The 57,671-nt window shown below is 63.6% G+C and carries 48 protein-coding genes and 1 riboswitch (1 of these 49 running past the window's edge); of the genes, 18 read left to right on the top strand and 30 right to left on the bottom strand.

Going from position 1 to position 57,671, the window contains the following annotated elements; genetic code table 11:
- The 3 genes from BN1124_RS03185 to BN1124_RS21125 all read left to right on the top strand — a co-directional run.
- On the top strand, positions 1–251 hold the 3' portion of the coding sequence (locus BN1124_RS03185; protein ID WP_042639122.1) for a proline--tRNA ligase. Its footprint begins 1,474 nt before the window's first position; the window shows 251 of its 1,725 coding nt (coding positions 1,475–1,725); its start codon lies beyond the left edge, outside the window; its stop codon occupies positions 249–251.
- 195 nt (positions 252–446) lie between these two features.
- On the top strand, positions 447–1,076 hold the full coding sequence (locus tag BN1124_RS03180) for a 3'-5' exonuclease (protein ID WP_042639120.1): 630 nt from the start codon (positions 447–449) through the stop codon (positions 1,074–1,076).
- A gap of 272 nt (positions 1,077–1,348) precedes the next feature.
- Entirely contained in the window at positions 1,349–1,603 is a 255-nt protein-coding gene (locus BN1124_RS21125; protein ID WP_156128030.1) for a hypothetical protein, read from the top strand.
- On the opposite strand, the gene BN1124_RS03175 is transcribed toward BN1124_RS21125, so the two are convergent.
- From BN1124_RS03175 to BN1124_RS03165, 3 genes are all read right to left on the bottom strand, one after another.
- Complete coding sequence (locus BN1124_RS03175) at positions 1,584–2,264, bottom strand: SDR family oxidoreductase (protein WP_042639118.1); 681 nt, start codon at positions 2,262–2,264, stop codon at positions 1,584–1,586. The two genes, BN1124_RS21125 and BN1124_RS03175, sit on opposite strands and share 20 nt — an antisense overlap.
- 65 nt (positions 2,265–2,329) lie before the next feature.
- Entirely contained in the window at positions 2,330–2,959 is a 630-nt protein-coding gene (locus tag BN1124_RS03170; protein WP_042639116.1) for a TIGR04219 family outer membrane beta-barrel protein, read from the bottom strand.
- Positions 2,960–3,051: 92 nt separating this feature from the next.
- Positions 3,052–3,492 (bottom strand): copper chaperone PCu(A)C, encoded by a 441-nt coding sequence (locus BN1124_RS03165; protein WP_042639115.1) that lies wholly within the window; start codon positions 3,490–3,492, stop codon positions 3,052–3,054.
- A gap of 89 nt (positions 3,493–3,581) precedes the next feature.
- On the opposite strand from BN1124_RS03165, the gene BN1124_RS03160 reads away from it, so the two are divergent.
- Positions 3,582–4,325 (top strand): enoyl-CoA hydratase-related protein, encoded by a 744-nt coding sequence (locus BN1124_RS03160; RefSeq protein WP_042639113.1) that lies wholly within the window; start codon positions 3,582–3,584, stop codon positions 4,323–4,325.
- A 9-nt stretch (positions 4,326–4,334) separates the two neighbouring features.
- Here BN1124_RS03160 and BN1124_RS03155 read toward each other — a convergent pair whose 3' ends face one another.
- Positions 4,335–4,763, bottom strand: a complete 429-nt coding sequence (locus tag BN1124_RS03155; protein ID WP_042639112.1) for a DUF2753 family protein — start codon at positions 4,761–4,763, stop codon at positions 4,335–4,337.
- 294 nt (positions 4,764–5,057) lie between these two features.
- On the opposite strand from BN1124_RS03155, the gene BN1124_RS03150 reads away from it, so the two are divergent.
- Positions 5,058–5,723, top strand: coding sequence for a CatB-related O-acetyltransferase (locus BN1124_RS03150; RefSeq protein ID WP_042639109.1), 666 nt, complete (start codon positions 5,058–5,060; stop codon positions 5,721–5,723).
- Between the two features lie 48 nt (positions 5,724–5,771).
- On the opposite strand, the gene BN1124_RS03145 is transcribed toward BN1124_RS03150, so the two are convergent.
- Positions 5,772–6,479, bottom strand: coding sequence for a ParB-like protein (locus BN1124_RS03145; protein WP_042639107.1), 708 nt, complete (start codon positions 6,477–6,479; stop codon positions 5,772–5,774).
- 174 nt (positions 6,480–6,653) lie between these two features.
- Here BN1124_RS03145 and BN1124_RS03140 point away from each other — a divergent pair, with 174 nt between their 5' ends.
- The 5 genes from BN1124_RS03140 to BN1124_RS03120 all read left to right on the top strand — a co-directional run bounded on the left by BN1124_RS03140 (position 6,654) and on the right by BN1124_RS03120 (position 12,693).
- Positions 6,654–8,258 carry a peptide ABC transporter substrate-binding protein gene (locus BN1124_RS03140; protein ID WP_042639105.1) on the top strand — a complete coding sequence of 535 codons (1,605 nt, stop codon included), beginning with the start codon at positions 6,654–6,656 and terminating at the stop codon, positions 8,256–8,258.
- 127 nt (positions 8,259–8,385) lie between these two features.
- The gene (locus tag BN1124_RS03135; protein ID WP_042639104.1) at positions 8,386–8,685 is read left to right on the top strand and encodes a hypothetical protein; all 300 of its coding nucleotides are present in this window, start codon (positions 8,386–8,388) and stop codon (positions 8,683–8,685) included.
- A 166-nt stretch (positions 8,686–8,851) separates the two neighbouring features.
- A complete protein-coding gene (locus BN1124_RS03130) occupies positions 8,852–10,411 on the top strand; it encodes a methyl-accepting chemotaxis protein (RefSeq protein WP_042639102.1) in 1,560 nt (519 codons plus the stop codon).
- 180 nt (positions 10,412–10,591) lie between these two features.
- A complete protein-coding gene (locus tag BN1124_RS03125) occupies positions 10,592–11,908 on the top strand; it encodes a sphingomyelin phosphodiesterase (RefSeq protein WP_042639100.1) in 1,317 nt (438 codons plus the stop codon).
- Positions 11,905–12,693, top strand: a complete 789-nt coding sequence (locus tag BN1124_RS03120; RefSeq protein WP_042639097.1) for a hypothetical protein — start codon at positions 11,905–11,907, stop codon at positions 12,691–12,693. Before BN1124_RS03125 ends, BN1124_RS03120 begins: the two co-directional genes overlap by 4 nt.
- 88 nt (positions 12,694–12,781) lie before the next feature.
- Here the strand turns inward: BN1124_RS03120 and BN1124_RS03115 are convergent, their stop codons facing one another.
- The 3 genes from BN1124_RS03115 to tpx form a co-directional block, all read right to left on the bottom strand.
- Positions 12,782–14,278, bottom strand: coding sequence for an alkaline phosphatase D family protein (locus tag BN1124_RS03115; RefSeq protein ID WP_042639096.1), 1,497 nt, complete (start codon positions 14,276–14,278; stop codon positions 12,782–12,784).
- Positions 14,279–14,387: 109 nt separating this feature from the next.
- Positions 14,388–15,608 carry a DEAD/DEAH box helicase gene (locus tag BN1124_RS03110; protein ID WP_042639094.1) on the bottom strand — a complete coding sequence of 407 codons (1,221 nt, stop codon included), beginning with the start codon at positions 15,606–15,608 and terminating at the stop codon, positions 14,388–14,390.
- A gap of 144 nt (positions 15,609–15,752) precedes the next feature.
- A complete protein-coding gene (gene tpx, locus BN1124_RS03105) occupies positions 15,753–16,256 on the bottom strand; it encodes a thiol peroxidase (protein ID WP_042639092.1) in 504 nt (167 codons plus the stop codon).
- 230 nt (positions 16,257–16,486) lie between these two features.
- Here tpx and BN1124_RS03100 point away from each other — a divergent pair, with 230 nt between their 5' ends.
- A complete protein-coding gene (locus tag BN1124_RS03100; RefSeq protein WP_042639152.1) occupies positions 16,487–18,910 on the top strand; it encodes a zinc/cadmium/mercury/lead-transporting ATPase in 2,424 nt (807 codons plus the stop codon).
- 208 nt (positions 18,911–19,118) lie between these two features.
- Here the strand turns inward: BN1124_RS03100 and pulA are convergent, their stop codons facing one another.
- Positions 19,119–23,180, bottom strand: coding sequence for a pullulanase-type alpha-1,6-glucosidase (pulA, locus tag BN1124_RS03095; RefSeq protein ID WP_042639090.1), 4,062 nt, complete (start codon positions 23,178–23,180; stop codon positions 19,119–19,121).
- Positions 23,181–23,440: 260 nt separating this feature from the next.
- On the opposite strand from pulA, the gene BN1124_RS03090 reads away from it, so the two are divergent.
- Entirely contained in the window at positions 23,441–23,833 is a 393-nt protein-coding gene (locus tag BN1124_RS03090; RefSeq protein ID WP_042639088.1) for a hypothetical protein, read from the top strand.
- 102 nt (positions 23,834–23,935) lie between these two features.
- Here BN1124_RS03090 and dmeF read toward each other — a convergent pair whose 3' ends face one another.
- A complete protein-coding gene (dmeF, locus tag BN1124_RS03085) occupies positions 23,936–24,880 on the bottom strand; it encodes a CDF family Co(II)/Ni(II) efflux transporter DmeF (protein WP_042639086.1) in 945 nt (314 codons plus the stop codon).
- A 71-nt stretch (positions 24,881–24,951) separates the two neighbouring features.
- On the opposite strand from dmeF, the gene BN1124_RS03080 reads away from it, so the two are divergent.
- Entirely contained in the window at positions 24,952–25,227 is a 276-nt protein-coding gene (locus BN1124_RS03080) for a metal/formaldehyde-sensitive transcriptional repressor (RefSeq protein WP_033130683.1), read from the top strand.
- Between the two features lie 27 nt (positions 25,228–25,254).
- Here BN1124_RS03080 and bcsC read toward each other — a convergent pair whose 3' ends face one another.
- Genes bcsC through bcsG form a run of 7 tightly spaced genes read right to left on the bottom strand, consistent with a single transcriptional unit; the run spans position 25,255 to position 37,132 of the window.
- Complete coding sequence (gene bcsC, locus BN1124_RS03075; RefSeq protein ID WP_048822924.1) at positions 25,255–28,698, bottom strand: cellulose synthase complex outer membrane protein BcsC; 3,444 nt, start codon at positions 28,696–28,698, stop codon at positions 25,255–25,257.
- On the bottom strand, positions 28,683–29,783 hold the full coding sequence (gene bcsZ / locus BN1124_RS03070) for a cellulose synthase complex periplasmic endoglucanase BcsZ (protein WP_156128024.1): 1,101 nt from the start codon (positions 29,781–29,783) through the stop codon (positions 28,683–28,685). The genes bcsC and bcsZ overlap by 16 nt, the downstream gene beginning before the upstream one ends.
- Positions 29,784–29,795: 12 nt before the next feature.
- Positions 29,796–32,018: a cellulose biosynthesis cyclic di-GMP-binding regulatory protein BcsB gene (gene bcsB / locus BN1124_RS03065; protein WP_042639082.1), complete on the bottom strand. Its 2,223-nt coding sequence runs from the start codon at positions 32,016–32,018 to the stop codon at positions 29,796–29,798.
- Positions 32,018–34,585: a UDP-forming cellulose synthase catalytic subunit gene (bcsA, locus tag BN1124_RS03060; RefSeq protein ID WP_042639079.1), complete on the bottom strand. Its 2,568-nt coding sequence runs from the start codon at positions 34,583–34,585 to the stop codon at positions 32,018–32,020. The genes bcsB and bcsA overlap by 1 nt, the downstream gene beginning before the upstream one ends.
- Positions 34,585–35,262, bottom strand: coding sequence for a cellulose biosynthesis protein BcsQ (gene bcsQ / locus BN1124_RS03055; protein WP_042639077.1), 678 nt, complete (start codon positions 35,260–35,262; stop codon positions 34,585–34,587). The genes bcsA and bcsQ overlap by 1 nt, the downstream gene beginning before the upstream one ends.
- The gene (gene bcsR, locus BN1124_RS03050) at positions 35,259–35,462 is read right to left on the bottom strand and encodes a cellulose biosynthesis protein BcsR (protein WP_042639075.1); all 204 of its coding nucleotides are present in this window, start codon (positions 35,460–35,462) and stop codon (positions 35,259–35,261) included. Before bcsR ends, bcsQ begins: the two co-directional genes overlap by 4 nt.
- Before the next feature lie 14 nt (positions 35,463–35,476).
- Complete coding sequence (bcsG, locus tag BN1124_RS03045; protein ID WP_042639074.1) at positions 35,477–37,132, bottom strand: cellulose biosynthesis protein BcsG; 1,656 nt, start codon at positions 37,130–37,132, stop codon at positions 35,477–35,479.
- Positions 37,133–37,540: 408 nt separating this feature from the next.
- Here bcsG and BN1124_RS03040 point away from each other — a divergent pair, with 408 nt between their 5' ends.
- Together BN1124_RS03040 and BN1124_RS03035 are read left to right on the top strand one after the other, a co-directional pair.
- Complete coding sequence (locus tag BN1124_RS03040; RefSeq protein WP_042639072.1) at positions 37,541–38,737, top strand: amino acid aminotransferase; 1,197 nt, start codon at positions 37,541–37,543, stop codon at positions 38,735–38,737.
- A 64-nt stretch (positions 38,738–38,801) separates the two neighbouring features.
- On the top strand, positions 38,802–39,731 hold the full coding sequence (locus BN1124_RS03035) for a LysR family transcriptional regulator (protein ID WP_042639070.1): 930 nt from the start codon (positions 38,802–38,804) through the stop codon (positions 39,729–39,731).
- Between the two features lie 15 nt (positions 39,732–39,746).
- Here BN1124_RS03035 and BN1124_RS03030 read toward each other — a convergent pair whose 3' ends face one another.
- The 6 genes from BN1124_RS03030 to BN1124_RS03005 form a co-directional block, all read right to left on the bottom strand.
- Entirely contained in the window at positions 39,747–40,070 is a 324-nt protein-coding gene (locus BN1124_RS03030) for a DUF1820 family protein (protein ID WP_033130680.1), read from the bottom strand.
- Between the two features lie 113 nt (positions 40,071–40,183).
- A complete protein-coding gene (locus BN1124_RS03025; protein WP_231553590.1) occupies positions 40,184–41,077 on the bottom strand; it encodes a YjjW family glycine radical enzyme activase in 894 nt (297 codons plus the stop codon).
- Positions 41,067–42,593, bottom strand: coding sequence for a YjjI family glycine radical enzyme (locus BN1124_RS03020; protein WP_042639067.1), 1,527 nt, complete (start codon positions 42,591–42,593; stop codon positions 41,067–41,069). Before BN1124_RS03020 ends, BN1124_RS03025 begins: the two co-directional genes overlap by 11 nt.
- Positions 42,594–42,708: 115 nt before the next feature.
- Entirely contained in the window at positions 42,709–43,050 is a 342-nt protein-coding gene (locus BN1124_RS03015; RefSeq protein WP_042639066.1) for an AzlD domain-containing protein, read from the bottom strand.
- 109 nt (positions 43,051–43,159) lie between these two features.
- Positions 43,160–43,879, bottom strand: a complete 720-nt coding sequence (locus BN1124_RS03010; protein ID WP_042639064.1) for an AzlC family ABC transporter permease — start codon at positions 43,877–43,879, stop codon at positions 43,160–43,162.
- Positions 43,880–44,043: 164 nt separating this feature from the next.
- On the bottom strand, positions 44,044–44,520 hold the full coding sequence (locus tag BN1124_RS03005; protein ID WP_042639061.1) for a L,D-transpeptidase family protein: 477 nt from the start codon (positions 44,518–44,520) through the stop codon (positions 44,044–44,046).
- A gap of 279 nt (positions 44,521–44,799) precedes the next feature.
- On the opposite strand from BN1124_RS03005, the gene BN1124_RS03000 reads away from it, so the two are divergent.
- Complete coding sequence (locus tag BN1124_RS03000) at positions 44,800–46,977, top strand: glycoside hydrolase (RefSeq protein ID WP_042639059.1); 2,178 nt, start codon at positions 44,800–44,802, stop codon at positions 46,975–46,977.
- Positions 46,978–47,036: 59 nt separating this feature from the next.
- Here BN1124_RS03000 and BN1124_RS02995 read toward each other — a convergent pair whose 3' ends face one another.
- On the bottom strand, positions 47,037–48,884 hold the full coding sequence (locus tag BN1124_RS02995; protein ID WP_042639057.1) for a M3 family metallopeptidase: 1,848 nt from the start codon (positions 48,882–48,884) through the stop codon (positions 47,037–47,039).
- Between the two features lie 395 nt (positions 48,885–49,279).
- Positions 49,280–49,365, top strand: a riboswitch (cyclic di-GMP riboswitch).
- Between the two features lie 61 nt (positions 49,366–49,426).
- Between BN1124_RS02995 and gbpA the strand changes: the two genes are divergently transcribed.
- Both gbpA and BN1124_RS02985 read left to right on the top strand, forming a co-directional pair.
- The gene (gbpA, locus tag BN1124_RS02990) at positions 49,427–50,851 is read left to right on the top strand and encodes an N-acetylglucosamine-binding protein GbpA (protein ID WP_042639055.1); all 1,425 of its coding nucleotides are present in this window, start codon (positions 49,427–49,429) and stop codon (positions 50,849–50,851) included.
- 107 nt (positions 50,852–50,958) lie between these two features.
- Positions 50,959–51,489, top strand: coding sequence for a cytochrome b (locus BN1124_RS02985; RefSeq protein ID WP_042639053.1), 531 nt, complete (start codon positions 50,959–50,961; stop codon positions 51,487–51,489).
- 98 nt (positions 51,490–51,587) lie between these two features.
- Here the strand turns inward: BN1124_RS02985 and cbl are convergent, their stop codons facing one another.
- The 6 genes from cbl to BN1124_RS02955 all read right to left on the bottom strand — a co-directional run bounded on the left by cbl (position 51,588) and on the right by BN1124_RS02955 (position 57,354).
- On the bottom strand, positions 51,588–52,535 hold the full coding sequence (cbl, locus tag BN1124_RS02980) for an HTH-type transcriptional regulator Cbl (RefSeq protein WP_042639051.1): 948 nt from the start codon (positions 52,533–52,535) through the stop codon (positions 51,588–51,590).
- 98 nt (positions 52,536–52,633) lie between these two features.
- Complete coding sequence (locus BN1124_RS02975; protein WP_042639049.1) at positions 52,634–53,701, bottom strand: sulfate/molybdate ABC transporter ATP-binding protein; 1,068 nt, start codon at positions 53,699–53,701, stop codon at positions 52,634–52,636.
- Between the two features lie 24 nt (positions 53,702–53,725).
- Positions 53,726–54,613: a sulfate ABC transporter permease subunit CysW gene (gene cysW / locus BN1124_RS02970; RefSeq protein ID WP_042639047.1), complete on the bottom strand. Its 888-nt coding sequence runs from the start codon at positions 54,611–54,613 to the stop codon at positions 53,726–53,728.
- Complete coding sequence (gene cysT, locus BN1124_RS02965) at positions 54,610–55,449, bottom strand: sulfate ABC transporter permease subunit CysT (protein WP_197066162.1); 840 nt, start codon at positions 55,447–55,449, stop codon at positions 54,610–54,612. Before cysT ends, cysW begins: the two co-directional genes overlap by 4 nt.
- A gap of 282 nt (positions 55,450–55,731) precedes the next feature.
- Complete coding sequence (locus tag BN1124_RS02960; RefSeq protein WP_042639043.1) at positions 55,732–56,307, bottom strand: RBBP9/YdeN family alpha/beta hydrolase; 576 nt, start codon at positions 56,305–56,307, stop codon at positions 55,732–55,734.
- A 45-nt stretch (positions 56,308–56,352) separates the two neighbouring features.
- The gene (locus BN1124_RS02955; protein WP_042639041.1) at positions 56,353–57,354 is read right to left on the bottom strand and encodes a sulfate ABC transporter substrate-binding protein; all 1,002 of its coding nucleotides are present in this window, start codon (positions 57,352–57,354) and stop codon (positions 56,353–56,355) included.
- Between the last annotated feature and the right edge of the window lie 317 nt (positions 57,355–57,671).

Raw genomic sequence — 57,671 nt, 5'->3', positions numbered from 1 at the left:
CCGAGCAGGCACAGCAGTTCTACGCCGAGCTCAAAGCCGCCGGTGTGGACGTCCTGTTCGATGACCGCAAGGAGCGCCCGGGCGTGATGTTCGCCGACATGGAGCTGCTGGGGGTTCCCCACGCCATCGTCATCGGCGATCGCGGTCTGGACAACGGCGTGGTGGAGTACAAGTGCCGCCGCTCCGGCGAGAAGCAGGAAGTGGCGATCACCGAGATCGTTGCCCTGCTCAAGGGCAAGCTGGGTCGCTAATAGCGCCAGTTAACTCCGCTTTTCTTCTTTGATAAAAAAGCCCCGGGTGTGAATTTCACCCGGGGCTTTTTATATGCTACCTGTCGCTGCTGCTTATCACAAAAACAGGGTGCCAGTTGTATCGCGATATGACGCTGTACATGAAGTGGCAGATTTCCTAGACTGACGCTCTTTATCCAGCTTGCCCGAGAATCTATGTCCACTGCCTCAGCCAATACCGTTGTCGTGCTCGATTTCGAGACCACCGGGCTCTCACCGGGACAGGGTGATAGAGCCATCGAAATTGGTGCCGTCAGAATTAAAGACGGCCATATCAGTGAACGTTTTTCGGCATTGATGAACCCTGGTTTTAACGTCAGCAGCTTTATTGAGCAATATACCGGGATCAGCAATGCCATGCTGAAACAGGCGCCACCTTGCAACGAGGTGATGGCGGACTTCGTCGCGTTTATCGGGGATGATAACCTGGTCGCCCATAATGCCTCCTTCGACAAGCGCTTTCTGGATGCGGAAATTGAGCGGCTGTCGGCGCGCTACCGTGGGCAGTTCGCCTGCTCCCTGCTGCTGTCGAGACGGCTATTCCCCGAGGCGCCCAATCATAAGCTGGGTACCCTGGTGCAATACCATAGCCTGCCCAATGACGGCGTATTTCACCGCGCGCTGGCCGATGCCGAGGTGACGGCGCACCTCTGGCTTGCCTTGTTAAAGGAATTGGACGTGCGATATGGCATTATCGACCCTGATTTTGAATTGCTGCTCACTCTCGGCAAGAAATCAAAGCATGCAGTTCACTCCTTCCTGCAGGGATATGCGACTAAGAAATGAGTCATTCGAGTTCGATTAACCCATACCCCGGAAATTAAAAGATCATTTAGCCTGGCATGGGATATATCTGGCTTATTTTAAAATAACAAAGTAGCGCAGTAATGAATTGCAACATGCCTTATAAATGTCGGCGAGGTTATTACTTCTACTTCAAGAATGACTGTTATATCCCATAAAATATGACAGTAATTAATGCATTGCCTTGCCGACCGATAAATATATCCATCTGACCATATCTCATTACAAACGCTATTACCCGAACTCGGCTGGAAATGCCCCATCTCATCGGTATCCGAGGCCTTGATAAGTACCTGCTGGGGCACAGCGCCGCCGCACCGACGAGCAAGCAGCAAGTGACCATTGCCGCTGGCATTGCCGACATCATGACCTGGCTCAAAAACAAGCGCCGCCGACGATACTTAACACTGCATTTCAATGAAAAAAGCGCGCCAGTTGGCGCGCTTTTTGTTGTGCAGGCAGCGGTTTATACCGCTTGGAACAAGCAACCTAGTCGTTGCGTCCGATAAAGAGATCGGTCACATGACAGCTGCTGCGCGATTCCAGCGCATCCAGCATGTAGGCGGCGGCGTCTTCCGGGGTCATGAAGTTGCTCGAGTCCACATGGTTCGAGTTGTCCCAGAATTCGCTGCGGATCCCGCTCGGATAGAGGTTCACCAGACGCAGCTTTGAGCCCTTGAGCTCGACCCGCAGGGACTCCAGAAAGCCGCGCATGCCCCACTTGGAGGCACAATAGAGGCTCTCGTTGGCCTTGCCGGCCTGGGCCGCGGAGGAGAGCACGCTGGCGAGCACGCCCCCCTTGCTGCCGATAAGCTTCACCGTCTGCTGGGCCACCAGTATGGTGGAGATAAGATTGCTCTCCACCACCCGGCGTATCTGCTCGGCGGTGTAGACACCTACCGGGCCGAACTCCCCCACGCCGGCGCAGTGGATCACCATCTCGGGCAAGCCACCCCAGGCCACCGCGGCGGAGAACGCCATCTCCACCTCTTCGTGGTGCGCCAGATCGGCGGCGATCCCGACCACGGCGCGACCGAGCAGTTGTTCCTGCTCCTGCAGCTTCTGATAACGGCGCCCCATCATGGAGACCTGGTGACCACGCGCTACCAGTCCTATTGTCAGTGCGCGGCCGAGGCCGGAGCCCGCACCAGTCACTATGATGTGGCCCATATTGTTACCCCTTAACGGTGGAAGCCAAAGAGTGCGCTACCTCGTCGTAACGCATCCTTGCATGCTTAGAAGCGGAACGCGGCGCCGACAAACCAGCCTTCGATGCCCTGATCCATCTCGGCGATGTCGATGGCAGCGTCACGCCAGCCGGCGCGGATCTGCATCGGGATGGAGGAGAACTGATAAGCCGCCCCGATCCGGTAGTCATAGTGATCGCCATTCTCGATGCGAGCGTCGCCGAAGAAGGAGACACCGGTGCCCGGCAGCATCACTTCTGCGCCTGTGTAGGCCATCAGCTCACCCTCGTCATAGGATTCGTTCAGGGTGTGGAACTTGCCGTCATACTGACGACCGGTCAGACCCAGATCGATCTTGAACAGGTCGTTGTTCAGCAGGCGATAGTAAAGGGTCAGATCATAGGCTTCGAGATCGTTGCTGAAGGCGCCGCCGGAGGTGCTGAAATCGGTGATCTCGAACTTGGCGTTAGGCAGCAGGAAGATGTCGTGCTCCAGTTGCAGGTAGCCAGTCCAGTTGTACTGGTCATCGTAGCTGCCGTTGGCATCCACACCGTGGATGCTGCCACTGCCCTGGGAATTCCACATATCGGCACCGGCGGCAAAACGCCAGTCATCGGCGGCCATGGCGGCGTGGCTGAACAGGGCCAACAAACTGGCGGCAATCAAAGTCTTTTTCATCATATCGCTCCCTAATGGACTGGAAAGGCCACTATTTTACCCTCTATACGGGGAATACCTAGAGTAAAAAGCTGAACAAGCGTCCAGAAATGTCAGTGCTGCATGCCTTTCATCGGCTCAACCGGCTTCACCGGCAGGCTCAGGCTGATGGTCTGACCATCGTCCAGAGTCAGGGTCAACGGGAAGGGGGTGTCCTGAGACAGCGCACGCACCTCGAACAACATGATGTGGAAACTGCCGGGCTGGAGTGCGACCTCACCCTTGGCGGGAATGGCGATCCCCTCGACCTGGCGCATCTTCATCACCCCGTTCTCGTGCAGGTGGGTATGCAGCTCGGCCCGGCCCGCGTCGGGAGAGGCGACGGCGGTCAGGGTCACGGCTTTGTCGCCATCGTTCTTGAGCACCATGAAGGCGGCCGTGTTGGGGGAGCCGAGGGGCAGCAGGCGCACATAGCCATCGACGGCCTCGACCTTGGCCAGGGCGGGGGCCGCCAACAACAGGGTCAGGATGGCGTAAAACGCACGTTTAAACATGGTTGGAATCCTTTTATGATGTTGTTAAAAGAAGCGAAGCTTACCCCTGTGGCAAGCTTTTGACAGCCTCCGATAACAAGGATTCAGACATGGCCCTCACAATTCTGACCGAGCAGCAGGATGGCTTGCTCATCCTGACCCTCCATCGGCCGGACAAGCGCAACGCCCTCAACACCGAGATGTATCAGGCCCTCACTGCCGCGCTGCATCAGGCGACTCAGGACGACAGCGTCCATGTGGTGCTGCTGCAGGGGCAGGACCATTGTTTTACCGCCGGCAACGATCTGGCCGACTTCATGGGCAAAACCAGTCTGGAGGCGGACGACCCCATCTTGCAGTTCCTGCATACCCTCGCCGATTTTTCCAAGCCGGTCATCGCCGCGGTCGCCGGCCCCGCCGTGGGCATAGGCACCACAATGCTGCTGCACTGCGATCTGGTCTATCTGGGGGACAACGCCCGGCTGCAACTGCCGTTCGTCGAGCTGGGGCTGGTGCCGGAATTTGCCTCCAGTCTCTTGTTGCCCAGGGCCGTCGGCCATCTGAAGGCGGCGGAGTTGCTGTTGTTGGCGGAAGCGATCGATGCCAGTGAAGCGCTACGGCTCGGGCTCGCCAACCGGGTGTTGCCGAGCGACTGCTTGCTGGCCTTTGCCCGGGAGCAGGGGCTGAAGCTGGCTTCCAAGCCGCCGAAGGCACTGCAAAAGAGCAAGGCCCTGCTCAAGCAGGAGCTCAGGCAGGCGGTGCACTTCGTCATCGATCTGGAGGCCCGCGCCTTCTCCCAAGCCCTGCAGGGGGAAGAGGCCCAGGAGCGCATTGCCCGCAGGCTCAAACGCTGAGTCGAGCCGCTAGTTCAGGCGGAAACGGCCGATCAGCTCGCAGCCCTGCACCTTGTCCTGCAGCTGGATCAGCTTGGCGATCTCGGGGTTGGGGTGGCGCTTCAAGAAGGAGAGCAGGGCGGCGCGGCAGCAACCCAGCTCGCTGATGAGGGACTCGCATTCGCGGTTGGGGCACTGGGGCACCAGGGCGGTGACCAGCTCGGAGGCGAGCTTGAGGTAGCGCAGCTCGTAGGCGGGCTCCTCCATGGCACGCCAGAAGTCGGCGAGGCGATGACAGGTGGCGACCCTCATGCTGGCCAGCTCGTCCAGATCGTCCGACTCCAGCTCATACACCTCCCCCAGGGCCTGCTGATAGAGGCAGATGGCCGTGCCAAGCGCCCCCTTGCCCAGGGCATTCTCCGCCTCCAGCATGTAACGCTGCCAGTTTTGATTCGTCATCTCCCTCTCCCCTGCCGACATGAGTGGAGCCTGTATCATGGCTAATTGAGAATAAATATCAACCAGACGTTTTGTGCAGGATCCGACCCACCTCTTTTTCCCGGCTTGGCATCCCCCTCCCCATCCCTTACCATCTGCTCTCTTTCGTCGGGAACCTTCTCCTCATGCAACGACCCCGTTTACCCCAGGCGCTGGGCTGCTCCACCCTGTGCGTGCCCCGCCTGCTGGTCTGGATCTATTAGCTGGCCGACGCGCGCCCGCTATAACCTGATCCATTCAACGAGGAACACAACCATGAAACCCTGCCAACACTGGTCGCAGGTCGAATACCTGCATCTGACGGTGACCAATCCCAACATCTGCCTCAAGGGGCGCCACAGCTACTACTCCGGCGCCTGGGACGGCCCCTTCGAAGAGGAGGCGGTGCGCTACCTGCACGGCGACCGTTTTAGCCGCAACCCCGACACCGGCTGGGAGCCGCTCTGGCACATAGACAAGCTCCACATCGGCGACTATGTGCAGATCGCCGCCGGCGTGAAGATCATCATGGGTGGCAACCACACCCACAACACCGGCTTCATCAGTACCTATCCGTTTGCGGATCTGGATGCACTCAAGCGCTGCTACCGCCCCGCCGGCGATACCCGCATCGGCAACGATGTCTGGATCGGCATGGAGGCCATGATCATGCCGGGCGTCACCCTGGGGGATGGCGCCATCATCGCCGCCCGCAGCCTGGTCACGGCGGATGTGCCGCCCTACTGCGTGGTGGCCGGCTCCCCCGCCAGGGTGATCCGGCAACGCTTCACACAGGAGGAGATTGCCCGGCTGCTGGCGCTGGCCTGGTGGGATTGGCCGGATGCGCAGGTGAACGCCTTGCTGCCGCTAATCCAGCAGGGCGAAGTGACGCTGCTGGAACAAGCCGCCGCCCGCTGGCAAGCCGTCGACCTGGGTGAATGACAGCGGGGCGCCCTGGCGCCCCGCATTCGTCCCATCCAGGGTTGCCGTTTAGTTGCCCGTACGCAGGGGGTTGAGGCGGCACTGCTTGCCGGGATAACCCGGCAGCCCCTCGGCCTTGCTGCTGCAGGCCAACCGCTTGGCCTGGCCGAGGCGATCCCCTAGATTGGCGGCATTGACCGGCAGCCAGTCCATCTGCTGGCCGAGCCAGCTGGCCCAGGCGAACTCGACGAAATAGACCTGATCCTTCTTGCTGAAATAGCCCGCATCCTGCAGCTGGCCCGCCAGGGAGCGATAGGGGTAATCCGGCAGCTCGCCGATCTGCTTGGGCAGTTGCTCCGGGGTCAGGGGCTGGCCCCGCTCATCCTTCAACCAGGCCCAGTGGTTGTTCTGCATCTGGCTCCAGAAGTTGGTCTTGTCCTGCAGCCGGGCTATGACTTTGACCCTCGCCTGCTTCACCCCCTGCTGCCACAGCGCCTTGGTCAGGTGGTGCCTGTCCACCAGCCAGTAGCCGCCATCGGGGGCGATGACCACGGGGATCTCTTTTTTCTTCATCAGCTTGTCGAGCTGTTCCGGGCTCTTGTCCGCCAACTCGCGCGCCGTGGCATCGACCTGCAATTGGCCCACTCCGCCCTGGGTCGGATGCAACTGCGTTATGCCCAACTCGCACCAGCTTCCCACCGCAGTCGTTGGCACGCACGGATCCAGCGCCCAGGCGCCCGGGCTCAGGAGACAAGCCAAAACTATCCATGCTCTCATTCTTCACTCCTCTCTTCCCGCGACCCGCGCGGGAGCACATAAGGTTGTAGCCCGGCTATCACGGGACTCATGCTGGCGGTCTGACCAGCAAAGGAGATATCATGATTCCCCGTCTATCGGCGATGATTTCTCGCCGACTTTTCTCCCCGCTTCACACAATTTGAAGGATTAGCCATGAAAGGATGGAGTCCCTTGCTGGCCCTGCTGGGCGCCGCCTGTGTCCAGGCCGCCGATGTTCCGCCCGGTACCCAACTCGCCGCCGAACAGGTGGTCGTGCGTCATCTCAAAGACGAGCCCACCAGCCTGAGTCCGCTCAAACTGGTCGGTCTGCCCGAGTTGCAGGTGCTGCGGGATCTCTACGAGGGGCTGCTGACCCAGGGGCCGGATGGCAAGGTGATGCCCGGCGTGGCGATGCGTTGGGAGAACAAGGACAACCGGCAATTCACCTTCCACCTGCGGCCGGATGCCCGCTGGTCCAACGGCGACGAGGTCAAGGCCAGCGATTTCGTCTATGGCTGGCGCAAGCTGGTGGATCCCAAGGAAGCCGCCACCTTCGCCTGGTTTGCCCAGCTCACCCACTTCAATAACGTGGACGAGATAGTGGCGGGCAAGCTGGCCCCCGAGGCGCTCGGGGTGCAAGCCCTCGATGACCACACCCTGCAGGTGAACCTGTCCCAGCCGGTGCCCTACTTCCTGAGTCTCTTGACCCATCCCAGCCTGTCACCCTTGCATCGAGCCAGCATGGAGCAATATGGCAGCCAGTGGACCCAGCCGGGCAAACTGGTGGGCAATGGCGCCTTCGTGCTGAACAACCGAGTGGTGAACGAGCGACTGGAGCTGACCCCAAACCCCTATTACTGGGACAGGGCCCACACTGTGCTGACCAAGGTCACCTTCGTGCCCATCAACCAGGAGAGCGCCGCCACCAACCGCTACCTGGCGGGGGATCTGCAGATCACCGAGTCCTTCCCCAAGGAGCAGTACCAGAAGCTGATGCAGCAGATCCCGGGAGAGGTCTATACCCCGGAGCAGCTTGGCACCTACTACTACGCCTTCAACACCCAGCGGGCGCCACTGGATGACGTGCGGGTGCGCAAGGCGCTCTCCTACACCATCGATCGCGGCCTCATCGCCAACAAGGTGCTGGGCACCGGCGAGAAGCCGGCCTATCACTTCACCCCGGACGTGACCGCCGACTTCGAGCCCAAACCGAACCTGCTCTCCACCAGCAGCCAGCGCGAGCTGGATGACAAAGCCAGGGCATTGCTCAAAGAGGCCGGTTATGGCCCGGACAAGCCCCTCAAGCTGACCCTGCTCTACAACACCGCCGAGATCCACAAGAAGATGGCGCTGGCCATCGCCAACCTGTGGAAGCAGAAGCTCGGTGCTCGGGTCGAGCTCACCAATCAGGAGTGGAAGACCTATCTCGACAGCCGCCAGAGTGGCCAGTTCGAGGTGATCCGCTCCTCCTGGGTCGCCGATTACAACGATCCTTCCGCCTTCCTCGGCCTCTGGGGCAGCCACCACAGCGGCAACATGGCCCGCTTCGCCAACCCCCGCTACGACGCCTTGCTGACCCAGGCTGCCAGCAGCCAGGATCCCCGCGAGCGGGCCCGCCTGTTCGACGAGGCCGAGACCATATTGCAGGAGGAGGCGCCCATCGCCCCCATCTACCAGTACACCAACGCCCGGCTGATCAAGCCCTGGCTCAAGGGCTATCCCATCAACAACCCGGAGGACGTGGCCTACAGCCGCCAGCTCTACCTTATCAAGCACTGATCCCGCTCATCAGACGCCGACACCACGGGGCCAGCCTGGCTGGCCCCGTTCAGGCACTGTCCCGTCCTCGTTTTACGGCATAGAATGCTGCCTTTCTGTCGCTAGACTTAGTGAACACGCTACCCATATGCGCACCCTACTGCTGATCCTCCTGCTCTCTCCCCTGCCCGTCCGGGCCGCCACCGAAGCCGAATGCCAGCGGGCCTTCGTCGAATGGATGCTGGATCAGCAACAGCAGTTCAGCGATCGCAAGGCCAGCAAGATGGCGCGGCGCAACGCCGAGCGCACCATAGATCAGGCTCGCGATGAGTACGCCAAACAGGAGAGCTTCTGCCAGACCATGGCCTGGGTCGCAGGCGACCAGCGCCAGGATCCGCGCTTCAAGCCGAGAGAGGGAGAAATCCACGATTTCACTCCCCTGCATTGAGCCCGACTTGAATAAGCCTTTGCGTTGTCTCTTTTCAATCTTCCCAGTGGCGATTAATTGACCTAAGCCAAGGTGGGGCCATGGCCCGCATCTACAATGAAGCCGTAACAACCACACAAAATAAAAACAAATTTATCAGTTACTTGGCTCAAATCAGGATGCGCACATGACCACAACCCAGCGAGAAGGGGAGATCCGTTTCCCCGACCACATATCACTGATCTCGACCACGGATCCCGCCAGCCACATCACCTATGCCAACCAGCACTTCTGCGACGTGGCCGGTTACAGCGCCAGCGAGATGGACGGGGTCCCCCACAATCTGGTGCGCCACCCGGACATGCCCAAGGCCGCCTTTGCCGACATGTGGCGCCGGCTGCAGCAAGGCAAGAGCTGGATGGGGCTGGTGAAGAACCGCGCCAAGAGCGGCCAGTTCTACTGGGTCAACGCCTATGTCACCCCCATCCTCAACGAGCGGCAGCAGATCATCGAGTACCAGTCGGTGCGCACCCGCCCGAGCGAGCAGGACATCGCCTGGGCGGAACGGCTCTATGCCCGCATCCGGGCGGGCAAGGCCCTGCCCTGGCTCAGCCGCTTCGCCCTGGAGCCGGGTCAGCTCAGCCTGTTGCTGTCGGCCACAGCCCTGCTCGGGCTGGGCACCAGCCTGGTCACGGGGCAGCCCTGGTGGAGCCTGATCCCCCTGCTCTGCCTGCTGGGGCAGATGGCCCATGGCTGGCACCTGCAACAACGGCTGGCAAAGCTGCTGGCCGCGGCGGGGGAGGAGCTCGGCACCCCGCTCTGCCAGGTGCTCTACACCAGGCGGCGGGACAGCCTGGGGGCCATCGAACTGCTGCTGCGCATGAAGAAGGCCGAGCTCAGGGCCGTGGTGGGGCGCAGCGCCGACACCAACCAGCAGATCCTGCAGGCCGCCGAGGATGACAGGGGCCATATCCAGACCATAGACACCCACCTGCAGCAGCAGCGCGTGCAGAGCGAGCAGCTGGCCGCCGCCATCACCGAGATGAGTCACTCCATCCGCGACGTGGCCAACAGCGCCCATCAGGCCAATGCGCTGGTGAGCGAGGTGCAGCAGGTCTCCGCCAGCGGCCAGCAGGCGCTGGCCACCACCCGCTCATCGGTCAACCGGCTCCACCACGAGCTGGATGCCAGCCAGGGCGTGTTGGCCCGGCTGACCCAGGACAGCCAGAAGATCAGCGGGATCCTGGAGGTGATAGGCCAGATAGCGGATCAGACCAACCTGCTCTCCCTCAACGCGGCCATCGAGGCGGCGCGCGCCGGCGAGCAGGGACGCGGCTTTGCGGTGGTGGCCGACGAGATCCGGGCGCTGGCCCAGAAGACCCGCAGCTCCACCGGCGAGATCAGCGACATGATAGGGGCGCTGCAACAGAGCACCCAACAGCTGGCCGATGGCATGATCCAGGGGGCCCAGACCTCGGCTCTCTGCCAGCAACACATGGGGGCCACCGCCGAGGTGCTGGACCAGATCAACCAGATGCTGGCCCAGGTCACCCACACCAGCGACGAGATAGCCCAGGCCGTCAGCCAGCAGGCGGACGTCACCAGCACCCTGGATCAGGGGATCCACCAGATCCACCAGCTCGCCAACCACACCGCCGACAGCAGCCGACAGGCGCTGGATGGCATCACCCTCTTGGTGGAACGGCTGCAAAACCTCTCCCGCCTGATCAACCAGTTCCACGACTAAGCCCGCTCCCCGTGTAGCCAGGCGCGTCTCAAGACGCGCTTCTGTTTTCCCCGCCTTCCCCGTCAAATACTCCCCATATGGGGCCTTTCATTTATTTGTAACAAAAATGTAAATGAAATGACCTCTGTGCCCGCCATAACAGTCAGTTTCCACCGTGCCTCGACCAAAAGGACTTCAATGATGCACCACCCCCTCCGTTATGCCGCCCTGCTGCTCGCCGGCTCCCTGCCGTTGCAGGCGCTGGCCGATACCGATGTCTATCTCACCAACAACGGCCCCGAGCCCCTGCAGCTGGAGATCCGCCAAAGTGGCAGCGGCCAGTTGCAGCAAGGCAGCCAGTGGACTCAGCACAGGACGGAGCTGGGCCCCTGGGAGAGCGCCATGGTGCTCAGCTTCAACCGCTATGAAGGAGTGAAAGCGGGCAAGAACTATCTGTTCGAGACCCGGGTCACCACGGCCGGCGGCGACGTCTACCGCCTCAACCAGTTGATGGAGGGCACCTGGTGGAACACCACCTTGCAGCACGGCGGCGAGACACCCACCGGCGCCTCCGGCTGGCAGAGCGATCGCGTCCTGCACCGTACCGAGGGCCCCCAGGAGCTGGCCTTCGCCGCCAAGTTCACCGGCCGCTACGACGATCTGCACTATATGCTGACCCCGCCTCAGCCCCGGGAGCAGCCGGAGCCGGCGGAAGACAAACTGAAGGTCGCCAGCTACAACGTCTGGGCCCTGCCGGTGATCGCCTCCAGCATAGGAGAGCGGCTGACCCTGCTGCCCGCACACCTCAAGGGCTATGACGCCCTGCTGCTGCAGGAGGTGTTCGACGGCCGCCGCGCGGGCTTCCTGCAGGCCCTGGCGAAGGAGTATCCCTACCAGACCAAGGTGCTCGACAAGCCGGGCATCAACATCCACGACGGCGGCGTGGTGATCGTCAGCCGCTACCCCATAGTGCGGGAGGCCCAGCTGGTCTATCCCCAGTGCACCGGCACCGATTGTTTCGCCGACAAGGGGGTCATGTATGCGGAGGTGATCAAGGGCGGCAAGGCCTGGCACCTGTTCGCCACCCACACCGCCAGCTTCGACACGGACGAGGCGCGCAGGCTGCGCCAGATCCAGTTCGGCCAAATTCGCTCCCTGGCCGCCAGCCTCAAGATCCCGGCCACGGACACCGTCATCTATGGCGGCGACTTCAACGTCAACAAGCGCAAGTTTGCCGATGACTACGCCAACATGCTGGCCAATCTGAATGTCCATGCCCCCGCCTATGGCGGCTACACCGAGGCGACCTTCGACCCCAGGCTCAACCCCTATGCCGGCGGCCCCCTCTCCGGTGGCGCCAACGTCGAATACCTGGACTACCTGCTGGTGAGTCGGGAGTACGGCGCCGCCAGCCATAACCTCAACAGCGTCTGGATCCCCCGCACCAGCGATGGCAGCCTCTGGCCCGCCAGCAACCTCTCGGATCACTTCCCGGTCAAGGGGGAGATCAGCCGATGAGACGGCGCCACGGAGCCCTGGCGCTGGCCACAGTGTCGCTGCTGTTGCTCTACCTGATTGGGCAGGACGAACCGGCCGCCGCCAGCAATGCCAGCCAGGCCAGCGCCAGCCCGCAGCAGGCGGCCCTGGTCCCCTCCAAGCCGGCGCAAGCAGATCCGCCACCGTTGGTGGTTGCTGCCAGCCAGACAACCGTCGGGGACCAGCCCCGCAGTTGGCGACCACTGTCCGAGGAGGCCGAGGAGCGACTCGCCAGTGAGATCCAGGAGAGCGACCAGCCGCTGGATGAGCGGCTGGAGAACCTGAGAAATGTGGAGGGACAGTGGCCGAGCGAGGGGGAGAGCCTGGCCCTGCTGCAGGGGCGCTACGCCGAGGCGCTGGCGCAATTGGCCAGGGATGGCGAGCAGTTGACCCTGACCGAGCGGCTGGCCGCCCTGACCCGATTGCAGGACGAGTGGGCTACGCAGTACCCGGATCTGGCGGCAGACCTGTTCAACCCGGACGCCAGATTGCTGCAGGCGCGCCAGCTGTGGGGGGATGAGGAGCTGGAAACCCTGACTCGCCACTTCCTGCCCAGCGAACGGGCCGATGCCAGCCTGGCGTTTGCCGGCCAGCGTCAGCAGCAGCTGGATCAACGAGCCCGCTATCAGCAGCAACTGGCCGAGCTGGAGCAGCAGTTGGCGGCGAGCCAGGGCGCCATGGACGGCGATCGCTGGCAGCAACACAGGGAGGAGGTACTCGGCCAGTGGCGGCGTGACTTCTTCGCTCAGGAGCAGGCCCAGCACTAGATCAACCATCAAGCGGCGCTATGCGGTGCCAGCAAGGCGTCATAAAGAAGGGCCCGCATTTGGGCCCTTTTCTTGTCACGCCAAGCCATCAGGCCAGGGGATAGCTGGCATCCAGCGCGTTCTCACAACGCCAGTTGGCCCAGAGTTTGCCATCGCTACCCATCTGCAGGGTCGCGAAGTTGCGGGTGCGCAGATAGACGGGGGCGCCAAACGGCTTGATGAGTTCGGTGCGGATCAGCCGGCTCTCGTCGAGGTATTCGGGGTTGTCGTTGGTCATGGCGAGGATCCCCGTCCACTGGAACTGGGTCGGACAGGGATGCACTATGCCGGAGGAGACCAGCTGGTGCACGTTCAGCACTCCCTTCACCCGCCTGTCCTGGATGACACCGAGGCAACCCACGTGCACATCCCCGGACAGGATCAGGGTCTTCGACTCGACCTTGCCCGCCTTGTCGCTCTTGCGCCGTGCGCGGGCGTTGTCCAGCAGCCGCATGATGAGGCGGGCCCGCTCCCCCTCGTGGGCCTTGGCGCGCCAGTGATCCTTGAGATCGTCGGTCAGCTCCTCCTCCCAGGGGGTGGCATCCAGCGCAGCCTCGGTGAAGGAGAAGTCCCGATAGACCACGGGCACCCCTGTCATCACCAGCAAATGCCCCGAGTCGCAGGCGGCCAGCGCCTCATTGACCTGATCCCACTGGCCCCGGCTCATCACCTGGGTCAGGGTGCGGGTCGCCCTGTTGTCCAGGGCCAGGATCTGGTAGCCCCGAAAGCTCAGCCGCCAGGAGTGGTGCGTCAGGCCGGCATCGAGTAGCCCGGCATTGGCACCGGAGCGCAGCTGGAACAACCGGAAGTATTTGGCCGCGGCGGCGTAGATGGCCTGATAGACCTCGCAGCCCTGCAGGTCGGCGGGGTAACTGCCCCAACCATCGAAGATGTCGTGATCATCCCACATCATGGCGCTGGGGATGGAGGCCAGCATGCGCGCCACCTCGGGGCGGCTCCACTGCTTGCAGTAGAGCTCGCAATAGAAGCGGTCGAGCTGCTCCGCCATGGTGCGGGTCGCCTTGCGCTTGACCTTCTCCGACCTGTCCAGCTCATTCCAGGCCTTGAGGGTCGGCACCGTGGTCCAGAGGGAATCGGCATAGACCTGATCACCCCCCATCAGCAGCAGAGCGAAGGGATTGCTCCCGTGCTCGGCGGCCAGCCGGTCCCACATGGCGTAGGGCCTGGGGGTGGAGGTGAGCAGCTTGAAGTCGGAGAAACCGTTGCAGGAGGCATAGCCGATGTGCACCTTGTCCTGCTTCCCCGGCAGATGAAACTGCCACTGGCTGAGCCCGGCCAGATCCTGGGCCGGCTCGCCATCCAGCAGGATCTCGTAGCCGACCGTGCTGCCCTCGGCCTTCAGGGGCGCCTTCCAGACCGCTCGCCAGAAACCCCCCTTGGGGGTGTCCGCCTGCTTGCTCGCCGCCAGCGACTTGCCATTGACCCTGACGCTGGCGTCCTTGCAGCTTGCCTCCGCCAGAAAACAGAAACTGTATTGCGTCTCCGACTCGAGCCCCAACAGGGGGCCCATTACCAAAGTTGCCATCCGCTATCCCTCCATGATTGACCCCATGGAGCATAGTGAAACCGGCGTCTTTTGATACTGCCCAGCCGGGCAGCCGGGCCGGAAAACCGTCTGAAGGGCTAGGGAAGCGTCAGACCTTGCCCTTGAACTGCTTGACGCTGCGCTTGTTGGCGGTGCGACGGTTCGCCTGCTTGTCCCGAGGCGCCCGTTTGCCCTCGCCGCTGGCGGGCTGGTCGGTCACCGGGAAGCCGGGCAAGTCACCGAGGGGCAGTTCGCGCCCGGTCAGGGTGCGGATGGCCGCGAGCGTCTCGGCCTCGCCGTGGCAGACCAGCGACATGGCCAGCCCCTTGCGCCCGGCCCGGGCGGTACGGCCGATGCGATGCACATAGACGGGGGCGCTGGCGGGCAGATCCAGGTTGATCACCACCGGCAACGCCTCCACGTGGATACCGCGGGCCATCAGATCCGTGGCCACCAGCACTCGCACCTTGCCGGCCTTGAAATCCGCCAACGCCTGCTCCCGCGCGACCTGATCCTTGTCTCCGTGCAGGGCCGCCACCTTGATGCCCGCCTTGGCGAGCTTGCGGGCCACCCCATCGGCATCGTCCCTGGCGCTGATAAACACCAGCACCTGAGACCAATCCTGCTCCTTGAGCAAGCTGATGAGAGCCGGCACCTTGCTGCTCTTGTTGACCAGATAGAGCCGCTCCTCTATCTCGCTCACCAGGCTGTTCACCGGATCCACCTCGATGCGCTGCGGGTTCGTCAGCAGGCCGGTGGCCAGGCTCTCCAGCTCGGTTGGCAGGGTAGCGGAGAACAGCAGATTCTGGCGCTCGGCGGGCATGGCATTCATCAACCACTGGATATCGGGCCAGAAGCCCATCTCCAGCAGGCGATCCGCCTCGTCCAGCACCAGGCACTGCAGGTTGCTCAATCCCAGCACACGCTGCGCCAGCAGATCCCGCAGCCGCCCCGGGGTCGCCACCAGCAGTTGCGGCCCCAGCGCCAGCTCGGCCTGTTGCAGCTCCTGCGCCACGCCCCCGCACAGGGTCAGCACGCGCAGCCCCAACCCCTCGGCAATCCCCTGCAGCGCGTCCGTCACCTGCAGCGCCAGCTCACGGGTCGGCACCAGCACCAGCCCCTGCACCCGATCGGAGGCCGGATCCAGCCGCTGCAACAGCGGCAAGCCGAACGCCAGGGTCTTGCCGCTGCCGGTCTGGGCCAGCGCCAGCAGATCCTGCCCCGCCAATGCCGCTGGTATTGCCAGCTGCTGAATGCGGGTCGGGTGTTGCAGGGTGGCGGGCAAGGCGGCCAATAAAGCCGGGGCCAGGGTCAGTTCACTGAAGGTCATGGGAGTGTCGGATCAAGGAGTGGGAGGCGAAGTCTAGCCAGACCCATCCCATAAGTAAAAGGGTGCGACCGGATGCGCCGAAACCCGCAATAAAAAACGGCCCGCTCAGGGAGCGGGCCGTGTTGCATCAATCTGCGTCAGCTATCAGGCCAGGGCAGCCAGGGCTGCGGCGTAATTCGGCTCGTCGGCGACTTCGGCGACCAGCTCGCTGTGCAGCACCTTGTTGTCAGCGTCCAGCACGACGATGGCGCGGGCGGCCAGGCCAACCAGCGGGCCGGAGGAGAAGGCCACACCGTAGTCTTGCAGGAAGGAGACGCCACGCAGGGTGGACAGGCTCACGACCTTGTCCAGGCCTTCGGCGCCGCAGAAGCGGGACTGGGCGAACGGCAGATCGGCGGAGATGCACAGCACAACGGCGTTGTTCAGGGCGCTGGCCTGCTCGTTGAACTTGCGTACTGAGGTGGCGCAGGTCGGGGTATCGACGCTCGGGAAGATGTTCAGGATCTTGCGCTGACCGGCGTAGGCCGCCAGGGTCACGTCAGACAGATCCTTGGCAACCAGGGAGAAAGGCTTGGCCTGCTCACCGGCAACGGGGAAATGGCCGGAAACGGAAACAGGGTTGCCTTGCAGGGTAACGGTATTGCTCATTGTTGTGTCCTTGATTATCGAGGGAGGATCAGGGCTCCCAGTATAGGCGCTGCCGACGGGGACAAACACCCGCCAACAAGAGGGATTTATCCCTTGGCCCGCGTCAACGGATCCTGCCAGTGCCGACAGGGTGAATTAGTGTCTTGACCTTGGACTAAACACCAAGGTTTACACTCGGCTCAATCATCCAGGGTTTCGCACCGGCGGGATCCATCCAAGAGGGACACATGATGAGCAAAACCTGCTGCAACCATTCACAGGCCTCCCCCATCAAGGCGGTCAGCAAGGCAGCCACGCCTCAAACCGAGCACAGCCACGACAGCCACTGCTGCGACAACGCGGCCCCGGTCGGCTGCAGCGCCGCAGCGGCCTCCCCTGCCCATCAGGAGCAGGGGCCGGGAGATGACGAGCCCCCCAGAGGGGGCTGTCAGAGCCAGGGTTGCTGCGACTCGCAGCTTGCTCATGACCATACCAACCATGCTGACCATGCTGACCATGGTCATCATGACCATGACGAGGCTTCCGACGAGCGCGCCCCTTTGCACGAGCCAGAGCAGAACAGCCGCCGCCACAGCTGGCAGGTGCTGGGCATGGACTGCCCCAGCTGCGCCCGCAAGATAGAGACCGCCGTCAGCCGGGTGGCTGGCGTGCAGCAGGCCCGCGTGTTGTTTGCCACCGAGAAGCTGGTGGTGGATCTGGCCCCCGGCCTCTCCCCCGATCCCATCACGGCCGCCGTGTTGGCCGCGGGTTTCCAGCTCAAGGGGAATTCTCAGACCAACACCGATACCAAACGCCACAGCCCCTTGCTGACGCTGCTCGGCAAATACTGGCAGCCCCTGTCGCTGGCCGGTCTGATGCTGGCGGCGGCCCTGTTGCCCGACACCCTCGGCAAGCCGCTGTTTATCCTGGCGACTCTCTGGGGGCTCTGGCCCGTCGCCCGCAAGGCCTGGGCCCTGACCAAAAGCGGCTCCCCCTTCGCCATCGAGACCCTGATGACGGTGGCGGCGCTCGGCGCCCTCTTCCTCGGCGAGACCGCCGAGGCGGCCATGGTGTTGCTGCTGTTCATGTTGGGAGAACATCTGGAGGCCTATGCCGCCGGCCGCGCCCGCGCCGGGGTCAGCGCCCTGATGGCACTGGTGCCCGACAAGGCGCTGCGCATCCGCCCCACGCCAACTGGTGATGTGCGCGAAGAGGTGGCAGCCGACGCACTGCGTCCAGGCGACATCATAGAGATAGCCCCGGGTGCCCGCCTGCCCGCCGATGCCCGCCTGCTCGATGCTCTCGGGGCCTTTGATGAAAGCGCCCTGACCGGTGAGTCGATCCCGGTGGAACGCCGCCAGGGCGACAAGGTGGCCGCCGGCAGTCTGGCGGCGGATAGAGTGCTGCGTCTCGAGGTGGTCTCGGAGCCCGGCAATAACGCCATCGACCGCATCCTGCATCTCATCGAGGAGGCCGAGACCCAGCGCGCGCCCATAGAGCGCTTCATCGACCGCTTCAGCCGCTGGTACACCCCGGCCATGATGCTGGTCGCCCTGCTGGTGATGCTGGTGCCACCGCTGGCCTTCGGCCAGAGCTGGGACGAGTGGATCTATCGCGCCCTGGCCCTGCTGCTCATCGGCTGTCCCTGCGCTCTGGTCATCTCGACTCCGGCGGCGGTGACCTCGGCCCTGGCGGCCGCGACCCGACAAGGGGCCCTGATCAAGGGGGGGGCCGCGCTGGAGCGGCTGGCCCATGTCGACACCGTTGCCTTCGACAAGACCGGTACCCTGACCCTGGGCAAGCCACAGCTAACCGATTTCATCTCCCTGAACGGCCAACCCGAGAGCGAGTTGCTGGCACTGGCCGCCGCCATCGAACAGGGCTCCCATCATCCTCTGGCCCGCGCCGTGGTCGCCGCAGCCAAGGAGCAGGGATTGCGTCTGGCCGAGGCCAGGGATCTGCGCGCCCTGCCCGGCATGGGGGTGGAGGGACGCATCGACGGCGCCCTCTGGCAGCTGCTGGCACCGAGTCGGATCCCGTCCCTGGAGCCGGCGCTTCATGCCCAAATTGCCACCCTGGAGGCACAAGGCAAGACGGTGGTGGTGCTCACACAGGCAGATGCCGCACCCGCCGCCCTGCTGGCACTGCGCGACCAGATCCGGCCAGAGGCCGCGGCGGCGCTGCAAGAGCTTCGCGAGCTCGGGCTGCAGAGCATCATGCTCACCGGGGATAACCCCCGCGCCGCCGAAGCCATCGCCGGCGAGCTAGGCATGATGTGGCGCGCCGGGCTGCTGCCGGAGGGCAAGGTGGAGGAGATAGCCAGGCTTGCCCAGACACAGAAAGTGGCCATGATAGGGGACGGCATCAACGACGCCCCCGCCATGAAGCGAGCCAGCATCGGCATCGCCATGGGAGGCGGCACCGACGTGGCGCTGGAGACCGCAGACGCGGCTTTGACCCACAACCAGCTCGGCGGCCTTGCCGCCATGATCCGGCTGTCGCGCGCCGCGCTCGCCAACATCCACCAGAACATAGCGCTGGCACTGGGGCTCAAGGCCATCTTCCTGGTCACCAGCCTGCTCGGCATCACCGGCCTGTGGATTGCGGTGCTGGCCGATACCGGCGCCACCGCCCTGGTCACCGCCAACGCCCTGCGCCTGCTGCGCAAGCGCTGAGACACCTGGCCCGGACTGGCCCAAACAAAAAGCCGCAACCCCGGGTTGCGGCTTTTCTTTATGCAGGCAGTGAGACCGCCTAAAAAATCAAAGCGCGGCTGATGATGACAGTCCGCGCTTTGTTCTTACTCTCTCGGTTTATCCCACCCTTGGCGAGGTGGAATTCAACCCGGGTCTGCCGAGCCAGCCCCGGACTCGATGGGTTGGCTTACTTGGCGCTGCACTCCTGCACTATGACAGAGCCCACTTCGCCGGACGTCTTGCTCGGGTCGACCTTGACCAGGAAGCTCCACAGACCGTTTGCCAGCGTGATGCTGTTGTTGCCCATGCCGCCATCGCCATGCTGAAGCGGATAGGCCAGCTCGGTCTCCAGCGGGATCAGCTTGCCGCCCGCATCCTTGACGAAGAACTGCTTGCTCCAGCTGCCGTCATCATTGGCAAACTTGAAGTCAAAGCTGCCTGCGTAGTTGAACGCGGCCTGATAGACGGCAAGGTTGCCTTCCATCCCCTTGTAGTTCAACTGATAGGCCGGCTGTGCATTCCAGTCACTCAGGCTGCCGCGCACGAAGATCGGGTAGCCAAGCGGATTACCGGCAACGGTATCCAGCACCTTGCAGCTCTGCACCGGTTCGGTGTAGCTGACGCTCAGGGTCGGCTTGTCCTTGTTCATGGCGGTGAAGACGAACTTGTAGGTACCGGCCTTGGCCAGATCCAGCCCTATGTTGCCAGTCGAACCACCGGCACAGAGGGTCAACGGCGTCCCCACGACCAGCTTGTCACCGGCGTTGCAGCTGCCGTAGTTGAGCGGCCCCCAGTCGGCGTCGGCGATCTTCACTTCCGTCATGCCCAGCTTGTCGGCCGTCACCTCGGTGCTGAACTCGTACATGAAGTTGGTGGTGAAGTGCAGCTGATTGGCCACGCCCCATTCACCGAGGAAGCCTTTCAGATAGACACCGGTGTCACCGAAGGGTGGCAGCGTGCTCAAGTCCGTCTTCTTGCCGACCGGCAGACCCGCGCCCTGGGCACCGGCTTGCGGTTTGACGAAGACGGCGGCAGACCAGGCTCCCAGCGTCAGCTCACCGTTGCCCACGGCGGCACCGCTGGCGATGCTGTCGCTCGAGTGGTGAACGCCGCTCAACACCATGCCGGAAAGATCGATGGGCTGATCGTTGCCGTCACGGAAGTCGCCTGTGCTCTGGGGCGCATTGGTGGCGTTGATCATCACCACCAGGCCGTCGATGGTCGGATCCAGATCCGCACCGGCGCTCGCACCGTCATCCACGCTCATCACGATGAGACCTGGCACCTGGTCCGGCCCCGTGTTGCGGAAGTCGACCCGCTTGATCACCTCGGCACCGCTGCCAAGACGCAGCAAGCGGGAGGATTGACGCAGCTCGGCCAGCTCCTGGTAGAAGCCCACCATGCGCTCCATCTCGGCGGCACCCGGCTTGGTGTGCTTGCCCAGTACCTGCTCGATCAACGGATAGTTGTCACCATCCTTGTCCTTACGCGGCAGGCCCTTGTCGAAGTTGTTGTCGTTCAGGCCGTAGTCGACTCTGTTGTACCAGTCACCCGAGTCGTAGCTGTCCCGCTCCATGGATTTGGAGCGCAGCAGCTCGACGCCGGCGTGGGTGAAGGGAATGCCCTGCCCCAGCATGGCGGTCGCGAGCGATACCCCTTGCATCCGCACTAGATCGGCACCGGCAGGCGCCTTGTAGGCCAGGTTATCGAACAGGGTCTGGTTGTCGTGCTTGTCGACATAGTTCTGCACTTCGGTCGGATCCTGGGCATAGCCCGCGGGTTGACCGTTGTAGTCGATGTCGGAGCCCTTCTTCGGAATGCCGTCCTTGTCGGTCAGCACGAACTCCTTGAGGTTGCCCGCCATGCCGAGGCGCACCAGGTCGGACTGATGCAGGGCGGTGGCGAGATCGACCCCGTTCACCTCGTTGGGATCCACATAGGCGCCGTTGCCGAAGCCCTGGGTCTTGCGGATGGCGTCGCCGCCGTCAAACGGGCTGCCACCACGGACCGCATCCCGCAGCCGGTCGGAGAAGGAGCCGATGCCGGTGCCGCCAAGGTGTTTCTGGATAGCCTGCACGAAGCGCTTGTCATCCTGCACCTCGCCGAAGTTCCAGCCTTCCCCGTAGAAGTACATCTCGGGGTTGACCTTCTTCACCTCGGCCAGGGCCTGCACCATCTGATCTTTCGGATGGTGGCCCATCAGGTCGAAGCGGAAGGCGTCGACCTTGTAGTCCCGTGCCCAGGTCACCAGGGAGTCATCCATCAGCTTGGCGAACATGGCGTGTTCCGGCGCCGTGTTGGAACAGCAGGTGGAGTTCTCGACCGAGCCGGTCTCCGGGTTCAGGCGCTGGTAATACCAGGGCACTATCTTGTCGAGCACCGATTTCGGGCCCAGGCCAGCCTCGTTGGTGTGGTTGTAGACCACGTCCATCACCACGTTCATGCCGATGTCCTGCTTGATGGCCTGCACCATCTCGCGGAACTCCTTGATCCGGGTCGTCCCCTCCGCATTGGTGGCGTAGGAGCCTTCCGGGGTGGTGTAGTGGAAGGGATCATAACCCCAGTTGAAGGAGTCCACCCCGCGCAGATAGCCGTACAGCTCCTGCACTACCGGGTTCTCCTTGCTGTCACTTCCTTGCAGATCCGTCAGCACGGCCTCGATGGTCTCACCACCGCCACAGTGGCTGGCGAACTTGGAGGTCTTGACCTCGGGATTGACCTCGCACAGCTTGCTGAAGTCGTCGCCGATGTTGGCGACCTTGGCCGGGTCTTCGTTGATGGTGGCGATGTCGAACACCGGCAGCAGGTGCAGGTGGCTGACGCCGCTCTTGGCCAACGCCTTGAGGTGAGTCACCGGCACGCTGTCGCTGTCGGTCAGCCCCAGGAACTTGCCGCGATGCTCGACTGGGGTGGATTCGTCGTTGCCGGTCAGATCCCGGACATGGGCCTCATAGATGACGATGTCGGCCGGATTGGCCTGGCTGTGGGGAGCCTTCAGGCTGTCCCAACCCGCCGGTTTCAGGGCCGGATCGTCAAGATCCACCACCTGGCTGAACTCGGAGTTCATGGCCAGGCTCAGGGAGTAGGGGTCGGTGACCTGATAGGATTCCAGCTTGCGACTCAGGGGGTGATAGACCTGAATGTCATAGCGGTAATATTTGCCCACCAGATCGGTACCGCCCTGCAGACTCCAGCTGCCGCTGGCCTCGTCCAGGGTCATGGCGCGCTCACCCAGGGATTTGTGCTGCTCATCGAATAGCGCCAGCTTGACCGACTTGGCGGTCGGCGCCCAGAGCCGGAAGGTGACGTTGCCACCCTCGATGATGGCGCCATAGCTGAGCTTGGTGGCCGCCTCGGCGTAGACAGCGTCGAGGGCACCGGCGCTCTGCACCAGGGTCGCCCCCTGCAGGATACCGCTCTGATCGGTGCCGATGGCCACCAGTTCACCCTTGAGCAGGGGCTTGAGATCTTTGCCAGACGGCAGGGCGAAGGCGGCGGCATCCTTGAGATGCGGATACTTGGCCTGCTGCTCGGCAGTCAGGCTGGTGGGGGTCAGCTTGAGATAGGGGAAGTCGAACACCCCCTCGCTGTTGGCGGTGATGGTGCCGGAGTCCGTGTAGTAGAGGCGCACATGGGGTTTGTCCTTGCCCCCTTGCCAGATCAGGGTGTTGCCATCGATCAGGTGGGCACTGGCCCCTGCCACGCCAAAAGCGGCGGTGAAGGCCTCGGCACGGCTGCCGAAGATCTCGTTCTTGCCCGCGACTATGGCCACTGTGCGATCCGGGTGATCGCTGAAGACGACCTTCATGTCGGAGCCGGTCAGGTTCGCCATATCGCCGTTACGGGCGATAAAGTTGATGCAGCCCTCCATCTTGGAGAGCGGCACCACCCAGCTCGGACCGAAGCTGTCCGCCGCAGACGGCGTCTTGCTCTTGTCATCCCAGTTCGCGTTCAGGCCACTGTCGGCGGTCGAGTTACAGGCATCGTTGTTCCACAGGTGCATGCTGTGGCCGGCGAAGGGGCCGTCGACAGCCCGTGCCGCGCTGGTCTGGGTGTCGACCAGGGCGATCACGGCTTCATTGGGGCCGGCTACCAGCTGTTCGGCCGGGGGTTGCACATTGGGAAGGCGAGCGACGGGCTCATCCTGAGGGGTTGGGGTGGTAGCAGAGGAGCTGTTGTCATTACAGCCAGACAAAAGCGCAAGCAGTGAGGCTGTAACCAGCGCCACTTTGGTCTTTTTCATATCCATTTTTTTATAATTCCCGCTGTAGTTAGTCTCGATAGACGAGTACCCGGCCTTGGCCGAGCGATGTCATATTAATCAGCGGAGATTGTTGTAAATGTGAGCAGGTCGGCAAAAAAAACCAATCTGTTTCAACAAGATAACGTTTTCATAACGAAAGTTGGAGCAAGCTCACAGACTGGGGTCAATATTGTCCCCATACCGGAATCTGTCCCGGTGATGCAGTAAAAATCTATTTCCGATCAAATGGATATCAGGAGATGTCGATGACGCGTATCGATGAACAGGCAAAACGGCTGGACGAGGAGTACCTGGCCATCAGCCAGCTGTTCGATCAATTCTGCCAGCGAGCCGGGGCCCTCGCCGAGCAGTATCACTTCTTCAAATGGCCGGACTACGAGGATACACCGCCACTCTCCCGCGCCTTCACTCTGCTGGGAGAGCCGCGCGAGCTGAGGCTGCGCTGCCAGCCCGGGGAGCGGGGCGCCCTGCACGGCATCATCCAGATAGTGGATGAGGAGGAGCTGCCCCACGCCAGCCTGAGGTTTGGTGCCGATGGTCAGTTGCAACTGGAGTCGGGCCGTCTGTTGGATGATCCCCCCAGGTTGCTGCTCAGGCTGCTGCTGGGCACCGTCTGGCAGCACAAACCCGAGGCGTGAACCCCTCGTCGTTGCCTGAGAGACAGCGCCCTTCGGCTAATACCGCAGTCGGGCGCCGGCCAGCAGGGCGGCCCCCTTGTGGAGCCGCCGCGCCGGCTTGATTCAGGCCTTGGCGATCTCGATGGTCAGGTGCACCAGCTCCTCGTGGATGGCGAGTCGCTCGCGGATCTCGCTGGCAGGCACAGGCTCGGTCATCTGCAGCGACAGCACGCCGGCATATTGCCCCTGCCCGACCCGCCAGACGTGCAAGTCGCGGATCCCGGCGCCGGGCAGCTCGGCGATCACCTCCCGGATCTCCTCCACCACGGGGGCATCCATCTCCGCATCCAGCAGCACCAGCCCGGTGTCGCGCAGCAGACCCTTGGCCCAGACCGCCACCAGCACGGCCCCCACTATGCCCATCAGGGGATCCAGCCAGTCGGCCCCCCACAACATGCCTCCCACCAGCGCGATGATGGCCAGCACCGAGGTCGCCGCATCCGCCAGCACGTGGATATAGGCCGCGCGCAGGTTCAGATCCTGATGGCCGTGCTGCTCCCCATGTGAATGGTGGGCATGGTCATGCCCGTGACCATGGTCGTGACCGTGATGATGGCCCTGATCGTCCTTGAGCAGCCAGGCACAGGCGAGGTTCACCAAGAGGCCAAGCAGGGCGATGCCGATGGCTTGCTGATAGTGAATGGGGCTGGGATCCAGCAACCTGGCTACCGATTCGAACAGCATCAGCCCCGCCACCCCCACCAGCAGCAGGGCGCTGGTGAAGCCGCCAAGCACCTCTATCTTCCAGGTGCCGAAGCTGAACCTGTGGTCACGGGCATAGTGGCGGGCGGCGCGGTAGGCCAGCACCGAGAGGCCGAGGGCCAGGGCGTGGGAGCTCATGTGCCAACCGTCAGCCAGCAGCGCCATGGAGTTGAAAACCCAGCCACCGCCGATCTCCGCCACCATCATGACGAGGGTGAGCAGCACGGCCCAACGGGTCTTCTGTTCGGCCAGCGGATTGCCCTGGTGTACCACGGGCTGCTGGCAATGTGAGGCGACGGACGACATGAATTTCTCCTGAGAGCTGGGATGAAATATACTATACCCCAGTATAGTTTTATCGCGCGAGAGGATCCTGCATGTCACACACGGTACACAACAAGAAGAAGCTGCTGGCCCGCGTCCGCCGCATCAAGGGGCAGACGGGGGCGCTGGAGAGCGCGCTGGAGCAGGGGAGCGACTGCGCCGCCATCTTGCAGCAGATCGCGGCCATTCGCGGCGCCGTCAACGGCCTGATGCTGGAGGTGCTGGAGGGCCACATGCGTGAGCATCTGGGCGCCGCCGAGGCGACCCCGACCGAGCGGCTCGAGGATCTGGATCAGGTGGTGCGGGTGCTGCGCTCCTACCTGAAATAAATACGCCCGACGAGTCGGGCGTAGGGGTCAGTCGAAGTCCGCGTAGGGGGTGAGCGGCTGGGGTGGCATGTCGAGATCCCCCTGCCAGGGCTTGAAGGTATAGCGCAGGAATAGGGTGGCATGGCTGGGCGCATAGTCATCGGCCTGCTGGATATCCACCCGTCCGCCGATGCGCCAGTGCTCGGTCAGCCGATGTTCCACTATGGCATTCAGGGTATAACCGAAGCCACTGCTACTGCTGCCCTTCACCGGAGCATTTCTGTCTGGCAATCCGGCCGGTAGCAGGCCTTCCAGCGGATAGCGGCGGCTGTCGTCGGTGCGGGAGTGGGACCAGGAGCCAGAGCCCCCCAACTCCCAGGACCAATCCGCACTGCGTTGCCGGTAGTTGACCGGCACCGAGAGCGAGAAGTAGCCCTGCGGGCTGTAATAGCCCCCCTGCCCTAGCGTATAGCCACTCAGATCCTTCTGGTAATGCCACAGCATGCTGCTGAGCCCCAGGCTGACACGCCGGTTCGTCTCGTTGACCAGCTTGTAATAAGTGCCCCCCATGAGGCGGGTACGCCAGTTGTCCGGTACGTTCTCGCCCGTCAGCAGGTGTTGCTGGGCGCTGCCCCAGAAGCCGATGGCACCGCCGAGATCGTGGCTGAGATCGAGGCGAACCCCGTTCGCTCTCACCCCGCCCCAGCGGATCCCGGTGCCGGGATCGACGGTGCCCGAGTAGGAGAGCAATGAGCTGCTGACCGGGCGCCGGGAGAGGGTGACACCCCAGCCGAGATCCCCCAGGTCCCCTTCCACAGTCGCGCCGCCGACCCAGTCCACCACCTCGAAGCCGAGCGGCGTGGTGCCGAGATCGAAGGCCCAGGCGCCCCCATGCCAGCCCGCCGCCAGGGTGGTACCCCTGTTCTGCTGATGCTCCTGCCCCGAGCAATCCCGGGCGGCGCAGGTGCCGAACTCTTCTCTATAGGGAGAGGAGGGCAACTTGCCGGCGTCCATGTCCACCAGCTCCAACCGGCCGAAGAAGGTACCGCCGGCCAGGGGAGTGTCGAGTTGCAGCATCTGGGTCAGGGCGCGCAGATCCGATAGCCCCCCCGTGCCGCTGGAGCCCCAGTAGTCGCTGTCGAGGGAGACTGTGGTCTGGCTCTGCCGGTAGTGTCGGTCGAGATCCCCGCGCAGGCCCGAGGCCAGCCACTCCTCCCCCTCTCGGCTGCGAGCCAGCCGGGTCAGCTCACCCCCCTCCAGATCCTCGCGGGGAGCGATTCCCGCGGCCACCAGCCCCTTGCGATCCCGCGACAGGGCGCCTTCAGAATCACCGGTATCGAAACGCTGGCGGGCGGCGTCGCGCCAGAACAGCGCCGTCGACTGGGAAGCGGGTTGCCCCGTGACCAGAGGCTCATAGGCGGTGAAGATGGCCTCCGCCATGCCGCTCTCCCCCAGCGCCTGATAGAGGTTGGCGACCCGGCGGTAGTAATTGAATTCATCGGCCGGCAGCGGGCTGACCGGCCAGGTGGGCAGCCAGTGGCGGGCCTGCGGCTCATCGCCCCTCGCCTGCGCCAGCTCCGCCATGCCGAGCCGTGCCTCGGCCTGTTGCGGCTGGTGGGCCAGCACATCCCGGTAATGGCGCTCGGCCTTTGCCCAGTCGTTACGCGCGACTGCCCACTCGGCCAGGGTCAGGGCTATCTCATCATCCGGCAACAGGGGCTGCAACAACCCCTCGGCCGCCACCTCGTCGCCCCCCTCGTGCAGCGACCTGGCCTTGGCCAGCACCTCGCCGCGGGCGAGACGCCGATCCAGCTCGCCCATGTCCGCAGACCAGCTTCCGGTCGGTACCGCGGCCAGCAGTTCACGCGCCTCGCGGGCTTTATCCTGCCCCGACAGATAGAGCGCGGCGGCGTAGCGCAGGGTCATGTCCTGTGGCCGCGCCGCCAGCTTGCCTCGCAGCAGCCGCTCGCCGCCTTCGGCATCACCGAGGCGGGCCTGGGTAACCGCCACCCGGTAGGCCAGCCAGACGTCGTCCGGCATCAGGGCAAGCGCCTGCTGACGCGGCTCGAGGGCCTGCGGCAGCTTGCCAGCCTGCTCCAGCACATCGGCCTGGGATTGCAGCAGCTCGGCCTTGAGCCGCTTGCCTTCCGCCTGCATGGCCGGATCCCGATACTGCTCCAGCAGGGCCAACGCCCGGGCGGGATCCTGATCCTTGTAGAGTTCAAACAGCCGGGTCAGGGCGCGATCGCGGGCCCCCGGCAGGGTGAGGGCCTTGCGATAGGCTCGCTCGGCCTCGGCGCTGTCGTGGCGCGCCAGTTCGGCGTCCCCCAGGCCGAGCCAGGCCTCGGGCTCCTTGCCATCCTGCTTGATGGCCTGGCGGTAGAGGCCAACCGTCTTCTCCCACTGCTGCTGTTTTGCCGCCTGCTCTGCCTGGCTGATGAGCAGCCAGTAGCGGTTGGTGGCCAGCAGGCTGGTCCACTTATCCTTGTCAGTCACCTTGGGGTGGCGCAGTACCCGCTCGAACTGGGCGATGGCCAGCGCGCGCTGGTTGCTGCGGGAATAGGCCTGACCGAGCGCCCCGACCAGCTCAGGGTCATCGGGATTGGCGGCCAGCGCCCGCTGCAACTCGGCGACGGACGCCGTGCCCTTGTCCTGATGCTGCAGCGCCTGCTGGCGTGCGCGATAGGCGGGAGAGGCCCACTTCGCCTCCTGATCGGCGAGCAGCGCCATTCCCTGCTTCGCCTCTGTCCCAGTGCCGAAGGCGCCTATGTACAGCTGCAACTCGGCCATGCTCTTGGGACCGACCGGCATGTCCTTGATATTCGCCAGCCAGATCTCGGCGGCTTCCCCCCGGTTATATTCGCTCAGGGCCATCTGTTGCAGCAGCGCCCTGGCCTCCTGCCAGCGTCCATCGGCCAGATAGTTACGCGCCAGTCCGGCCCGCACCCTGGGTTGGCCGGGGTACTGGCGATTGAGCGCCTCCAGCGCCGCCATGCCCTTGGCTCTCTGCCCAGAGATGCGCACCTGCAGCAAGGCATACTCGATCGCCATCTCCAGATTCGGCGCCAGCTCATCCACGAACAGCGAGCGGTAGAGCCGCTCTCCCTCTTCCAGCCGCCCGGCGTTGACCAGCAACCTGGCCTGTTGCAACTGCTGGCGCTGGGCCGAGTCGTTGACCGCCAGGTTCGCCATCCCCAGGCGATAGAGCCGCGAGTCCGGCGCCATCTTGCCGAGCCTGTCGAGCAGGGCCTTGGCCTCCTTGACCTTGCCCTGACGCAGCGCCTGCCGCGCCTGGGCCGCCAGCAGTTCGGGATGATTGGGTTCCACCAGAGAGAGGGAGTAGAGGGAGTTGCTGACCAGATCCTCCCGCCCGGTGGCTTCGCCGATGCGCACCCGCTCCAGCAAGGAGGAGACGGGATCCACCGTCGCCTGTGCCAGGTTGCCGCCCACCAGCGCGGCGAGCAGGCAACCCAGGGTCAATCGGCTTCGCATGACTCGCTCCAACCTGGCTGCAGAGTGCCGTCCGCGGCGAAGCGATAGCGGCCCTGATCCCAGCCCGCACCGAACAGGGTCAGCACGCTACCGTAATAGGCATCGGCATCCTGACCATGCTGTTTCACCTGCTCCCGCAGGGTGGCCTGCGTCGGCTGGCCCTGGGTCAAGGGCAGCAGGGCGGCGGCAAAGCCGACCGGCCCACGGCCCTCGGTCTGGCCCGTCTGGCTGTCGGCCCGCTCGGGAACGGCGCCCTGCTCGGCAATTTTCGCCAGCATGGGGGCAAAGTGCGCCACCAGAGCGGCCTTGGCGGGATCCTCGTCGCTCAGCATGCCGAGCCAGAGATAGACACGGATGGCGTCATAGCTACCCATGGGGCCCTTGCTGGCCGTCACCTGCCAGCCCTTGTCTCCTTGCCAGTCCACCCAGTCCGGGGCGAAGCCGTGCGGCGCACTGCCCTTCAACAAGCCGGGCAGCAATGCCCGCATCTCGCGCCAGGGGCCCTGCTGCTGCGCGAAGCGCGCCAGCAGTTGCGGGGGCAGGTAGCTGGGATTCAGGGTCCAGCGTCCCTCCCCGGTAAAGCCGTGCACGCCGGGCAACATCACGGGGCCCAGGCCCGGCAGCGTCGCCACCTCTTCCCGGGCGATGCGCTTGAGCAACATGGTACCGATGGAGACATAGCTGTGGTTGTCCCACAGCCTGCCTGCCTCGAGCAGGCTGTAGGCTATCCAGAGATCCGAGTCGGAGGCGCTGTTCTCATCGAGCAGGCCCCAACTGCCATCCTCCTTCTCACCCCACAGCCAGGCAGGCAGAAAACCGGTCAGATCACCGCGGGCGAGCTGTTGCTCGGTCCAGCCAAGCAGCTTCGCAAAGGTCTCCTTGTCGTTATTGACCAGGGCGAAGAAGAGGCCGTAACTCTGCCCCTCCGAGGTGGTGATGCGCCGACCGTCAGCGGGGTCTATGACCCGCCCCTCCTCGCTGATGTAGTGCTGGCGAAAATGCTGCCACTCGGGCCAGTCACAGGCCGCGAGGGCGGGCAAGGCACTCAGGGCCCACAACAGCAGGGCACCACACATTCTGTTCATCTGGTTCATCCCTTAATCTTCCTTCAGACGGCGGCGACTGGCACTGGCCAGCAACACCCGCAGACCCCAGCCCAGCACCAGCATGCAGAGCAGCGTCAAGCCGGCGAGGCGCAGCGGATAGTTGGCAAACAGCTGCCAGACCCGCTCCCACCACGGCAAATAACCCACCTCGTAGCGCTCGCCCACCGCCAGACTCTTCACCCCCGACTCGCGGATGATGGCCACGGAACCGGCGACCTGACCACGCAGGGAGGCATTTTGCAGGGTGTCGTTGAGCAAGGTGACGCCGGCCGGGCCATCGGCCAGCAGGGCCACCAGGCTGCGCTGATCATGGGTCGGTGACTGCAGTCCCAGAATGGCGGCGATGGCCTGATTCCCGCTCATGCCGACCCTCGCCTGTGGCTCCCGATCGGCAAGGGTACTTAGCAGATCGTCCCGATATTCACGATGTGGCTGGTTTACCCAGCTGCTGGTGGAGGCCAGCAGCGCATCGGGTTCGGCATCCTGCTGGAACTCCTTGGGCAGGGAGCCAATGAGCAGGGTATCGAGATCCTCCCCTCGCGCCTGCTCCCAGTCGTTGACGATCCGCAGTGACAGCGCGGGATAACCTGTCTCGGCACCGATGGCCCCCACCGCGTTGAGCAAGGTGGTGAGCTGAGCCGGATGGGGCTTGGCAGGCATAACCACCTGGGTGTCGGCGAGATCGGCCATGCGGCTGAACGGGAAGCCCGCGTTGGCGAAGGCCTTGAGATCCGGCATCTCGATGAAGTGGCGATAACCGGTGAAATCGATGGTAGAGCTGTCGTCGATGCGCACCTGATGGGCCGGCGGCAACACCAGATCGCAGCGACCATTGGCGTTGCCCCCCATCGACTCCTGGGCATATTCAAACGAGAAGCTCAGGTTGTTGACCTGGGTGGTCTTGAGCCCCGGCATGCGCAGGGCCCTCGCCTGATCATCTCCGGCAAACCAGAGCGGCAGCGTGAGCAACTGCTCACTCTTGAACTCGCCGGGCTCCAGGGGGAAGGACTTCATGAACTGGCCGTTGACCGCCACATCCAGGCGGGAGCCGTCCCGCATGATGGGAGCCGTGTGGTGATACTTGAGGTCTGCCTTGATCCCGTTTGCCCCCAGCAGATAGAGATCCGGCGGCAGCCGCAGGGTCATGCTCAGGGGCCAGAGTCGACGGCCCGTGGCCTGCAGCTGGCCCTGATAGTCGGTCAGCTCGTCGAAGCGCATCTTGCGATCGAGCCGCACCCAGTTCGGCGCGTCGTAAGGCTGGCGAGGTGAGAGGGGTTTGACCTCGTCCACCCGCACGCTCTGGCCGCGCAGCAGCACATCCCCCTGCGCCAGCCCCTTGGCGGCCATCAGCAGATCCTGCTGATCCCGACCCAGGATCAGCAGCAGCTTCACGTAAGGGTTGTCGGGGGAGCTTACCATGTCGATGGTCGGCCCCTTCACCTTGGGATAATCCGCCAGGAAGGCGGGTCTCTGTTCATTGGTGGCGAAGACGACGGCGTTGCGCTCCGGCAGTTGATCGATGAGTACCGGGAACTGCTGGCCGCGCCACTGCGCCTTGGCGCCGAACCAGGAGGCCAGCACAGCCGCCGCCTGCTGCTGCTCGAGGGGCACTTCGCCACTGAACACCATGGGCAGGGTCAGCTTCTTGTTGTCCCGCACGTCGAGGAAGGGCATGGGGAAGAAGGAGAGCTCGTTGCGTACCGGCAGGGTCTGCAGTTGCAGGCTCAGCTTGCTGTCCCGGTTGACGTTGAGCCAGAGGGTATCGCTCGACGGGTTCTCGCACACGTTCTGGTAGTGACCGACGAAGCTGACCTTGAGCCGGTTGAAATCCTTGGCATAGCGAGGATCCAGATCGATGCGGACATGGTTGCGCTCCCCCATCTGCTCCTTGGTGAGGGCGGTGACCCCCATCAGCTCATCGTTGAGATAGACCTTGATCTGGGAGATGAGCGGCAGCAGGGAGGGCGACGGGGTGAAGTCGAGATCCAGGCTGGCCTTGGTGACCACCTCGTCTCGCCGCACGGTGAAGTCCGCCTGCCCATCCGGCGCATTGCCGCGCAGGGAGAGGGTACCCGGGGCCGAGGACATCTGCTCGAAGCTCTGGTCCTGGCTGCGCACCGGGGCTGGTACGGGCGGCAAGGGCCCGGTCGCCTCGGCGGCCACCGCACTCTGCGCCATCAGCAGGAGAGGAATAAGGTAGCGTTGTGGTTTCATCAGCCTTCCACTGTCTGGGGGGTCGGAGCCTGGGACCGGAAATCCGGCGAGACGCGACGAGGAACGAAGGAGAGCAGCCAGCGAGCCAGCTTCTCAAGCAGGATACAAATCGGTGCGAGCGGGGAGCTGCGGGCCAGGCGCCAGTAAGCGCCCCAGCCGAGCAGGGTGATATCGAGCAGGCTGTGCAGCGGCCTGTCCTTGCCTAGCCGCTGCTGCCACAGTGACCAGGTGTCGGCCCGGGCGAAGGTGCACTGGATGAAGTCGATGTTCTGTTGCTGCGCCATGGGTTCGAGCTCCAGCCCCAGCTTGCGACCGAACACCCGCTGCACCTTGGCGGCAAAGGCCTGCTCCCGCTGGCCACTGCGCAGCAGCAGCCAGACCCGCTCCTTGTCGGCCAGGGGCAAGGGGCTCTCCAGCAGCACCCCTACCCCGCCGTTGGAGTAATCCTTCACGGTGCAGGGATAGAGGTGGCCGTTGGCCAGCTTGATAGCCGCCGGCATCACCATCTCCACCCTGGGGTTGGAGCGCACCTGGCGCGACTCGAAGGCCACCGCCAGGGCGCCGCCCAAGATGGTCAGGTTATAGAGGGTCCAGATCATGCTGAGGATCAGGGTCAGGATCTCGTCGGCAGGGCCGGTCAGGATGCGCCAGACGCCAAAGCCCAGCCCGCACAGGCTGAGCAGGATCAGGATGAGATAGGGGCGGGAGACCGACAGGTCCAAATACACCTCCTCCGTCATGCCCCCCTTGGCGGTCACGTTGAACTTGCCCTTGTGGGGGGCAAACAGCGCCACCGTCGTCGGGCGGGCGATATACCAGGCCAGCACCGTCTCGTACACCTCGCCCCAGAAGGAGTGGCGCACCTTGCCCTGCAAGCGGGAGTTGGTCAGGGCGCTGTGGAAGATGTGCGGCAGCATGTAGAGCGCGATGGCCGCCGCCGGCGCATAGATGATGTAGGCGTGCAGGATCAGGAAGGCCAGCGGCGCGGTCAGGAAGATGATCCTGGGGATGCCCGACAGGAAGTGCAGCATGGCGTTGAAGTAGCAGAGCCGCTGGCCGAAGTTGAGCCCCTTGCCGAACAGGGGGTTGTCCAGGCGCAGGATCTGCACCATGCCGCGGGCCCAGCGAATGCGCTGGCCTATGTGGGCGGACAGGCTCTCGGTAGCCAGCCCCGCCGCCAGCGGGATCCGGATATAGGCCGAGGTGTAGCCGAGCCGGTGCAATCGCAGCGAGGTGTGGGCGTCCTCGGTGACCGTCTCTACGGCTATGCCGCCGATCTCGTCCAGGGCCGAGCGCTTGATGACGGCGCAGGAGCCGCAGAAGAAGCTGGCATCCCACATGTCGTTGCCATCCTGCACCAGACCGTAGAACAGGGCCCCTTCGTTCGGCATCTTGCGAAAACGCTGCAGGTTGTGTTCGAACGGATCGGCCGAGAAGAAGTGGTGAGGGGTCTGTACCACCCCCAGCTTGGGATCCCGGTAGAACCAGCCCACCGTCATCTGCAGGAAGGAGCGGGTCGGCAGGTGGTCGCAATCGAAGATGGCCACCAGCTCCCCGCTCGCCTGCTTGAGGGCATTGTTGATGTTGCCCGCCTTGGCGTGCTCGTGGGTCTCCCGCGCCACATAGCGGATCCCGACCCCTTCGGCAAAGTCGCGAAACGCCTCGCGGCCCCCGTCATCGAGCAGCCAGATGGTCAGCTTGTCCTTGGGCCAGTCCAGGCCCATGGCCGCGTAGACGGTGCCCTTGACGATGGCGAGATCCTCGTTGTAGGTGGGGATCATCAGATCCACCGTCGGCCACTGGCCCGGATCCGCCGGCAAGGGGGCCGGGGGTCGATTGAGGGGCCAGGCCGTCTGCCAGTAACCGAGCAGCAGCACCACCCAGGCATAGGTCTCGGCAAACAGCAGCAACAGGCCGCAGGTGAGGCTGACCGGGTCGAACCAGTCCAGGGTCGAGGTGTAACGCCACCAGATGTAGCGGCAGGAGACGGTGAGGGAGAGCACCATCATCATCAGCATGGGGTAGCGCCCCGGCACGGCGCGCAGGATGAAGGCCATGACCACCAGCATGATGACGAACACCAGCTGGGCCTGCAGGGTAAACGGCTGGGTGATGCAGAGCAGGGAGAGACTGCCTGCCACCACGCACAGCAGCACGCTCTTCCAGCGCGCCTCCTGCGGTGTCGCTTTGGCGGCGGCCAGCCCTTTCTCCTCCTGGCGCAGCAACAGGGTGCTGAGCCCCTGGGTGCCCCGCTGCCAGGCCCGCTGCCAGGAGGCCGGCCAGCGCAGGGGGATGGGCTCTGGCCGACGCACTATAAGCCAGAGGCTCTGCAGCAGGATGCGCAGGGGATCCCCGGCCCTGGGTTTGGCCACCTGGGGATAGAGGCCCTTGGCATGGCTCAGTATCCATTGCCAGCCATGGTGTTCCAGCGGGAACAGGGTCCAGGCCAGCAGCCAGAGCAGGGTCAGGCTGGCAGCGCCCGCCCGGGACGCCCCCCGCTGGCGCAGGCTCTGGTAGCGCTCCGCGCACCAGCGTCCCGCCGTCGGCGTCACCAGAGCGGCCAGCATCAGGCGTCAGCCTTTCGCATCAGGCACCAGCGTGCCAGGGCGGTGAGTTCATGGGCAATCAGGCTGGTGGGGGCGTAGCGACCCACGGGTTGTTTGGCTGCCATGGCCTCGGCCATGGCTTCGTCACGGTGCAGCCGCTGGGTGAGCTGAGGAAGTCCTGCCACAGACCAGAGATCCAGCAGATCCTGCTGCAAGGCACGACTGCTGGTGAACTGGGTCACCAGCAGTCGCTCGTCGGTCACCCAGGCTCGGTGGTAGAGCCGCACATGACAGTTGGCATCGGCGTTGACCACGGTCAGCCTCCGGCAGGGAAGCTCAAGAACCGCCTTCACGGGCAAGTCCAGCAGCAACAGATCGTAACCGTCGATGGCCTGTAGCCAGTCAAGGGAAGCACCGTTCGATTGGCCGCCATTCGGTTGGCCACCATAGGGCAACAGATCGAGCCCGCTCTCATAAGGGTGCAGGGCCGAGCGCCACTCTCGCGCCGGATCGCTCAGTTGGCTCCAACCAGCCGCCTCGTCGTGAGGCTGCCCCAGATGAATGCCGAGCAGGTTGTCCGGGCAGAGATCCACCGCCAGCACCCGCGCCCCCTGCTCCCGCGCGGCCCAGGCCAGCCCGGCGACGAGAGAGGTGGTGCCCACCCCACCGCGGATCCCTTGCAGCGCCACTGTGTTCATCCGCGGCTCCGGTTCATGTCCAGCTCCGCCAGCAACGGAAAGCGCGCACGCAGGGCGGCCAGATGTTCATTGAGGGCTATGTCCTGATAGGGCAGCTGGACATCGAATGTCTGCTGCACCATGGCCACATCGCTCACCACCTCCCCCTCGACCGGCACGCCGAAGGGGGTCAGCGGCATCTGTTGCTTGTCCGTTTTCATCCCGATCTCCTGCGTCACTGGGGATAGGGGACCCAGTCCCCCTGCCCCAGCTTGATGTGATACTTGTTCTGATACTCGAGCACGACCGAGCCCTGATTTTCCGCCACGGACGGGGTCTCCGGCAGGTTGTCCAGCAGCGCGTTCCAGTCGATGCTGTCGCTGTCGAACAGATTGCCGCCCACCAGCCTGGAGGTCAGCTCGGAGATGGCCAGGAAGCTGCTGGGGCTGTCGATGTTGCGGGTCGCCTCATGGGCCACCTTGGTGCCGATCAGCGCGACGCCGACCGGCACCTGGGTGATGCTGGGGCTCGGGATGTCCCGCAGGCCGGCCATCTGCATCTTGTCCCCGGCGATCGCGCCGCCGTGCTCCGGCACCACCACCACGGCCACCTTGCGGCCGGATTTCTCCAGCGCGGTCAGGAAGCTGTCCAGCTGATCCAGCAGGGTCTGCAGCTGCGCCTTGTAGGGCGCTATCTGGCGATTGGCCGCATAACGGTTGCCGTCGTGCAGGGCGATCAGGTTGAAGAAGGTGACGTTGCGCGCCGCCTTGCTCTTCTCCCGCTCGCTCAGCCAGTGGCCGAGCACGTCCGAGGTCCGGTAGATGGGCTCCCCATCGAAGGAGGCGAGATCATGGACCATCCCCTCCTTGCTCATGAGGGGCGTGTGCAGACCGGCGTACTGCTGCAGATCCTTGAGGTAGTTGCCGAAGGCACCGGAGTGATCCATGGCCACCTGCTGCTCGAAGCCGAGCTGGGCCAGGTTGTCGAACAGCAGGCACTGGCTCGGGGCCGTCACATAGAGCCCGGCGTGGCTGGGCTGTCCGCAACTGGCTCGCAGCAGGCGGATGGAGGCCGGGCCGCTGTAGGAGGTCGCCGAGTTGAAATGCTTGAACATGATGTCGAAGTGGCGCCAGACCGGGTGCTCCGTCAGGCCGCTCGCCTGCACGTCGCTCCAGGCGAGGGAGCAGATGTTGATGATCAGCACGTCGAAGGGTGCCGCCTGGACGGGCAGCTTGCTCGGGAATTGCACCAGACGATCCCGCTCCTCCCCGTAGAAATCGTCGAGGTAGGCGTTGAGGTTCTCATTGGTGGGCGGCGCACTCTGATCCAGCTGCTCCGTCATCGAAGTCTTCTTCTCCGGTTCTTCGGACGTCGATGAGCCGGCCTTGCTCGTGCTGACCGTCGCCACTTCCCCCGTGGAGGCAAACGGATTGCCCACCAGCGGCGAGAGCCACAGCCAGAGCAGGGTGAGCAGGATCCAGGGGGTGAAACGCAGCCACTGGGCCAGGAACAGATAGAGGGTCAGCATGACGAAACCGGCGCCGACCATCTCCCAGTTGATGAAGCGGCCGAGCAGCTCCAGCCAGTAATCCAGAGTGAAGGAGAAGACCTGGCTACCCTGGGCCCGGATGCTCTCTATGCCGGGCAGCCAGGTGTCGTGATAGAAGATCCCGGCCCCCACCGGCAAGGCCAGCCAGTGGCGCAACCGCCGCACACGAGCCCAGGGCAAGGGGAAGATCAGAGCCGCCGCGAAGACCAGGTTGATCAGGGGATGGAAGTTCAAATAGCCCGCCCACAGCAGGGCCAGCTTGGCGAGGAAATAGATATTCCAGCCGCCCAGACCTTGCCAGTCCAGCCAGGGGGAAGAGGAGCGAGAGACGTATCGAGTCATCGGCGATGGGTCACCTGTTATCATCGGCCCCCATGGAGGGTCCGAGCACACTGCAATTTATTATGAAAAATAAAACTTAGTTTATTATGCAACTAGTTGCTTCACCCAAGTGAGCCTCAGGATCAGATCGGAGCTGGCAGGGTGGCCGCCACAAGAAGCTCCATATGCAACCAAATACTATCCAAGTGACGCCATAAAGCCCATCCCCACGCCGCCCAATAAACATTTATTTTTTATATACAAGTGTGACGGAGCTCGCTGTTCGTGGGTTTCGAGGCGGTCTCTCTACGACAGCAACTGTCATTCAAGCCTCCATTCGAACAGCTTGAGGCAAGGTCTGGATTACGCCATGATATTGACCCCGGCCCGTGGCCGGCCGGATTGGACAGTCAACTTCAAGGACCCCCCATGTTTGAACACGTCGATGCCTATGCTGGCGACCCCATACTGACGCTAGTCGAGACCTTCCACAAAGACACCCGCGAACAGAAGGTGAACCTGGGGATCGGCCTCTATTACGATGAGCAGGGCCGCATTCCGCTGCTGGGCTCGGTACAGCAGGCCGAAGCCGCCCGCGCCGCCGCCCCGGCGCCACGCCCCTATCAGCCGATGGAAGGCGCCGCCAACTACCGTACCGCCGTGCAGCATCTGCTGTTTGGCGCCGAGCATGCCGCGGTCAAGGCCGGCCGCATCGCCACCATCCAGACCATAGGTGGCTCGGGCGCCCTGAAGATCGGGGCAGACCTGCTCAAGCGCTACTTCCCGACCTCCGAGGTCTGGGTCAGCAATCCGACCTGGGACAACCACAAGGCCATGTTCGAGGGGGCCGGCATCAAGGTGCACGACTACTCCTACTACGACGCAGCCACCGGCGGCGTCAACTTCGACGCCATGCTGGACTGCCTCACGACCCTGCCGGCCAAGAGCATCGTGCTGCTGCATCCCTGCTGCCACAACCCGACCGGGGTGGATCTCTCCCGCGCCCAGTGGGATCAAGTGATCGCGCTCGTCGTGGATAAGGGGCTGATCCCCTTCATGGACATCGCCTATCAGGGCTTCGGTGACGGCCTGGAAGAGGATGCCTACGCCATCCGCGCCATGGTCGATGCGGGGGTTAGCTTCTTCGTCAGCAACTCCTTCTCCAAGAACCTCTCCTTCTACGGCGAGCGCTGCGGCGGTCTGTCGGTCATCTGCCAGGATGCGGAAGAGGCTGGCCGGGTGCTGGGTCAGATGAAGGCGACAGTGCGTCGCAACTACTCCAGCCCCCCCACCCACGGTGGCCAAATCACCGCGGCCGTGATGAACGATGCCAGCCTGCACGCCCTCTGGGTGGATGAAGTGACCGAGATGCGTACCCGCATCAAGGCCATGCGCCAGAAGCTGTTCGAGGTGCTGAGCGCCAAGGTGCCGGGCCGCGATTTTGGCTACTTCATCAGCCAGCGCGGCATGTTCAGCTACACCGGCTTCACCCCGGAGCAGGTCGATCGCCTGCGCGAGGAGTTCGCCGTCTACCTGGTGCGCTCCGGTCGCATGTGCGTGGCGGGCCTCAACAGCCGCAACGTCGACTACGTGGCCGACGCCATGGCTGCCGTGCTCAAGGGCTGACCCCAGAGCCCCGCTTCGGCGGGGCTTTTTGTGTCCCCTTCCCCGCCTTTATCTGGAGCCTGCCATGGATCTGATAGCACTCTCTCGCCTGGGGGGACGCCATCTGGTCACCCTGCACCTGCTGCTGGACAGCCGCAGCGTCACCCGCAGCGCCGAGCGCCTCTGCACCACCCCCTCCTCCGTCAGCAAGACTCTCAATCAACTGCGCGCCCTGCTGGGGGATCAGCTGCTCTATCGCCAGGGTAATCAGCTGCTGCTCACCCCCTTCGCCGAACGGCTCGGCCCCAGCCTGCAGCGGCTGTTGCGCGAGCTGAACGGTCTCACCAGCCAGGAAGGGTTCAACCCCGCCAGCTGGCAGGGACAGCTGAACATAGCGCTGCGAGAGAGCGGCATGGTCTGGCCCATGGGGCCCATTCTAGGTCAGCTGATGCGGGAGGTGCCGGGGATGATGCCCGTCATCTGGAACAAGGATGAACAGGCGCTGGCGCGGCTGGCGGCGGGAAAACTCGACTTCGTGATCCTGCCCCACGATCAGAGCCAACCCCTGCCGAGCCACCCTGGGCTGGTGTGGGAACCCTTGCGCGAAGACAGGCTGGTCTGCCTGCTGCGCTCGGATCACCCGGCGCTGGACAGGCCCTGGGATCTGGATGCTTACCTGAGCTGGCGCCACATCGCCATTCGCGACACCGAGCTCGCCAACCCCTTCTTCGAGCAGAGCCTGGCCCAGTTGCAGGTGCGCCGCCAGCTAGGGGCCACCCTGCCGGACTTTGGCAGCGCTGCGGCCTTGCTGCGCCAGAGCGATCTCATCCTCACCGCCATCGAAGGCTGGGCGACCCAGGCCGATCTGCCGGGGCTGGTGCGCCTCGCGCCTCCCTTCGACTATGGCGCCGTGACCCACAGCCTGGTGTGGTACGGCCCCACGGGGGAAGAGCCCGCCCTGCGCTGGTTCCGTCAACGGATCCTGCAACTGGGGCGGGTCATGGTACAGGGATAGCGGGCTCGCCCCTGCTCAGGGCTTCTTGGTATAGATGGGGCCGGGGAAGGAGGCGACGTTGTTGCCGAGCTCTGTGATGCGGGCAGCCCCCTGCTTGCGCACCTGATCGATGCGCAGCACCTGGTGCATGGGGATCAGGGTGCGATTGACGTCGGCAAACTCGCTCTTGAGCTTCTCGTGACCCGGATCGACGATGAGGGCCGTGTGATTGTCCCAGACAAAATTCGCTATCTCGATGAAGCCGAACAGCGGACCCTGATTGACCTCCCTGACATAGACCTCGTAGCGCTCGCTGTGGCAAATAAACTGCACTCGGTATAAGGCGTTGGCTTCACTCATATTTATCTGTTGATGGTGGGCGGTTTTCCCATTCTAGCCGTCACTTCGCGCACACCATATAGACGAACTTCACAGTTGCGTCATATCGGGTCTCAAAGCGCGCTACCGGCCCCTCACCCGATGGCAGGCAGCGAGATGGGGCCAAACCCCTTGGCCATCAGGGCGTTGGCCAGCTTTTTCAGCTCATCCATGCCGGCCTCCCGCCAGCTCAGCGCCTCCCCTCGTACCCCGTGATGACGAAAACCGTTGAGGCGGATGGGTATGGGGCCGAGGCTCTGCAGGAAGGCGCAGAGGCCGGCGTCTGGCTCCCCCCGCTCATCGACGAAATCCGTTCTGCCCGGCACGTGGAGCAGCCGCAGCTCCGTCAGCTTGCCGCACCGTGCCAGCAATTGCAGGGAGGCCAGCACCCGCTCGCGATCGTAGCCGGTCAGCGCGCGGTGCACCTCGTCCCGCCACCCCTTGAGATCGAGCATGGCGCCATCCAGCACCGGCAGCAGCCGCTGCCAGCCCGCCGGGGCCAGGGAGCCGTTGCTGTCCAGCAGGCAGCTCAGGTGGGCCAATTCAGGGTCGGCCTTGATGGTGGTGAACAGAGCGATCACAAAGGGCAGCTGGGTGCTCGCCTCCCCGCCGGAGACGGTGATGCCGCTCAGCAGCGGGCCGTAGCGGCGCAGTTCCGCCAGCACCTCTGCCACCGACATGATTTGGGTCTTGGGGCTGGCCTGGCGCGGACAGCCATCGGTGCAGCGATCGCAATGGATACAGAGCGCAGCCTGCCAGCTCACCCGCCCCTCCGCCATCGTCAGGGCGCCGCTCGGACAGGCGGGCACGCAGTCGCCACAGTGATCGCACAGCCCTATGGTGTGCGGGTTGTGGCAACCGGGGCAGCGAAAGTTACACCCCTGCAGGAAGAGCACCAGACGATTGCCCGGCCCGTCCACGCAGGAGAAGGGCAATATTCTGCTGACGATGGCGGTCCTCGCCAGCAGTCGGCTCGGGTCAGCACTCACTCAGGCAGCTCTCGAGGGCCACCACCCGAGGAGCGCGCTGGCGAATGCCGGTCAGCTCGCTCGCCTCGGCGCCGAGACAGGTGGTCTGCAGGCGCGAGCCCTCGGCCGCGAAGCGGGCCACGTCGCTCTTGCGGATCATGTAGCCGGTCACCCGCACCAGATCGCTGTCTGCCACGTTGGCGCTGAATTCCCGCATGCCGAGGACGAAGGCCCCCTTGCACAGCTGCAGCAGCGCCTCCGGGTTCTGGCGTATGGTGGGATCCAGGGTCAGGATCTCGCTGATGCCTGAGCCGTAGAAGCCGTGGTGGGGCGCCAGCGCCAGCACGTGGCTGGCGGGATCCGGCTCCTCGCCGTAAGGGATGCGCACCCCTGGTGTCACGCCCCTGTCCAGGCTCAGTCCCCCCTGGGCATGGAGCAGGGCCCGCCCGCCCCAGGCGTGGGGCTGAGGTCTGCTGGTCACATAACCGGAGAGCTGTGCCGAGATGCGATAGCCGAGCCGGTTTGCCTCCTCGTCCCGGCCGTAACGCTCGGGTCGATTTTCCTTGTCCATCAGCAGATTGACCGCCTCCGCCATGCCATAGATGCCGTACATGGGCACGAAGCGATCCTCCTCGATCAGCCCCTCCTGCACCAGGAAGCTGTCGAAGAAGCCGGATTCCAGATGCAGGAAGCGGGCACGGGCCTCGATGAGCAGGGAGGCCTGCTCGCAATAGTGGGGCAGCCATTTCTCCAGGAAGTCGTCGATGCCGGCGCTCTGCTCGGCCACCCCCTTGAGGGAGATGCGCACCAGGGTATTGGCGCCGCCCCCCAGCGGCAGCGCGTTGTAGCAGCTGACGATGCCAAAACCGCGCTCATCGAAGGTGTCCCTGTGCAGTGGATAGTTGACGATGTGGGGTTTGCCGCACTCGGCGATATTTTGTACCCCCTGCATCAGCAGGGAGTCCGGGCTCTGGGCGGGGTCGTGGAACAGGCTGAGGTTCGGCGCCACTTGCTTGAGCTCACCGTCGATGCGCAGGATCAGCCGGCAGATCCGGTTGTCGTCCGGCCCGATGTTGACGTGCATGAAGGCATCCGGCAGCACCCTGTCCAGGTAGATCCAGAAGCGCCGCAACTTGCCATGGAGGGTCTCGTCGTCCAGCGCCCCGACGAAGGGCAGCAGCAGCTGATCCAGCCGCCCCAGCCAGACCGGCATGCCGGTCACCGAGGGCACCTGGTGATAGAGGATGCGCAGGGCATCCAGCGCCTCGTCAAAATCCTTGGGCGGCGCCAGCTCCAGCCAGGCCGAGCCCTGGCTCAGAAATCGTTGGTAATCCGGCAGCACGTAGCGCGGCTTGTAGGGAGCGTGGCCCTCGAACATGTCGCACAATACTCCCTGCGCCATGGCATCTGAAACGCTGGCGGGGAGATCCGGGTAAGGCAGGGCATTCTCGGCGGCCAGGGCCAGGGCGTGGCTCTTCTGGGCCGGTGAGAGCAGGGGGTCGCGCACTATGCGCTGACAGGTGGCGGTGAGGGACATGACAGGCTCCAAAGCGGATGATGGCTAAATCCTCACACTTGCAGGGCCTTATTTGAAGTGACATTCACAACAGAGCGGATGTCCATAATGAACATCCGCTACGTGGGATCACGAGCTATCCCAGCCAGGGTAGCAAGGTGAGCAGTCCCCCCTGCCAACGCAGCAGGAAGAAGCCCCCCATGCCGACCACCACCACCAGCAGGGTCGGCAGCCGCAGCAGGGTCAGCGCCGTCACCAGCAGGGTAGCCGCCAGGTAGTCGGGATCCCAGTCCAGCCCCTTGCCGGGCTGGTAGCTGAAGACGATAGGCAGCCAGATGGCGGTCAGCACCGACTGGGCCGAGAAGCTCAAGAAGGCCCCCATCTCGGCGCCGGGTTGATAACGGGTCAGCCGCGAGAAGAAGGCGAAGCGGTTGAAGAAGGTGATCAGGGTCAACAGCCCTATCATCAGCCAGCTCATGGTTATCTCCTCATCCGGTGCAACACATAACCCACCAGCATGCCGGCCAGGGCCGAGACAATGATGGTGTAGACCTCCGCCAGCAGCCTTATCTTCAGCCAGCTCATGATTACCTCCTCATCCGATGCAGCATATAGCCCACCAGCATGCCGGCCAGGGCCGAGATGATGATGTAGACCTCCGCCAGCAGCGGCTTGGTGAGCAGGGCCGTGCCGCCGCTTACCAGGGTCGCCGCCACCATGGGCAGGTTCTTCATGGCCGGGATCGTCATGGCGATGAAGGTCGCCGCGATGGCGAAGTCCAGCCCCATGTGATCCAGCCCCTCGATGTACTGGCCGGCGGCGATGCCGAGCAGGGTCGCGAGATTCCAGAACAGGTAAAACACGAAGCCCGCGATCAGCGCATAGGCGGGATTGAAGGCGCCGCTGCGCTCCCTGTCTTTCAGCGCAACCGCGAACATCTCGTCGGTCAGGAAGAAGGCCAGGCTCGCGCGCCAGCGCAGGGAGAGCGGCAACACATCCCGGCGGAAGGTGAAGCCGTACAGCAGGTGCTGGGAGGTGATGACGAAGGTGGAGCCGACGATGGGCAACAGCGGCGTGCCGGCCCCGAACAGGGTGGTGGCCGAGAGCTGGGCGGCGCCGGCATAGACCAGCAGCGACATCAGCTGAGCCTGAATGGGGCTGAGGCCCACCTGCAGCGCCAGGGCGCCGCACAGGATGCCCCAAGGGATGACCGAGACGGAGAGCGGGAGAATATCGAGGGAGGCACGCCACCAGAGCGCGCCCGTACTCTCGACCCCGGCCTGCTGGGGGCGAGTTGGCGAAGTCATGCAGTTTTCCTTGTCCTGTCAGCGAGAACGGAAAAACCTAACACAGCACCCGTTCAGATGCCATGCCATCGTCAGGACGCGCACGCGGTGACAGCAAGGAGAAAACGACAGACCCGCCCCCGCAGGGTGATGCAGGGGCGGGTCTGAGCAGGGGATCTCGGGGATCAGGGTTCGATGACGATGGGGGTGCCTGGTTCGATGGCGCTCCACACCTCATCCAGATCGTGGTTCAGCATGGCGATGCAGCCATTGGTCCAGTTGGACGGCTGCAGACGGCGGTTGCCGATGTCGTTGCGCTGACCATGGATCATGATCATGCCACCCGGATTCACGCCCTTCTCGTTGGCCGACTTGATGTCGTCCAGGTTCGGGTAGTTGATGTGGATGGCCTTGTAATAGCCGGAGTTGGTCTTCTTGTAGTCGAGGGTGTAGCGCCCTTCCGGCGTACGCTGATCCCCTTCCCGCTGCTTGTGTCCCATTGGGGCCGGGCCCAGGGCGATCCAGTAGCGTTTGACCTCCTTGCCATCCTTCATCAGGGTCAGGCTATAGCTCGACTTCTTGACCACCACCATGTCCGCAGACAGGGTCGCAAAACTTAAGGCGGGCCACAGCCCCAGCAAACACAACAATACGGCTTTCATTCCATCCCTCGACAAGCCTTCAGGGCTTTATTGTTAGCAAATCATCTGAATGTCGCCACTCTCTGGTGGCGAGCGAGCGTCATGATATGGGATCGCCGTCAATACTCAATATATCCAGAGAAACATATCTGAAGCCAGCCTCACGAAGGGGATTGAGCCCCGCTACCCCGGCCCCATCAATTGATAATGGAAACAGTTATATAGCCGATTTCTGCGGCTGGCGCTCCCCGTCAGGATCGGCGAAGATGCCCACTTTGCCCTCCTCCAGGATCCCGCCTCATGCGACCACTGCGCCTGTTCTTGCTCTTGCTCCCCGCCCTGCTGTGGCTACCCCAGACGCTGGCCGCCCCGCTTCAACTGCAAGGCGAGACCCTGAGCTATCTCATCGACCCCGACACCCTGGCCATCTCGGTCAACGGGGTGCAGGTCAGCGCGGGACAAAACGCCCGCCAGGTCGATCGGTTGCAACAGGATGAACAACAGGCCAGCTGGCAGTGGCCGGCCCAGGAGACCCGGGTCGAGGTGCGGCTGGACGGGGAGGATCTGCTGCTGACCCTGATCAGCAGCGGTCCCCGCCAGATCGCTTGGTACAGTCTGCCGAAGAACCAGACCCACCTCTCCATGGCCTTTGGTGAGGGCAGCCGCTTCTCGGTGCGTGACAGCGACTGGCTCGGCTACATAGGAGACGAGCTGGCCGAAATCGATACCCACCATGATCTCAAGCTGCCCCTGTGGAGTCAGGACGCGGGCAAGCGGACCTACAGCTGGATACTGCAAAGTCCCTACGACAACAAGCTCAGCTTCAGCCGCAAGGGGGGACGCCTGCAGCTTGCCGCCAGCCACGAGTTCAACCACTTCAACCCCGCGCCGCTGGAGATACGCCTGAGCGTGGGGGATGACTGGCTGGCGGGGGCAAGGCGCTACCGGGAGTGGTTGCAGGCCGAGGGAGCCTGGCAATCTCTCGCCGACAAGTTCGCCCGCATCCCGGCGGGCCGGCGGCTGATCGGCGCCAGCCACCTCTATCTCTGGGGAGATGATCTGCTGGACCGGCAGGACGTGACCGACTGGCCCGGCCTGCAGGCCAAACTCACCCAGAAACCGGAATGGCTCAAAACCTTCAACCCCGAGGAGCGCGAGGCGCTGGCGGCCCCCAGTCCCCAGCCTTGGCAGCAGACGCTGATCATGGCAGGCCTCAACCGGCTGATTGAACGCCAGCTGCCGCTACCGGCCCAGCAGGGCCCCGTCAGCCAGGGCAAGGTGCTGGCCCTGCGCCAGCAGTGGGTCAAGGGCCAGTTCGGCGAGCAGCTGGTGGCCCGGGAGCGCTGGGGCCAGGGACTGTCGCTGCCGGTGCTCGAGGCGCTGCAACAGGCGGGACTGCGCAAGCTCTGGCTCGGCACTCCCCAGTGGACGGCAGCCCTGCTGCAGGATCAGGCCATCGCCGCCGCCAAGCGCCTCGGCTATCTGGTGGGCAGCTATGACTCTTACGACACCGCCATCGCCCCGGGCAGCAACGACAGCTGGCTCACCGCCCAGATCCCGCCCGAACTTGGCAAGCGCTGCGCCATCGTCGAGGCCGACGGCAAGCCGAGACCGGGCTTTGGCGGCGAGGGGGTCTATCTCAACCCCGGCTGTACCCTGCCCTACGCCAAGAGCCGCATGAGCGAGCTGGCCAAGGCCAGCGGCATCAACAGCCTGTTCCTCGACGTCGATGGCACCGCCATGGCCTCCAGCGACTACAGCCCAGCCCACCAGCAGGGCAGCGCGGCCATGGTCGCCGCCCGCAACGCCCGCATGGGCTGGATCGGGGAGCGGCTCGGGCTGGTGCTGGGTTCGGAGGATGGTAACGCCCTCACCAGCAAGCCGCTGATGTTTGCCCACGGCGTCCAGAGCTGGGGCTTCGGCTGGACCGACGCCGCCATGCGCAAGCAGGCCAAGTCCCCTTACTACCTCGGCAAGTGGTGGCCAGACGAGGCACCCCAGGTCTTCTTCCAGCCCGCCCGGCTCAAGCCCCGCTACCTCAAAACCGTGTTCAACCCGGCGGACAGGCTTCCGCTCTACCAGGCGGTGTTCCACGATTCGGTGATCAACAGCCACCACTGGCTGCTGGACAACCTCAAGTTCCCCGCCATCCGGGAGGAACGGGCCCTGCTCGGCCTGCTCTACAACACCCCGCCCCTGATCAACCTGAGCCGCAGCACGCTGGCCAGCCGCCTGCCTGAGCTGGTCAGGCTGGACGCCCAGTTCGCGCCACTGCACGAGGCGCTGTGGGACAAGGCGCTGGTGAGCTTCCGTTGGCGGGACGGAGCGGGGCGGGTGCAGGAGACCCGCTTCTCCGATGGCAGTCGGCTGGTGGCGAACTTCGGCAACAGCAGCATCCAGATCGATGGTCACAAGCTGCCGGGTCGGCAGTTGCTGGTGGCCCTCAAGGACAAGCCCGTCACCCTGTTGAAGATCTGAGCGCCCCAAAATGAAAGAGCCCTGCCAGTGGGCAGGGCTCTTTGTTTGCAGGGCGGGTCTCAGACTGCCGCAACGGGCTCAGCCCCGTGGCGCCGGATCCAGGCCTCGAAATCCGCTAGCATGCGCGCCTCGGATTCGCTGTTGTCGGCAATCAGCTCGGCGCCGTGCACGACCCGGATCCGGGCGTTGAGCGGGGTGCCGTCACCGGCGAGGGGCCGCTGGCGCGCCGCCGCCATGCAGGCTGCCGCCGTCTTCCAGGCCTCGGCCACGCTCTGGTTGCACGCCCGGGCCAGGGGCCCGGCGCTGAAGCCCTCGCCGGTGAGGCTCTGCAGGGTCTGATCGTGGGTCATGCCGTTGCCCGGCCCCCAGTAGTGGGCGGCCAGATCCGGGCCTATGCGCGGGTTGTCGGTAAGGTAGCCGTCCCGGCGCAGGAAGTAGGCGCGGGTCTGCTCCACCGCCATCAGCGCCAGCAGGTAGCCGTGATAGGCGCAGGCCGACTCTTGGTTGAGCAGATGCGGGATGGCCAGCAGCGGGCGCGGGCTCTCCACCCCCAGGATCTGGCGCTCCCACCGACGAGCCAGCGCCAGCACGGCGGCCGGGGTGCGCTCGGCCTCGCCCATGGCGTAGAGATCCCGCTCGAAGTAGGCTACCAGCGCGATCTGGCGCTCATTGAAGGCCCGGAACGGCTGGCGGGCCTCGATCATCGCCTGGATCAGCTCGTCGGGAATTTCCTCCCCCGCGGCGTTCCTGGCGTAGCGCTTGAGCCAGTCAGCGTCGTCCAGCAGGCTGTCGCAGAACATGGACTGGGTCTCGGCATAGGCCATGGAGGTGGGCGGAAACTCCTGGGAGAAGCAGGGCGCGTTGCCGGTGACATTGGCAAAATGCGCCGCATGGCCCCCCTCGTGGAACAGGGTGTTGAGACCGCTCCAGCCACTGCCGACCTGGGCCGGATCCGCCAGGCTGGTGAAATTGACCACCGCCGGCACCCACTGGCCCTCCTGCCAGAAGCTCGGCACGGGGCCGTGGCAGAAGCCGTTCTCGTATTTCCCCTCCCGGGTCAGCAGATCCAGGGTCAGGGTCGCCTCTCTGTACTGGATGCCGAGCCGGCGGAAGCTCTCGACCCAGTCTTTCAGCGCCCGCGCGAACGGCACATAGGGATCGAGCTGGCGAGTCACATCGCCGCTCACGCTGTAGCGCAGGTTGTGGGGTAGCAGCGCCGCCTCCCCCTTGGCCGCCTTCAACTCGGCCAAGCTCTGGTGCAGGCGCTGTTCGGTGCGGGCGATAAAGTCATCCAACACCGTAAATAATTGCTCCGGGCTCATCTGCTCGTTCTTGTGCACCTTGTACTCGAAGTAGTCCCGATAGCCCATGGCGCTGGCGAAGCGGTTGCGAAGCGCCACCACCTCGAGGAAACCATTGTCCACCACCCACTGCTCGAGGGCATGGAACATGGCGATGGCGCTCTGGCGCACCGGCTCGCTCGCACTGGCGGCCAGCGCCGTGCTGGCGGTGGGCAGGCTGCCGGCCACCCTCTGGCCCTGCTCGTCCAGCAGGCTGAGCTTGAGCTCCCGGCGGCGGGCAAAGAGCGCCGCCTCGGCGGCCACCAGCTCGTCCATCAGGGCGGCGGCGGCCGGATCCTCGATCACGTTGCATTCGAAGAAGGCGATCCAGCCGGCCAGGCCGCGCTTGAGCTCGGTCTCTTCGGCCTGGGCCTGCATCTCACGCAGCACCGGCAGCCGGGCAGGATTGGCGCAGAACGTCTTGTAGGCCTGCTCGGCGGCGGTAAAGCCCGCCTGATCGTCGCTGGTGCCCATGTAGGTGGACCAGAACAAGTCCTCCTTGCGCCTGTGCACCTGCAGGTAGTCGGCGTTGAGCTGGTTCAGGTAGTTCCTGGCAATGGAAGTCATAAGGTCCCTCTTGTTATCGGTGGCGATTGAGCGCCTTGCCTTGTGATGATGCCCGGCCGTGGCCAGACAAGGGGCGCCGGGATGCGCCTCACCACGCTATCAAAAGCCGCTGGCCATGTCTGTAGCACAGGGATCCGGCCTGCACCTGGCCAAGCCAGACTCCATTTCACTAGGCTCTGCTCATGGGGCAATAAATAATGCATTGTATTTGCATATTAATTAAGCGAATCGAAAGGCGCCGCACCGATGGCCAATAAAATAGGCATTTGAAAACAAAAAGTTAAGTATTGGCTCTACTCCGACGAGGTCAAGCTGTAAACATTTACACTTAATAATTTAATCAAAATAAGACATGATGGCAGCGCGTCGTCAAACGCGACGCAATGACCCTTTATGTAGTCATTTGGCAAACTGGTTGAAAGGCCAGGACGCAAAGCCTCCGGTCTAAAGACGTCTCGTCCAGGATAGCGGGGTTGCAGCATCGTGTTTCGGGGAAAACCCCAGCCAACTTGACTGCCCACATCTGTCGAACAGAGGAATGTATGGCAGCAAAAACTCAACTCAATCACCTCGCGGCGGCGCTCGCGCTGCTGGCCAGCGGCGGCGTACTCGCCCATGGCTACATCAACCAACCGGAGGCGCGCAACTACCTGTGCAAGACCGGTGGCAACAGCCAGTGTGGCGCCGTCCAGTGGGAGCCCCAGAGCCTGGAGGCACCGTCCGGCTTCCCCAATGGTGGTCCCGCCGACGGCCAGATCGCCTCGGCCGGTCACCCGCAGTTCGCCGAGCTCGACGTTCAGACCAGCGATCGCTGGACCAAGCGTCCGGTGCAGGGGGGCCCCTTCGCCATCAGCTGGAGCTTCACCGCCAACCACGTGACCCGCAACTGGCGTTACTACCTCACCAAGCAGGATTGGAACCCGAACCAGCCGCTGACCCGGGACTCCTTCGATCTGACCCCCTTCTGCGTCATCGACGGGGGCATGGTGCAACCACCCAAGCAGGTCACCCACAATTGCACCCTGCCGGCCCGCACCGGTTATCAGGTGATCCTGGGGGTCTGGGAGGTGGGTGATACCGCCAACAGCTTCTACAACCTGATCGATGCCAAGTTCGATGGTGGCACCCAGCCGCCGCTGACCTGGAGCCAGGGCGGAACCATCTATCCCTCCATCGATCTGGTGGCTGGTGACAAGGCCAAGACCCGGGTGTTCGACGCCAACGGCGAGCGCACCGATCTGCAGACGGTGCTGACCATAGGCTCCTCCGAGCAGGGCCAGAAGAACAACTGGGCCCACGATCTGGCAGCCAAGATCAACACAGAGCAGAGCCAGATCCGCGCCGGCCAGCAGGGAACAGATGGCCAGTTCAACCCGGTTTACGGGCAGAACCCCATCTACCTGAAGGCTGGCAGCAACCTGCAACGGGTCGAGGTCCAGCTCGAGCAGCAGCAGCCTCCAGTGAACGACAGCATCAGCGTGAGCGGTCTGGAGAGCGAATACCTGCTCGACAACGGCAAGGTCACCCTGAACTTCAGCGTCACGGCCCAGGGGGATCTCGCGGTCACCAACACCCTGTATGACCATGGCGGTGCCGCCAAGGGACAGACCAGTGCCGACATCAAGGACAGCAGCCAGAGCTTCACCATGGCGGTCAGCGGCCTGAGCGCGGGTCACCATCAGCTGGTGATCGAAGGCAAGCCGAAGGCGGGTGGCGCCTCACTGCAGCAGACCCTGGATCTGATGTTCAAGGATCCGGCCAGCGGCGGCGACTACCAGTACAGCTTCCCGGAAGGGTTGAAGTCCTATGTGGCCGGCACCAAGGTGCTGCAACCCAAGAACGGCAAGGTATACCAGTGCAAGCCCTACCCCTACAGCGGTTGGTGCAGCATCTGGTCGAGCACGGCCACCCAGTATGAGCCCGGCGTGGGATCCAACTGGCAGGATGCCTGGACCCTGGTGAACTGAGCCCGCAACTCCTGAGCAGAAGAGGCCCGAGCGGCCTCTTTTTTTTTGCCTGTTATCCGAGATCCCGCTGTCTTTGGCAGCGCGAGCTCCCCTGTCGGACAAACAATATGACGAAAAACTACTATGACCCCCTGAGTCGCCTGCTGCACTGGCTGATGGCCGTCGTCATTCTCTACGCCACCCTGGCGGGCTACCTGATGCACCTGGTGATCGACAGCCACCCCCGGCTGTTTCAGTTTCTGTCGGTGCTGAACATGTCGATGGCGACCCTAATCACCCCGCTCTTCCTGCTGCGCTGGGGCTGGCAGCACCTGAGAACGCCACTGCCCGAGAGTGAGGCCGGGCACTACCATGGCTGGGTCAAGCTGGCCCATGCCCTGCTCTATGGGCTGATGTTCGTCGTGCTGCTGAGCGGCTTCCTGATGCTGGAGCAGGATTACGCCCTGTTCTGGCTCTATCCGATCACCAACCCCATCGACAGCCCCGAGATCAACGCCTTCTTCTTTCGCGTGCACCGCCTCGGTTGCCTGTCGCTGGCGGCGCTGGTCCTGCTGCACGTGGCCGCTGCCCTGTACCACCACGGGATAAAAGGCGATCGCACCCTCTATCGCATGCTGGGGCCCCGCAGCGGCAAATAAGCAGACGGCGCCAGGTCGCAGAGACCGGCTTTCCATCCAGAGGCAGATAAACAAACAGGGAGCCATGGGCTCCCTGTTCCCTCATCTCGTGGCAGGCATCAGATCTGGTAATCCAGCTGCGGCTCGTTGCCCATGGCCCGCGCCTGGATGTCCGCCAACGCCAGCTCGGGGTTGCACAGCTGGATGAACTGCCAGGCGAAGTTGTGCTGGAACTGCCCCTGTTTTAGGCCGATCCAGGCGGTGTGGGGTGCAAACAGCCGGCTGCCGTCGAGCTGCACCAGCCCCTTGTCCCGCTGGGCGTCGAACGCCATGTCCGCCAGTATGCCGACCCCCATCTCCAGCTCGACATAGGTCTTGATGACGTCCGAGTCCTGGGCGGTCAGCAGGATCTGCGGCTCTATACCTGCCTCGGCGAAGGCCTCGTCCACCCGCGCCCGGCCGGTCAGGCCCGATTGGTAGGTGACTATGGGCCAGTGGGCCAGCGCCGCCAGGGTCAGATCCCGCTCGGCGGTGAGGGGATGCTGCTCGGGAACCACTATGTTGTGGTGCCAGCGGTAGTAGGGGAAGGCCACCACCCCTTCGCTGCGATCGAGCTGCTCGCTGCTGATGCCGATATCCACCTCGCCGGTCTGCACCAGCCGTACTATCTCCTCCGGGCTGCCCTGACGCAGTTCCAGTTGCACCAGCGGAAACTGCTCGCGAAACGCCTTCACCACCCGTGGCAGGGCGTAACGCGCCTGGGTGTGAGTGGTCGCTACCAGCAGCCGGCCCGAGTCGCGGTTCGCGAAGGTACTGGCCAGCTTGCGGATGTTGTTGGCATCCCCCAGGATGCGCTCGGCGATCACCAGCAGCTCCTTGCCCGGCTCCGTCATGCCGAGCAGTCGCTTGCCGTAACGAATGAACAGCTCTAGCCCAAGCTCCTCTTCCAGCTCGCGAATGTGGCGGCTGACCCCAGACTGGGAGGTAAACAGGGCGTTGGCGACCTCGGTCAGGTTGTAGTCCCGCCGGGCCGCCTCACGAATAATGCGTAGTTGCTGAAAGTTCACGTCATCGCCTCCTGCGCTGACCGGCCGCGTGGGGTTGACCCCGCGGCCTTGTTATCTGTTTCAAGCCTGATGCTCATCACATCGACGAACTCGTCGCCTTAAATCTGGTAGTCCGGATAGAGCTGAGCCTGTCTGGCCACCAGGCGCACTCCCTGCCCCGGCGTCAGGGCTCGGGCGGCCTCTTTGCTCAGTTCGACCTCGAAGTGTGCCCCCTGGGTGTCACCTACGCCACGCAGCTCGACCCGGATCCGCGGCCCCATGGGCAGCAGCCGGGTGATGGTGGCACTGATGCCGCCGATCGCCTCCGCTGGCAGAATATCCAGCTCGTGGGGGCGCACATAGGCTATGGCCGCACTGCCCTTGGCCAGGTGGGAAACCGCAGGGGCGCCCAGCGACTGCTCGCCGATGCCGAGCCCCTGCTCCGCCACCCGACCACGGAACAGATTCACGCTGCCGAGGAAGCTGTGCACGAAGGAGCTGGCTGGTTGGTCATAGACCTCGGCCGGGGTGCCTATCTGCTCGACCCGGCCGGCATTCATCAAGACGACTCTATCCGCCACCTCCAGCGCCTCCTCCTGATCGTGGGTCACGAACAGGCTAGTGACGTGCAGCTCGTCGTGCAGTTCCCGCAACCAGCGGCGCAGCTCCTTGCGCACCTGGGCATCGAGGGCACCGAACGGCTCGTCCAGCAGCAGCACCTTGGGCTGCACCGCCAAAGCGCGGGCCAGGGCGACCCGCTGGCGTTGACCGCCGGAGAGCTGGGTCGGATAACGCTCGGCCACGTGGCTGAGCTGCACCAGATCCAGCAGCTCCTTGACCCGGGCGCGGATGGCGGTTTCGCCCGGACGCTCACTGCGCGGCTTGACCCTCAGGCCGAACGCCACGTTCTCGAACACCGTCATGTGGCGGAACAGGGCATAGTGCTGGAACACGAAGCCGACGTTGCGCTCACGCACGTGGAGCGCCGAGGCATCCTCCCCACGGATGATGACGCTACCGCTGTCGGCCTGCTCCAGCCCGGCGATGATCCGCAGCAAGGTAGTCTTGCCGCAGCCGGACGGGCCCAGCAGCGCGACCAGCTCGCCGTCGTGAAAGTCGAGGTTGATGTCGGCAAGGGCCGCGTACTGATTGAAATGCTTGTTGAGTTGTTGAACCTGAATGCTCATGGCTGCCTCGTTGAAACTGTGAAATCAGTGAGATTTGGTGGGCTGACCACGCAGCCGGGCCAACAGGGTTTCCCCCAACAGGGTGAAGATCCCGAACAGGGCCAGCAGGCTGGCTACCGCGAAGGCGGCGCCGGTCTGGTACTCGTTGTAGAGGATCTCGATGTGCAGTGGCAGGGTATTGGTCTGACCACGAATGTGGCCGGAGACCACGGAGACGGCACCAAACTCCCCCACCGCCCGGGCGGTACAGAGCAGCACGCCATACATCAGGCTCCAGCGAATGCCGGGCAGAGTGACTCGCCAGAACATCTGCAAGCCGCTCGCTCCCAGCATGATGGCGGCTTCTTCCTCTTCCGGCCCGCGCGCCTCCATCTGGGGCAGCAGTTCGCGCACCACGAAGGGCACCGTGATAAAAGTGGTCGCCAGGATGATGCCAGGGGTGGCGAAGATGATCTTGATGTCGTGCTCGCTCAGCCAGTCGCCAAACCAGCCGCGGCTGCCGAACATCAGCACGAACATCAGGCCCGCGATGACGGGCGACACCGAGAACGGCAGATCGATGATGGTGATCAGCAGTTGCCGACCCGGAAAGCGGAAGCGGGCGATGGCCCAGGCGGCCGCCAGACCGAACAACACGTTGAGCGGCACCGAGCAGAGGGTTACCAGCGCGGTCAGGCCGAGGGCACTCAGGGCATCCGGCTCACTGATGGCGTGCCAGAAGAAGGCAAGGCCCGGAGTCAGCGCCTGAATGAAGACGGTGGCGAGCGGCAGCAGCAGCAGGGCGGCAAACCAGCCTAATCCCACAGTGATAAGCAGCCACTTGACCCAGACCGGCTCACGGGTCACGGGTTGATGGCTCACGACCACAGTCACTTGCGGTGCCTTGTCGAGTGCAATGCTGGATGCGGTCATATACGGCTCCCTCCGATACGGGCCCAGCTCCAGGCCTGCAACTTATTGATAATCAACAGCAGAATGAATGAGATAAGCAGCATGACGGAGGCGATGGCAGACGCACCGGCGTAGTCATACTCCTCCAGGTGGCTCATGATCATCAGCGGCGCTATCTCGGAGACCATGGGCAGGTTGCCAGCGATAAAGATGACGGAGCCGTACTCCCCCACTCCGCGGGCGAAGGCCAGGGCGAAGCCGGTCAGCAGTGCCGGGATCAGGGTCGGCCAGAGTACCCGGACAAAGGTCTGCCAGCGGTTGGCACCCAAGCTGGCGGCGGCCTCTTCCTGTTCTGCCTCCGCCTCGCGCAGCACAGGTTGCAGGGTGCGCACCACGAAGGGCAGGCCGATGAAGGTCAGCGCTATCACCACCCCTATGGGGTTGTAGGCGAGCTCGATACCAAAGGGGGCGACCCACTGACCTATCCAGCCGTTGGGGGCGAAGATGGCACACAGGGCGATACCGGAGACGGCGGTGGGCATGGCAAACGGCAGATCGATCAATGCATCCACTAAGCGGCGACCGGGGAAGGTGTAGCGCACCAATACCCAGGCCAGGATCAGCCCGAACAGGCTGTTGAGCAGGGCCGCGATAAAGGCTGCCCCAAAGCTCAGACGAAAGGAAGCCAGCACTCGCGGGGAGCTGATCACCTGCCAGAACTCGGCGGCGTTGAGATTGTTCACGGCGAACAACACCAATGCGGAGAGCGGCAGCAGCACCAGTATGCTCAGATAGAGCAGGCTGAAGCCGAGGGTCGGGCCCAATCCGGGCAGGACGGAATAAGAACTTAATCGCATAACACTTCCGTTTGTTATAAAAAACATTCGATGTAGCGATTCTGCTCACTCCCGCCAGGTGCAACAAACACCAATATCGCCTTTGCTAATTACTTTTTTGTATAACAACGGCGGAACAAGGCTTTTAGAGCGATAAATATAAAAAAAGGTCTTTTATATAAATAAAAGACCTAACTAAACGGAGCTGTGGAACCGGGAACTGCGGAGTCTGTTGCTATGGATACAGGCTAGCGAACCTGCTTGATCTCATATGGTCACCTTCCTTGTCATACATACAAAACATCAACGAAAGCTGATCGCCGCCTGCCGGCCCCATTCAGCCGGGGCAGGCTCGACCACCATCTCGGCCCGGCGGTGAAGAGTGCCGAGCAGGTTAAGACCCTGACTCCACTCCCCATGACCGGACTGGGCATTGATGTGGCCCACCTCACCGGCATCGAACAGCGGTACCTGCCACTGACGGCTCCAGAACTCGGCCCGCTCGAACGACATCCAGGGATCGTTGCGGCTGGCGATGAGCTGGGCGGATACCTTGATGGATCCCGCCAGCAGTTCATCCGGGATACCGAAGCGGGCCGGATCCGCTGGCGCCACTATCAGGATGGAGGAGACCTTCTCCGGCTGCAGCCGGGCGGCGGCGATGGCCGTCAGGGCACCGAAAGAGTGTGCTACCAGGTGGACCCGGCTACGCCGGCTCCTGAGCTTGCTCGCCAGCTTGGCACTCCAGACCGTTAAGTCTGGCTTGTCCCAAGGCAGGCCAACCATGCGCTGCCAGTGTGGGAAGTGCTGATGCCATCGGCTCTGCCAGTGATCCGGCCCACTGTTGTGCAGACCGGGAACCAGGAGGATTTTGTTCATCTCGGTGCTCCTATCCGTTGGCACAGGGGCCAGTTTGGTGTGGGCTTAGCTACCTGGTTGGTAGATCTGGTCAAACAGACCGCCCTGGGCGAAGTGCTTCTTCTGGGCCTTGCTCCAATCCCCTTCCAGGTCCTTGACGGTGAACAGGTTCAGGGTGGGGAACTGAGCCGAGGTCTCCTTCAGGATCGCCGGATTGCTGGGGCGATAGTGGTACTTGGCGATGATGCGCTGCCCCTCATCGGAGTAGAGATAATCGAGGTATCCCTTGGCGACGGCCTCGGTGCCGTGCTTCTTGGCAACCTTGTCGACCACAGCCACCGGCGGCTCAGCCAGAATCGAAACGGAGGGCACTACCAGTTCAAACTTGTCGCTGGTGCCCGGTTGACCCAGTACCAGCAGGGCTTCGTTCTCCCAGGCCAGCAGTACGTCACCCAGACCACGCTCGATGAAGCTGGTGGTGGCGCCGCGGGCGCCGGAGTCCAGCACCTTCACGTTCTTGAACAGATCGCCGACGAACTGCTTGGCTCCCTCTTCACTGCCACTCTTCTTCAGGGCATAACCCCAGGCAGCCAGGTAGTTCCAGCGTGCTCCGCCGGAAGTCTTGGGGTTGGGAGTGACGATGGCCACATCCTTGCGCACCAGATCATCCCAATCCTTTATCTGCTTGGGGTTACCCTTGCGCACCAGGAAGACGATGGTGGAGGTATAGGGGGAAGCGTTGTTGGCCAACTGGCTCTCCCAATCCGCTGCGGTGAGGCCTGCCTTGGCCACGGCATCGACGTCATAAGCCAGCGCCAGCGACACCACATCGGCCTCCAGCCCATCCACCACGGCGCGCGCCTGCTTGCCGGAGCCACCGTGGGACTGGCTCACCACCACATCGTCACCGGTCTTGGTCTTCCACTCCTTGGCGAAGGCACTGTTGTATTCTTGGAACAGCTCGCGGGTCGGATCGTAAGAGACGTTGAGCAGACGGATTTCGGCGGCATTGGCTTGGCCGAGCGCCAGTAGAGAGAGCAGAGTCAGGGCGGTCATTCGCAGTTTCATGGTGATACTCCTTATCGTTGGATTGAGTACAGCATGCCGTCTCCTCGATATATCAGGAAGGAAGAAAACGCGCTTTGCTTATCTCTTTTTCAAATATAAGGAGGATTAATAAAAAATAACTTAAGCAAATACAGATTGTTATGACATGAGTAAATCAAGCCAGTCATTGGCGTCATCATCATGGGTAGTGAAAAAGGGAGGGGGCTATGTCGAGAGAAACGGGTGCCACTCACAGAGAGTGGTGAAGATCTGTACCAGAATACCGCTGCTGAATGGATGTGAGTGAATAGCAGATATGAAAAAAGCCCAGTCTATCG

Source organism: Aeromonas eucrenophila (assembly GCF_000819865.1).
In the GTDB taxonomy this organism is placed as follows: Bacteria; Pseudomonadota; Gammaproteobacteria; order Enterobacterales; family Aeromonadaceae; genus Aeromonas; species Aeromonas eucrenophila.
This window is presented reverse-complemented; position numbering and strand designations above follow the sequence as displayed.

Coding starts and splice junctions, on each gene's coding strand:
- BN1124_RS03180 (WP_042639120.1), top strand. CDS start 447: ATGTCCACTGCCTCAGCCAATACCGTTGTCGTGCTCGATTTCGAGACC.
- BN1124_RS21125 (WP_156128030.1), top strand. CDS start 1,349: ATGCCCCATCTCATCGGTATCCGAGGCCTTGATAAGTACCTGCTGGGG.
- BN1124_RS03175 (WP_042639118.1), bottom strand. CDS start 2,264: ATGGGCCACATCATAGTGACTGGTGCGGGCTCCGGCCTCGGCCGCGCA.
- BN1124_RS03170 (WP_042639116.1), bottom strand. CDS start 2,959: ATGAAAAAGACTTTGATTGCCGCCAGTTTGTTGGCCCTGTTCAGCCAC.
- BN1124_RS03165 (WP_042639115.1), bottom strand. CDS start 3,492: ATGTTTAAACGTGCGTTTTACGCCATCCTGACCCTGTTGTTGGCGGCC.
- BN1124_RS03160 (WP_042639113.1), top strand. CDS start 3,582: ATGGCCCTCACAATTCTGACCGAGCAGCAGGATGGCTTGCTCATCCTG.
- BN1124_RS03155 (WP_042639112.1), bottom strand. CDS start 4,763: ATGACGAATCAAAACTGGCAGCGTTACATGCTGGAGGCGGAGAATGCC.
- BN1124_RS03150 (WP_042639109.1), top strand. CDS start 5,058: ATGAAACCCTGCCAACACTGGTCGCAGGTCGAATACCTGCATCTGACG.
- BN1124_RS03145 (WP_042639107.1), bottom strand. CDS start 6,479: ATGAGAGCATGGATAGTTTTGGCTTGTCTCCTGAGCCCGGGCGCCTGG.
- BN1124_RS03140 (WP_042639105.1), top strand. CDS start 6,654: ATGAAAGGATGGAGTCCCTTGCTGGCCCTGCTGGGCGCCGCCTGTGTC.
- BN1124_RS03135 (WP_042639104.1), top strand. CDS start 8,386: ATGCGCACCCTACTGCTGATCCTCCTGCTCTCTCCCCTGCCCGTCCGG.
- BN1124_RS03130 (WP_042639102.1), top strand. CDS start 8,852: ATGACCACAACCCAGCGAGAAGGGGAGATCCGTTTCCCCGACCACATA.
- BN1124_RS03125 (WP_042639100.1), top strand. CDS start 10,592: ATGCACCACCCCCTCCGTTATGCCGCCCTGCTGCTCGCCGGCTCCCTG.
- BN1124_RS03120 (WP_042639097.1), top strand. CDS start 11,905: ATGAGACGGCGCCACGGAGCCCTGGCGCTGGCCACAGTGTCGCTGCTG.
- BN1124_RS03115 (WP_042639096.1), bottom strand. CDS start 14,278: ATGGCAACTTTGGTAATGGGCCCCCTGTTGGGGCTCGAGTCGGAGACG.
- BN1124_RS03110 (WP_042639094.1), bottom strand. CDS start 15,608: ATGACCTTCAGTGAACTGACCCTGGCCCCGGCTTTATTGGCCGCCTTG.
- tpx (WP_042639092.1), bottom strand. CDS start 16,256: ATGAGCAATACCGTTACCCTGCAAGGCAACCCTGTTTCCGTTTCCGGC.
- BN1124_RS03100 (WP_042639152.1), top strand. CDS start 16,487: ATGAGCAAAACCTGCTGCAACCATTCACAGGCCTCCCCCATCAAGGCG.
- pulA (WP_042639090.1), bottom strand. CDS start 23,180: ATGGATATGAAAAAGACCAAAGTGGCGCTGGTTACAGCCTCACTGCTT.
- BN1124_RS03090 (WP_042639088.1), top strand. CDS start 23,441: ATGACGCGTATCGATGAACAGGCAAAACGGCTGGACGAGGAGTACCTG.
- dmeF (WP_042639086.1), bottom strand. CDS start 24,880: ATGTCGTCCGTCGCCTCACATTGCCAGCAGCCCGTGGTACACCAGGGC.
- BN1124_RS03080 (WP_033130683.1), top strand. CDS start 24,952: ATGTCACACACGGTACACAACAAGAAGAAGCTGCTGGCCCGCGTCCGC.
- bcsC (WP_048822924.1), bottom strand. CDS start 28,698: ATGCGAAGCCGATTGACCCTGGGTTGCCTGCTCGCCGCGCTGGTGGGC.
- bcsZ (WP_156128024.1), bottom strand. CDS start 29,783: ATGAACAGAATGTGTGGTGCCCTGCTGTTGTGGGCCCTGAGTGCCTTG.
- bcsB (WP_042639082.1), bottom strand. CDS start 32,018: ATGAAACCACAACGCTACCTTATTCCTCTCCTGCTGATGGCGCAGAGT.
- bcsA (WP_042639079.1), bottom strand. CDS start 34,585: ATGCTGGCCGCTCTGGTGACGCCGACGGCGGGACGCTGGTGCGCGGAG.
- bcsQ (WP_042639077.1), bottom strand. CDS start 35,262: ATGAACACAGTGGCGCTGCAAGGGATCCGCGGTGGGGTGGGCACCACC.
- bcsR (WP_042639075.1), bottom strand. CDS start 35,462: ATGAAAACGGACAAGCAACAGATGCCGCTGACCCCCTTCGGCGTGCCG.
- bcsG (WP_042639074.1), bottom strand. CDS start 37,132: ATGACTCGATACGTCTCTCGCTCCTCTTCCCCCTGGCTGGACTGGCAA.
- BN1124_RS03040 (WP_042639072.1), top strand. CDS start 37,541: ATGTTTGAACACGTCGATGCCTATGCTGGCGACCCCATACTGACGCTA.
- BN1124_RS03035 (WP_042639070.1), top strand. CDS start 38,802: ATGGATCTGATAGCACTCTCTCGCCTGGGGGGACGCCATCTGGTCACC.
- BN1124_RS03030 (WP_033130680.1), bottom strand. CDS start 40,070: ATGAGTGAAGCCAACGCCTTATACCGAGTGCAGTTTATTTGCCACAGC.
- BN1124_RS03020 (WP_042639067.1), bottom strand. CDS start 42,593: ATGTCCCTCACCGCCACCTGTCAGCGCATAGTGCGCGACCCCCTGCTC.
- BN1124_RS03015 (WP_042639066.1), bottom strand. CDS start 43,050: ATGAGCTGGCTGATGATAGGGCTGTTGACCCTGATCACCTTCTTCAAC.
- BN1124_RS03010 (WP_042639064.1), bottom strand. CDS start 43,879: ATGACTTCGCCAACTCGCCCCCAGCAGGCCGGGGTCGAGAGTACGGGC.
- BN1124_RS03005 (WP_042639061.1), bottom strand. CDS start 44,520: ATGAAAGCCGTATTGTTGTGTTTGCTGGGGCTGTGGCCCGCCTTAAGT.
- BN1124_RS03000 (WP_042639059.1), top strand. CDS start 44,800: ATGCGACCACTGCGCCTGTTCTTGCTCTTGCTCCCCGCCCTGCTGTGG.
- BN1124_RS02995 (WP_042639057.1), bottom strand. CDS start 48,884: ATGACTTCCATTGCCAGGAACTACCTGAACCAGCTCAACGCCGACTAC.
- gbpA (WP_042639055.1), top strand. CDS start 49,427: ATGGCAGCAAAAACTCAACTCAATCACCTCGCGGCGGCGCTCGCGCTG.
- BN1124_RS02985 (WP_042639053.1), top strand. CDS start 50,959: ATGACGAAAAACTACTATGACCCCCTGAGTCGCCTGCTGCACTGGCTG.
- BN1124_RS02975 (WP_042639049.1), bottom strand. CDS start 53,701: ATGAGCATTCAGGTTCAACAACTCAACAAGCATTTCAATCAGTACGCG.
- cysW (WP_042639047.1), bottom strand. CDS start 54,613: ATGACCGCATCCAGCATTGCACTCGACAAGGCACCGCAAGTGACTGTG.
- cysT (WP_197066162.1), bottom strand. CDS start 55,449: ATGCGATTAAGTTCTTATTCCGTCCTGCCCGGATTGGGCCCGACCCTC.
- BN1124_RS02960 (WP_042639043.1), bottom strand. CDS start 56,307: ATGAACAAAATCCTCCTGGTTCCCGGTCTGCACAACAGTGGGCCGGAT.
- BN1124_RS02955 (WP_042639041.1), bottom strand. CDS start 57,354: ATGAAACTGCGAATGACCGCCCTGACTCTGCTCTCTCTACTGGCGCTC.